General features: G+C 73.2%; 48 protein-coding genes and 1 riboswitch. Of the genes, 21 read left to right on the top strand and 27 right to left on the bottom strand.

Annotated features, from left to right (window positions below; all coding sequences use genetic code 11):
- Positions 1 to 14 precede the first annotated feature (14 nt).
- A complete protein-coding gene (locus NUM_RS28065; RefSeq protein ID WP_207127960.1) occupies positions 15 to 614 on the bottom strand; it encodes a mycothiol-dependent nitroreductase Rv2466c family protein in 600 nt (199 codons plus the stop codon).
- A 397-nt stretch (positions 615 to 1,011) separates the two neighbouring features.
- Here NUM_RS28065 and pepN point away from each other — a divergent pair, with 397 nt between their 5' ends.
- Positions 1,012 to 3,555, top strand: coding sequence for an aminopeptidase N (pepN, locus tag NUM_RS28060; protein WP_207127964.1), 2,544 nt, complete (start codon positions 1,012 to 1,014; stop codon positions 3,553 to 3,555).
- A gap of 223 nt (positions 3,556 to 3,778) precedes the next feature.
- Here pepN and NUM_RS28055 read toward each other — a convergent pair whose 3' ends face one another.
- Positions 3,779 to 4,681: an NADP-dependent oxidoreductase gene (locus NUM_RS28055; protein ID WP_207127959.1), complete on the bottom strand. Its 903-nt coding sequence runs from the start codon at positions 4,679 to 4,681 to the stop codon at positions 3,779 to 3,781.
- Positions 4,682 to 4,785: 104 nt separating this feature from the next.
- Here NUM_RS28055 and NUM_RS28050 point away from each other — a divergent pair, with 104 nt between their 5' ends.
- Both NUM_RS28050 and NUM_RS28045 read left to right on the top strand, forming a co-directional pair.
- Entirely contained in the window at positions 4,786 to 5,220 is a 435-nt protein-coding gene (locus NUM_RS28050) for a winged helix-turn-helix transcriptional regulator (protein ID WP_207127958.1), read from the top strand.
- Between the two features lie 121 nt (positions 5,221 to 5,341).
- The gene (locus NUM_RS28045) at positions 5,342 to 5,530 is read left to right on the top strand and encodes a hypothetical protein (RefSeq protein WP_207127957.1); all 189 of its coding nucleotides are present in this window, start codon (positions 5,342 to 5,344) and stop codon (positions 5,528 to 5,530) included.
- A 172-nt stretch (positions 5,531 to 5,702) separates the two neighbouring features.
- Here NUM_RS28045 and NUM_RS28040 read toward each other — a convergent pair whose 3' ends face one another.
- The 3 genes from NUM_RS28040 to NUM_RS28030 form a co-directional block, all read right to left on the bottom strand.
- Positions 5,703 to 6,173, bottom strand: coding sequence for a DUF5130 family protein (locus NUM_RS28040; protein ID WP_207127956.1), 471 nt, complete (start codon positions 6,171 to 6,173; stop codon positions 5,703 to 5,705).
- 7 nt (positions 6,174 to 6,180) lie between these two features.
- Complete coding sequence (gene ctaJ / locus NUM_RS28035; protein ID WP_207127955.1) at positions 6,181 to 6,480, bottom strand: aa3-type cytochrome oxidase subunit CtaJ; 300 nt, start codon at positions 6,478 to 6,480, stop codon at positions 6,181 to 6,183.
- A gap of 67 nt (positions 6,481 to 6,547) precedes the next feature.
- On the bottom strand, positions 6,548 to 7,984 hold the full coding sequence (locus tag NUM_RS28030; protein WP_207127954.1) for an amidase: 1,437 nt from the start codon (positions 7,982 to 7,984) through the stop codon (positions 6,548 to 6,550).
- 76 nt (positions 7,985 to 8,060) lie between these two features.
- Here NUM_RS28030 and kynU point away from each other — a divergent pair, with 76 nt between their 5' ends.
- Complete coding sequence (kynU, locus tag NUM_RS28025; RefSeq protein WP_207127953.1) at positions 8,061 to 9,323, top strand: kynureninase; 1,263 nt, start codon at positions 8,061 to 8,063, stop codon at positions 9,321 to 9,323.
- A 9-nt stretch (positions 9,324 to 9,332) separates the two neighbouring features.
- Here kynU and NUM_RS28020 read toward each other — a convergent pair whose 3' ends face one another.
- On the bottom strand, positions 9,333 to 10,187 hold the full coding sequence (locus NUM_RS28020; RefSeq protein WP_207127952.1) for an EamA family transporter: 855 nt from the start codon (positions 10,185 to 10,187) through the stop codon (positions 9,333 to 9,335).
- 155 nt (positions 10,188 to 10,342) lie between these two features.
- Complete coding sequence (locus NUM_RS28015; RefSeq protein WP_207127951.1) at positions 10,343 to 10,903, bottom strand: HNH endonuclease; 561 nt, start codon at positions 10,901 to 10,903, stop codon at positions 10,343 to 10,345.
- A gap of 210 nt (positions 10,904 to 11,113) precedes the next feature.
- Between NUM_RS28015 and NUM_RS28010 the strand changes: the two genes are divergently transcribed.
- From NUM_RS28010 to NUM_RS27995, 4 genes are all read left to right on the top strand, one after another.
- Positions 11,114 to 12,148: a mechanosensitive ion channel family protein gene (locus NUM_RS28010; protein WP_207127950.1), complete on the top strand. Its 1,035-nt coding sequence runs from the start codon at positions 11,114 to 11,116 to the stop codon at positions 12,146 to 12,148.
- Between the two features lie 370 nt (positions 12,149 to 12,518).
- A complete protein-coding gene (locus NUM_RS28005; RefSeq protein ID WP_207127949.1) occupies positions 12,519 to 13,970 on the top strand; it encodes an MFS transporter in 1,452 nt (483 codons plus the stop codon).
- 118 nt (positions 13,971 to 14,088) lie between these two features.
- The gene (locus NUM_RS28000; protein WP_370467074.1) at positions 14,089 to 14,499 is read left to right on the top strand and encodes a globin; all 411 of its coding nucleotides are present in this window, start codon (positions 14,089 to 14,091) and stop codon (positions 14,497 to 14,499) included.
- Between the two features lie 77 nt (positions 14,500 to 14,576).
- Positions 14,577 to 16,205 (top strand): glycoside hydrolase family 13 protein, encoded by a 1,629-nt coding sequence (locus NUM_RS27995; RefSeq protein WP_207127948.1) that lies wholly within the window; start codon positions 14,577 to 14,579, stop codon positions 16,203 to 16,205.
- Positions 16,206 to 16,385: 180 nt separating this feature from the next.
- On the opposite strand, the gene NUM_RS27990 is transcribed toward NUM_RS27995, so the two are convergent.
- Complete coding sequence (locus NUM_RS27990) at positions 16,386 to 16,874, bottom strand: hypothetical protein (protein WP_207127947.1); 489 nt, start codon at positions 16,872 to 16,874, stop codon at positions 16,386 to 16,388.
- 153 nt (positions 16,875 to 17,027) lie between these two features.
- Here NUM_RS27990 and NUM_RS27985 point away from each other — a divergent pair, with 153 nt between their 5' ends.
- Entirely contained in the window at positions 17,028 to 17,717 is a 690-nt protein-coding gene (locus tag NUM_RS27985; protein ID WP_207127946.1) for a glycoside hydrolase family 75 protein, read from the top strand.
- 42 nt (positions 17,718 to 17,759) lie between these two features.
- Here NUM_RS27985 and NUM_RS27980 read toward each other — a convergent pair whose 3' ends face one another.
- Positions 17,760 to 18,743, bottom strand: a complete 984-nt coding sequence (locus NUM_RS27980) for an MBL fold metallo-hydrolase (protein ID WP_207127945.1) — start codon at positions 18,741 to 18,743, stop codon at positions 17,760 to 17,762.
- Between the two features lie 186 nt (positions 18,744 to 18,929).
- Here NUM_RS27980 and NUM_RS27975 point away from each other — a divergent pair, with 186 nt between their 5' ends.
- The gene (locus NUM_RS27975) at positions 18,930 to 19,883 is read left to right on the top strand and encodes a LysR family transcriptional regulator (RefSeq protein ID WP_207127944.1); all 954 of its coding nucleotides are present in this window, start codon (positions 18,930 to 18,932) and stop codon (positions 19,881 to 19,883) included.
- 64 nt (positions 19,884 to 19,947) lie between these two features.
- On the opposite strand, the gene NUM_RS27970 is transcribed toward NUM_RS27975, so the two are convergent.
- A complete protein-coding gene (locus tag NUM_RS27970) occupies positions 19,948 to 20,832 on the bottom strand; it encodes a serine hydrolase (RefSeq protein ID WP_207127943.1) in 885 nt (294 codons plus the stop codon).
- A gap of 145 nt (positions 20,833 to 20,977) precedes the next feature.
- Positions 20,978 to 21,502, bottom strand: a complete 525-nt coding sequence (locus tag NUM_RS27965; RefSeq protein ID WP_207127942.1) for a MarR family winged helix-turn-helix transcriptional regulator — start codon at positions 21,500 to 21,502, stop codon at positions 20,978 to 20,980.
- A gap of 84 nt (positions 21,503 to 21,586) precedes the next feature.
- Here NUM_RS27965 and NUM_RS27960 point away from each other — a divergent pair, with 84 nt between their 5' ends.
- Positions 21,587 to 22,312 (top strand): SDR family NAD(P)-dependent oxidoreductase, encoded by a 726-nt coding sequence (locus tag NUM_RS27960; protein ID WP_207127941.1) that lies wholly within the window; start codon positions 21,587 to 21,589, stop codon positions 22,310 to 22,312.
- 75 nt (positions 22,313 to 22,387) lie between these two features.
- Complete coding sequence (locus NUM_RS27955; protein ID WP_207127940.1) at positions 22,388 to 22,942, top strand: hypothetical protein; 555 nt, start codon at positions 22,388 to 22,390, stop codon at positions 22,940 to 22,942.
- Positions 22,943 to 22,958: 16 nt separating this feature from the next.
- Here NUM_RS27955 and NUM_RS27950 read toward each other — a convergent pair whose 3' ends face one another.
- Both NUM_RS27950 and NUM_RS27945 read right to left on the bottom strand, forming a co-directional pair.
- On the bottom strand, positions 22,959 to 24,227 hold the full coding sequence (locus tag NUM_RS27950) for a glutamate-5-semialdehyde dehydrogenase (RefSeq protein WP_207127939.1): 1,269 nt from the start codon (positions 24,225 to 24,227) through the stop codon (positions 22,959 to 22,961).
- A gap of 288 nt (positions 24,228 to 24,515) precedes the next feature.
- A complete protein-coding gene (locus tag NUM_RS27945) occupies positions 24,516 to 25,706 on the bottom strand; it encodes an MFS transporter (protein WP_207127938.1) in 1,191 nt (396 codons plus the stop codon).
- 55 nt (positions 25,707 to 25,761) lie between these two features.
- On the opposite strand from NUM_RS27945, the gene NUM_RS27940 reads away from it, so the two are divergent.
- Together NUM_RS27940 and NUM_RS27935 are read left to right on the top strand one after the other, a co-directional pair.
- Positions 25,762 to 26,526: an AraC family transcriptional regulator gene (locus tag NUM_RS27940; RefSeq protein ID WP_207127937.1), complete on the top strand. Its 765-nt coding sequence runs from the start codon at positions 25,762 to 25,764 to the stop codon at positions 26,524 to 26,526.
- Positions 26,527 to 27,274: 748 nt separating this feature from the next.
- The gene (locus tag NUM_RS27935; RefSeq protein WP_207127936.1) at positions 27,275 to 29,197 is read left to right on the top strand and encodes a KAP family P-loop NTPase fold protein; all 1,923 of its coding nucleotides are present in this window, start codon (positions 27,275 to 27,277) and stop codon (positions 29,195 to 29,197) included.
- Between the two features lie 176 nt (positions 29,198 to 29,373).
- Here the strand turns inward: NUM_RS27935 and NUM_RS27930 are convergent, their stop codons facing one another.
- The 3 genes from NUM_RS27930 to NUM_RS27920 all read right to left on the bottom strand — a co-directional run bounded on the left by NUM_RS27930 (position 29,374) and on the right by NUM_RS27920 (position 31,679).
- Positions 29,374 to 29,994, bottom strand: coding sequence for a maleylpyruvate isomerase family mycothiol-dependent enzyme (locus NUM_RS27930; RefSeq protein ID WP_207127935.1), 621 nt, complete (start codon positions 29,992 to 29,994; stop codon positions 29,374 to 29,376).
- 76 nt (positions 29,995 to 30,070) lie between these two features.
- Positions 30,071 to 31,204 carry a glutamate 5-kinase gene (proB, locus tag NUM_RS27925; protein WP_207127934.1) on the bottom strand — a complete coding sequence of 378 codons (1,134 nt, stop codon included), beginning with the start codon at positions 31,202 to 31,204 and terminating at the stop codon, positions 30,071 to 30,073.
- 73 nt (positions 31,205 to 31,277) lie between these two features.
- Complete coding sequence (locus NUM_RS27920) at positions 31,278 to 31,679, bottom strand: single stranded DNA-binding domain-containing protein (RefSeq protein WP_207127933.1); 402 nt, start codon at positions 31,677 to 31,679, stop codon at positions 31,278 to 31,280.
- Between the two features lie 426 nt (positions 31,680 to 32,105).
- Between NUM_RS27920 and NUM_RS27915 the strand changes: the two genes are divergently transcribed.
- Positions 32,106 to 32,915: a DsbA family protein gene (locus tag NUM_RS27915; protein WP_207127932.1), complete on the top strand. Its 810-nt coding sequence runs from the start codon at positions 32,106 to 32,108 to the stop codon at positions 32,913 to 32,915.
- Between the two features lie 231 nt (positions 32,916 to 33,146).
- Here the strand turns inward: NUM_RS27915 and NUM_RS27910 are convergent, their stop codons facing one another.
- Positions 33,147 to 34,775 carry a beta-N-acetylhexosaminidase gene (locus tag NUM_RS27910; RefSeq protein WP_207127931.1) on the bottom strand — a complete coding sequence of 543 codons (1,629 nt, stop codon included), beginning with the start codon at positions 34,773 to 34,775 and terminating at the stop codon, positions 33,147 to 33,149.
- A gap of 186 nt (positions 34,776 to 34,961) precedes the next feature.
- Between NUM_RS27910 and NUM_RS27905 the strand changes: the two genes are divergently transcribed.
- Positions 34,962 to 36,077 carry an ROK family transcriptional regulator gene (locus tag NUM_RS27905; protein ID WP_207127930.1) on the top strand — a complete coding sequence of 372 codons (1,116 nt, stop codon included), beginning with the start codon at positions 34,962 to 34,964 and terminating at the stop codon, positions 36,075 to 36,077.
- A 133-nt stretch (positions 36,078 to 36,210) separates the two neighbouring features.
- On the opposite strand, the gene NUM_RS27900 is transcribed toward NUM_RS27905, so the two are convergent.
- The 9 genes from NUM_RS27900 to NUM_RS27860 all read right to left on the bottom strand — a co-directional run bounded on the left by NUM_RS27900 (position 36,211) and on the right by NUM_RS27860 (position 46,906).
- The gene (locus NUM_RS27900; RefSeq protein WP_207127929.1) at positions 36,211 to 37,587 is read right to left on the bottom strand and encodes a GH1 family beta-glucosidase; all 1,377 of its coding nucleotides are present in this window, start codon (positions 37,585 to 37,587) and stop codon (positions 36,211 to 36,213) included.
- Position 37,588: 1 nt separating this feature from the next.
- Positions 37,589 to 39,538 (bottom strand): glycoside hydrolase 5 family protein, encoded by a 1,950-nt coding sequence (locus NUM_RS27895; RefSeq protein ID WP_207127928.1) that lies wholly within the window; start codon positions 39,536 to 39,538, stop codon positions 37,589 to 37,591.
- A gap of 28 nt (positions 39,539 to 39,566) precedes the next feature.
- Positions 39,567 to 40,406, bottom strand: coding sequence for a carbohydrate ABC transporter permease (locus NUM_RS27890; protein WP_225918904.1), 840 nt, complete (start codon positions 40,404 to 40,406; stop codon positions 39,567 to 39,569).
- Entirely contained in the window at positions 40,399 to 41,376 is a 978-nt protein-coding gene (locus NUM_RS27885) for a carbohydrate ABC transporter permease (protein WP_207127927.1), read from the bottom strand. Before NUM_RS27885 ends, NUM_RS27890 begins: the two co-directional genes overlap by 8 nt.
- Before the next feature lie 25 nt (positions 41,377 to 41,401).
- Positions 41,402 to 42,721, bottom strand: coding sequence for an ABC transporter substrate-binding protein (locus NUM_RS27880; RefSeq protein ID WP_225918903.1), 1,320 nt, complete (start codon positions 42,719 to 42,721; stop codon positions 41,402 to 41,404).
- A 251-nt stretch (positions 42,722 to 42,972) separates the two neighbouring features.
- Positions 42,973 to 44,001, bottom strand: a complete 1,029-nt coding sequence (locus tag NUM_RS27875) for a LacI family DNA-binding transcriptional regulator (RefSeq protein ID WP_207127926.1) — start codon at positions 43,999 to 44,001, stop codon at positions 42,973 to 42,975.
- A gap of 123 nt (positions 44,002 to 44,124) precedes the next feature.
- Positions 44,125 to 45,081 (bottom strand): formylglycine-generating enzyme family protein, encoded by a 957-nt coding sequence (locus NUM_RS27870; protein WP_207127925.1) that lies wholly within the window; start codon positions 45,079 to 45,081, stop codon positions 44,125 to 44,127.
- A 179-nt stretch (positions 45,082 to 45,260) separates the two neighbouring features.
- On the bottom strand, positions 45,261 to 46,100 hold the full coding sequence (locus NUM_RS27865) for a hypothetical protein (RefSeq protein WP_207127924.1): 840 nt from the start codon (positions 46,098 to 46,100) through the stop codon (positions 45,261 to 45,263).
- A complete protein-coding gene (locus NUM_RS27860; protein ID WP_207127923.1) occupies positions 46,097 to 46,906 on the bottom strand; it encodes an alkaline phosphatase family protein in 810 nt (269 codons plus the stop codon). Before NUM_RS27860 ends, NUM_RS27865 begins: the two co-directional genes overlap by 4 nt.
- A 170-nt stretch (positions 46,907 to 47,076) precedes the next feature.
- Here NUM_RS27860 and NUM_RS27855 point away from each other — a divergent pair, with 170 nt between their 5' ends.
- The 5 genes from NUM_RS27855 (at position 47,077) to NUM_RS27835 (ending at position 51,564) form a co-directional block, all read left to right on the top strand.
- Positions 47,077 to 47,949 (top strand): LysR substrate-binding domain-containing protein, encoded by an 873-nt coding sequence (locus NUM_RS27855; RefSeq protein WP_207127922.1) that lies wholly within the window; start codon positions 47,077 to 47,079, stop codon positions 47,947 to 47,949.
- Between the two features lie 272 nt (positions 47,950 to 48,221).
- Positions 48,222 to 48,587, top strand: a complete 366-nt coding sequence (locus tag NUM_RS27850; RefSeq protein ID WP_207127921.1) for an STAS domain-containing protein — start codon at positions 48,222 to 48,224, stop codon at positions 48,585 to 48,587.
- 177 nt (positions 48,588 to 48,764) lie between these two features.
- Complete coding sequence (locus NUM_RS27845; RefSeq protein ID WP_207127920.1) at positions 48,765 to 49,319, top strand: hypothetical protein; 555 nt, start codon at positions 48,765 to 48,767, stop codon at positions 49,317 to 49,319.
- Between the two features lie 122 nt (positions 49,320 to 49,441).
- Positions 49,442 to 50,200, top strand: a complete 759-nt coding sequence (gene uppS / locus NUM_RS27840; protein ID WP_207127919.1) for a polyprenyl diphosphate synthase — start codon at positions 49,442 to 49,444, stop codon at positions 50,198 to 50,200.
- Positions 50,201 to 50,417: 217 nt separating this feature from the next.
- A riboswitch (cyclic di-AMP (ydaO/yuaA leader) is annotated at positions 50,418 to 50,568 on the top strand.
- A 12-nt stretch (positions 50,569 to 50,580) separates the two neighbouring features.
- Positions 50,581 to 51,564: a C40 family peptidase gene (locus NUM_RS27835; RefSeq protein ID WP_207127918.1), complete on the top strand. Its 984-nt coding sequence runs from the start codon at positions 50,581 to 50,583 to the stop codon at positions 51,562 to 51,564.
- A gap of 90 nt (positions 51,565 to 51,654) precedes the next feature.
- Here the strand turns inward: NUM_RS27835 and NUM_RS27830 are convergent.
- A partial coding sequence (locus tag NUM_RS27830) for a hypothetical protein (RefSeq protein ID WP_207127917.1) occupies positions 51,655 to 53,033 on the bottom strand: 1,379 nt, incomplete at its 5' end.

The following is a 53,033-nucleotide window of genomic DNA, read 5'->3' as shown; positions in this document are numbered from 1 at the left end:
CGCTGCCGAGCCGCTCAGTCGAAGATCGGTTCGCGGGTGCGGGTGCGCTTGATCTCGAAGAACCCGTCGGTACCGGCGACCGCGAGCACGCCGTCCCACAGCCGGCCGGCGGCCTCGCCCTTCGGCGCCGGGCTGATCACCGGGCCGAAGAACGCGATCTGCTCGCCGTCGGCCCCCGGCACGTGGATCACCGGCGTACCCACGTCGTAGCCGACCGGGTCCATCCCCTCGTGGTGGCTCTCCCGCAGCCGCGTGTCGTACTTGTCGGTCTCGGCCGCGTCGGCGAGATCGGCCGGCAGACCGGCGTCGGTCAGCGCGTCCACCAGCAGCTGCCGGTCCTTCTCCTGCTTCTCGACGTGGATCCGGGTGCCGAGCGCGGTGTACAGGTCGCGCAGCACCTCGGTGCCGTGTGCCTCCTCCGCGGCGATGCAGACCCGGACCGCGCCCCAGGTGGTCGCGAGCATGGTGCGGTAGTCGTCCGGGATGTCCTTGTCCTCGTTCAGCACCGCGAGGCTCATCACATGGAACCGGATCCGTACCGGGCGGACCTGTTCGACCTGGAGCAGCCACCGGGACGCCAGCCAGGCCCACGGGCAGGCCGGGTCGAACCACATGTCGACGATGGTGTTTTGCCGGGTGTCGGGCACTCTGTCCTCATCTCCACGCTGCGGCCGTGCGGGATCGCGCCGGGCCACACGGTTGTCGTCGGGTTGTTCCGCTGTCATCGAACAATATTGCTACCGCAACAATCCGGCCACCTCGCGCCGGCGCCGCCCGTCGCGCCGCACTGCCCGCCACGTCCTTCGCGCCGCACTCCCGGCCGCGGCAGCGCCCGCCCACCGCTACCGCAACCAAGCCGTGTCCGACGGGACCCTGCACGCTGGTGCATGCGTCGTGGAACACTCGCCTAGGCGATACGAAAGAAATGCTTCCGGCCGGCGACGATGCCACCTCCCCCAGCGGGCGGCCTCCGCGGGCCGACTGGCGCACCAAGGAGGAGACTTGCCTGGCATCCACAACCTGGCACGCACCGAGGCCGTCGAACGGGCCCGGCTGCTGTCCGAGGTGACCTACCGGGTCACCCTCGATCTGACCGACGGCGCGGGCGCACCGAGTGAGGGCACCACCTTCTCCTCCCGCAGCGAGATCCGGTTCCGCTGCGCGGAGCCGGGTGCCGCGACGTTCGTCGAGATCACGGCCCAGACGCTGCGGTCCGCCACCCTCAACGGCACGGCGCTGGACCTCTCCGGGTACGACTCGACCAAGGGGCTGGCGGTGCCCGGCCTCGCCGCCGAGAACGAGCTCGTGGTCGAGGCCGACTGCACGTACTCGACGTCCGGGCAGGGGCTGCACCGCGCCCTGGACCCGGTCGACGGCGAGGTGTACCTCTACTCGCAGTTCGAGACGAACGACGCGCAGCGGGTGTTCGCCTGCTTCGACCAGCCCGACCTCAAGGCCAAGCACACCTTCGTGGTGACGGTGCCGAAGCACTGGCGGGTCGTCTCGAACTCGCCGGTCGCCGACGTGACCGAGCGGGACGCGGACAAGGTCGTCACGTTCGCCGAGGGCGCGACGATGAGCACCTACGTCACCGCGGTCTGCGCCGGGCCGTACCACGAGGTGCGCGACGAACACGACGGCATCGACCTCGGGGTGTACTGCCGCAAGAGCCTCGCCGAGCACCTCGACGCGGACGACATCCTGACCATCACCAAGCAGGGCTTCGACTTCTACCACGACCAGTTCGGCATCCGGTACCCGCTGCCGAAGTACGACCAGCTGCTGGTGCCGGAGTACAACGCCGGCGCGATGGAGAACTTCGGCTGCATCACCATCTCCGAAGAGCACTACCTGTTCCGCTCGCAGGTCACCAACTTCGAGTACGAGCAGCGCGCCAACACGATCCTGCACGAGCTGGCGCACATGTGGTTCGGCGACCTGGTGACCATGCGCTGGTGGGACGACCTGTGGCTGAACGAGTCGTTCGCCGAGTGGGCCAGCCACTGGTGCAACGCCGAGGCCACCCGCTTCTCCGACGCGTGGACCACCTTCCTCGCGCTGCGCAAGCGCTGGGGGTACGGCCAGGACCAGCTGCCGACCACGCACCCGGTGTACACCGACATCCCGGACGTGGAGACCGTCGAGGTCAACTTCGACGGCATCACGTACGCCAAGGGCGCGAGCATCCTCAAGCAGATCGTCGCCTACGTGGGTCGGGACGCGTTCGTGCGCGGGCTGCGCGCGTACTTCCCGAAGCACGCGTGGGGCAACGCCACCTTCGACGACCTGCTCGGCGCGCTGGAGGAGGCGTCCGGCCGGGAGCTGCGCGAGTACGCGTCGCAGTGGCTGACCACCGCGCAGGTCAACACGCTGCGACCGGAGATCACCCTGTCCGGCGAGAACTACGGCACCGTCGCGGTGCTGCAGGAGGCGCCGAAGGACTACCCGACGCTGCGCACCCACCGGCTCGCGATCGGCCTGTACGACCTGGACAACGGCAAGCTGGTGCGGCGCAAGCGGGTCGAGCTGGACGTGTCCGGCGAGCGCACCGAGGTCGCGGAGCTCGCCGGCGAGCGCGCCGCGGACGTGCTGCTGATCAACGACGACGACCTGACGTACGCGAAGATCCGGCTGGACGAGCGCTCGCTGGCCACGATCGTCGAGCACGTCTCGGACTTCGCCGACTCGCTGCCGCGCGGCCTGGTCTGGGCGGCGGCGCAGGACATGCTGCGCGACGCGGAGCTGCCGGCCCGCCAGTTCGTCCGGATGGTCGCCGCCGGCATCGGGTCCGAGACCGACGTCAACCTGGTCACCATCCTGGCCCGCACCGCCCGCCAGGCGGTCAACCTGTACGCCGACCCGGCCTGGCAGGACGAGGGCCGCACGCTGCTGGCCAGCACGTTCGACGCGGCGCTGCGCGGCGCCGAGCCGGGCAGCGGCCGCCAGCTCGCCTTCGCCCAGGAGTACGCGGCGCTGGCCCGCACCGACGCCGATCTCGCGGTGCTGAAGGGCTGGCTCGACGGCACGGGCGTGCCGGACGGCCTGACCGTCGACACCGACCTGCGCTGGCACCTGCTGCACAGCCTGGTCGCGCTCGGCACCTACGGCGCCGCCGAGATCGACGCCGAACTGGCCCGGGACAACACCGCGAGCGGTCGGCGGCAGGCGTCGGTGGCCCGCGCGGCGCTGCCCGACGCGGCGTCCAAGGCGGAGATCTGGACGAAGATCACCACCGACACCTCGCTGCCGAACTGGCTGCAGCGCGCCATGCTGCAGGGCTTCTGGCACTCCGCGCAGCTGGAGCTGCTCACCCCGTACCGGGACCGCTACTTCGCCGACGTGGCGGGCGTGTCGGAGCGGTTCGACGGTGAGGTCGCGCAGGTGTTCGCCATCATGGGCTACCCGAGCCTGCTCGTCGACGACGCCACCGTGGCCGCCACCGACAGGTGGCTGACCGGGGAGCACCCGGCGCCGCTGCGGCGGCTCGTCGCCGAGGGCAAGGACGGCGTCGAGCGCGCCCTGCGCGCCCGCGCCTGCGACACCGCCGCGAGCTGACCCGTCGCGCGATCCGGCGCCCGTCCCGCAGTCCGCGGGGCGGGCGCCGCTCGTTCCCGCCAGCCACCCCTCGTCCGGGGCGCGCCGCTCGTCCGGGACGCACGCCACTCGTTCGGGACGGGCCCGCTCGTCCCGGGACCCGGGCGCCGCTCGTCCGGGGCGGCGCCGCTCGTCCGGGACGGGTGCGCTCGTTCCGGGCAGGCTTCGTCCGGCGGATCTGCTGCTACGGCACCAGGACCACGGCGGTGGGGCGACCCGGCTGCGCCGCCCGCCGGTACGCCGCGGCCACCTCGCTGAGCGGGAACCGCTGCACCGGCGGCAACTCCAGCTCGCCGGCGACGGCGAGCTTCGCCAACTCGGTGAGCACCGTGGCGTCGCTGTACGCGGCGACCGCGGCGACGTGCGTGCCGCGCAGCGCGGCCGGCAACGGGAGCAGCGGCTGCACCGACAGGTACCGGCCACCGGCGCGCAGCGCGTCGAGTGCCGGCGCGCCGAGACCGGCGGCGTCCAGTACCCCGTCGACGCCGCCCGGGATCCGTGCGCGTACCGCGTCGGGCCAGCCGGGCGCGGTCTCGACCACCTGCTCGACGCCGGCCGGTACGCGATCGGTGCTGCCCGGCCGAACCGCGGCCACCACCCGCAGGCCGCGCCGACGGGCGAGCGTGCTGGTGAACCGACCGACGGCGCCGGCCGCGCCGGTGACCAGGATCGTGTCGCCGGCCGCCAGGTCCAGCCGGTCCAGGCCCTGCCAGCCGGTCGTCGCGTTCAGCGGCACCGTCGCCGCGCGTACCGGGTCGAGCCCGGGCGCGGCGGCCACCGCGGCGGCGTCCAGCACGACCAGTTCGGCGTGGCTGCCGGTCGGCGCGGACAGCCGGTCCCGGAAGCCGAACACCGCGTCGCCCGGGGCCAGGCGGTCGACTCCGGCGCCGACCGCGTCGACGGTGCCGGCGACGTCCCAGCCGAGCCCGGCCGACGCCAGCTCGCCGAACAGTGCGTCCTGGGTCGCCAGATCCACCGGGTTCACCGCCGCCGCGGCCACCGCTATCCGTACCTGACCGGCCGCCGGGGCCGGTGCCGGCACCTCGACGACGGCCGGGCCGCCGGTGCCTCGTGTCGCTGCGCGCATCGCCGCTCCCTCGTCGTACGGGCGTTGTGCGCCCCAACGTAGGGGCGCTACTCTCCATCGGAAAGTAGGCACCCGAAAGTGCGTAACGAGAGCGAAGGTGTGCCATGGCGACGACGACGGCCAGCCAACGCCGAGCCGAGGCGAAGCAGGAGTACGACGCGTTCCTCGCCGCCTGCCCGTCCCGGCAGCTGCTGGACGCGATCGCGGACAAGTGGGTCACGCTGGTGCTCACCGCGCTGGACGCCGGACCGGCGCGGTACTCGCAGCTGAGCCGGCAGATCGCCGGGGTCAGCCAGAAGATGCTGACCCAGACGCTGCGCACGCTGGAGCGCGACGGGCTGGTCGAACGCACCGTCACCGCGAGCGTCCCGGTCCGGGTCGACTACGCGCTGACGCCGCTGGGTGCGAGCCTCGTCGCGGTGATCGCGCACCTCAAACGGTGGGCCGAGCACCACATGCCGGACGTCCGCGACTCGCGCCGGCGGTACGACCGGCGCACCCGCGACGCCGACCGAGCGGCGCCCGCGCACCGTGGGTGACGGGCCGGCGGACGCGCGACGTGGCCGCCGCGACACGCGCGGGAATCCGACAGCGCACGCGTTCGGATCGGTACCAGAATCGGCACTGGACGTTGTCGGCCAGACCAGTAAGGTGAGCGCCATGTCGGCACCAAGCAACGTGTGCAACACGTGCCTCGGGTCCGGTGAGGTGCTTCAGACGCACGCCGCCGTCGTGGACGGCCGCTACCGCACCGTGCAGGGGTTCGTGCCGTGTCCGCGCTGCGGTGACCCCGAAGCCGGCGTCCAGCCGCGCCCCACCGTCGGCCGCGGGCGCCGCTCCGTCAACTGACTGTCAAGGGCGCTACGCCGGCCCCGTTTCCCGCTGGGCTGCGCCGATCCGAGGCTTGTGTGCGTGCGCACACGGCGCCTCGTCTCGGCTTGCCAGCGGAAAACGGGGCTCGGCTCGCTCACGTCCTCACCCATCACCGCGACCCCGGAAACCAGATCGGGGTGCCGAAGATCTACGGAACGCGGGCCTGATCGCTCAGCATGCGCAGGCCGGTGACGATGCCGCCGGCGAGGTCACCGCCGGAGAACGCCGCGGTCATCGACAGCGCGGCCAGCGCGCAGACCCGGTCCGGCAGCTTCTTCGCGGCGATCGGGCCGGTCACGATCTCGACCACGCGCTGGTTCGGGGACACCGCGAGCAGCACGCCGACGTCGGGATTCTCCATCCGGTCGTGCAGCGCGTCGGCCGCCCGGCGATGGTCGTCGCCGTCGAGCTCGCCGACGTAGACGCTGAACGCCAGGCCGGACTGCTCGTCGGCGGCGCGCAGCGCCTCGTCGAGCCGCACCAGCTGACCGCCGTTGAACGGACCGTCGGCGACGCCGTCGAACAGCGAACCGCGGGTCGGCGGGTGCTCGACCGGCTCGCCGTGGCTGGTGATGTGCGGCTCGGCCAACTCGTGCCGGCCGCTGTCGGAGGTGGTCATCGCTGCCTCACCAACTGCCACTTGCGCCCCCCTTGACGCCGCGGACCGAGCCGGTGGTGGCCACGGCACCGGCAGCCGCACCTGCGGGGAGCATCGCGGTACCGGGCTCGGCAGGCTCCGGCCCGTCGTCCGCGGTCAGGATGCGTTCCGGCGCGGCCAGGAACCACACCGGCGCGAACTCGAACGGCCGACCCGGCCGGTACCGGCGGGAGCGGCGCGAACCGGCGCCGTACACCGCGGCGGCCAGCAGCAGGAACACCCCGACCGGGATACCGACGAAGACGAGCACAACTTCCCAGACTGTCACAGGTTCAACGCACCTCGCCTCGTTGCGACCCTCGCCGACTCGTCCGGTCGGCATGACCGAAGCTCCGTCAGCGGGGCCCGGTGCCCAACGAACGTGGACCGAGATTCACCGTAGCCGAGGGTAGCTTGGTCCAGATGGGCGGGTGCCGGTCTTTCCACCCTGCCGCGTCGTGCAGGGCGGAAGCCGCCGCAAGAAGCCGCGCGTCGTCGCCCAGCGACGCGGACAGCTGCACGCCGACCGGCAGGCCGGTGCGGTCCGCACCGATCGGCACGCTCACCGCCGGCGCCCCGGACAGGTTGTGCACCGAGCAGTACGGCGACAGCGCGGTCTGCGCGTCGAAGTCCTCCTCCGGACTCATCTCGGCGAAATGCCCGATGCCGACGCCGGGCCGGGCCAGCGTCGGGGTGAGCACCACGTCGTAGCCGGCCAGCCGGTGCGCGGCGGCACGGATCGCCGCGAGCAGCCGGCCGTGCGCGGCGAGCAGGTCGGCGGCCGAGTGCCGGCGCGCCTCGGCGGCCATCCAGCGGGCCATCTTGCCGACCGCGTCGGCTCGGCCGAGCAGGCACGCCACCACCCGGAAGTCGGCGAGCATCGCCGGATCGTACGGCCCGGGTACCTCGACGACGTCGTGGCCGAGCCCGGTGAGCAGGTCGGCGGCCCGGCGGTAGGCGGCGACGCAGTCCGGGTGGACCGTGGTGTCGAACAGCGGCGGCTCCAGGTACGCGGCGATCCGCAGCGGCCCGGTCGGCCGCATCGCCGCCGCCAGGTACCCGCCGTCGGGCCGCGGTGGCGCCGGGTACGGCTCCCCCGGCACCGGTACCGCCATCGCGTCGAGCAGCGCCGCCGCGTCCGGCACGGTGCGCGCGATCGGCCCCTGGCTGGCCAGGCCGAACCCGCCGGCGCCGGGGATCAGTCCACGGCTCGGCTTGTACCCGATCAGCCCGCACAGCGCGGCCGGCACCCGCAGCGAGCCACCACCGTCGCTGCCGTGCGCCACCGGTACCAGTCCGGCGGCGACCGCGGCGGCCGCGCCACCGGACGAGCCGCCCGGGCTGGCGCCGCGCCGCCACGGGTTCGCGGTCGGCACGAAGCCGACCGCCTCGGTGTACAGCGTGGTCCCGAACTCGCTGGTCGCGGTCTTGCCGAGGCTGATGGTGCCGGCCGCGCGCAGCGCGGTGACCACCGGCGCGTCGGCGTCCGGCACGTGCTGCGCGAGCGCGACGCACCCGTACGAGGTGGGCACGCCGGCGGTCGCGGCCAGGTCCTTGATCGCGGTCGGTACCCCGTGCAGCGCCGGCAACGGATCGGCCATGGTGACCGCCACCTCGGCGCGCTTCGCCGCGTCCCGGGCCGCCTGGTCGGTGACCGTGACGAACGCACCGAGCCGGCCGTCGAACGCCGCGATCCGGTCCAGGTAGTGCTCGACCAGTTCCACCGGGGACAGGTCACCGGCCCTGATCGCCGCGGCCTGCTGCAGCGCGGTCAGCTCGTGCGGTTGGGTCACGCCGCCACGGTAGTTCCCCGCACCGGCCCACCTCACCGCCTGGTGAGGGGCGGTGTCGGACTGCGAGGATGGCGGCATGCAGAGTGCGGGGTTCGGGGTGGCGGACGCGCAGCGGCGCGATGCGGCGGATCCGTTGGCGGGCTGGCGGGAGCGGTTCGTGATCGAGCCGGACGGGCCGATCTACCTGGACGGCAACTCGCTCGGCCGGCTGCCGGTGGCGGCCGTCGACGAGCTCGCCGCCGCGGTGCGGGGCGAGTGGGGCGGCGAGCTGATCCGCGGCTGGTCGCACTGGATCGAGCTCGGCCGCGAGGTCGGTGACCTGCTCGCCGGGCCGGTGCTGGACGCCGAGCCGGGTGAGCTGGTGCTGTCCGACTCGACCAGCGTCAACCTGTACAAGCTGGCCGCGGCGGCGCTGTCGGCCCGGCCGGACCGGCACGTCGTGGTGGTCGACCGGGACAACTTCCCCACCGACCAGTACCTGCTGCAGTCGCTCGCGGCCGAGCGCGGCCTGACGCTGCGGCCGGTCACCGCCGACATCGACGACGGGCTGGACACCGAGCAGGTGGTCGCCGCACTGGGCGACGACGTGGCGCTGGTGCTGCTGTCCCACGTGGCGTACCGGTCGGGGGCGATCGCCGACCTGCCCGCGATCACCGCCGCCGCACACGAGGCCGGTGCGCTGGTGCTGTGGGATCTGTGCCACTCGGTCGGCTCGGTGCCGGTACCGCTGCGTGCCGCCGCGGTCGACCTCGCCGTCGGCTGCACGTACAAGTACCTCAACGGTGGTCCCGGCTCGCCGGCGTTCCTGTACGTGCGGCGCGAGCTGCAGTCGCGGCTGCGGCAGCCGATCACCGGCTGGTTCGGCCAGGCCGACCAGTTCGGGATGGACTCCCGCTACGACCCGGCGGACGGCATCGACCGGTTCCTGGTGGGCACCCCGCCGGTGCTGTCCGCGTACGGGGCGCGGGCCGGCGCCCGGATCGCCGCCGAGGTGGGCATCGAGCCGGTGCGCGCCAAGGGGATGGCGCTCACCTCGTACGCGGTGGAGCTGCACGACGCGTGGCTGGCCGAGCACGGCTGCCGGCTGGCCAGCCCGCGGGACCCGCAGCGGCGCGGCGCGCACGTCACGCTGTACCACCCGAACGCCTGGCAGCTGTGCCAGGCCTGGCAGGACGCCGGCGTACTGCCGGACTTCCGCACCCCGGACCGGCTGCGCATCGGCCTCGCCCCGCTCTACACCCGGTTCGTCGACGTGTACGAGGCGTTCCACCGGTTGCGGGAGATCCTCGCGAGCGGCAGTTACCGGTCGTACCCGGTGGCACGCAGCCGCGTCACCTGACCGGCCGGGTCAGGCCAGGGCGATGAGGACGACGGCCGCGGCCGCGGCGCCGAGGCCGACCGCCTGGCCGCGGCCGACCCGTTCCCGCAGCACCAGCATCGCGGCGAGCACCGTCAGCGCCGGGTACAGCGAGGTGACCACGGCCGCGATGGACAGCAGGGCCCGGTGGGTGGCGAGGACGAACAGCGCCGTCGCCGCGCCGCCGAGTACCCCGACGCTGGCACCCGGCGCGAGCCGGCGGGCCGGCAACCGCAGGCCGGCGCCCGCGACCAGCCCGGCGATCAGGATGCTGACCGTCGCGACCGCCTGGCCGCCGGCGAGCGGCCACAGCCCGGCGTCGTGTGGTACCCGGTCGAGCGCCACGAACAGCAGCGCGAACCCGGCGCCGGCCAGCAGCCCGTCGAGTACTCCGGACCGGCGCCGACCGGACGAGCCCTGCTGCGGTGCGGCGGGTGCGTCGGCGCCGCGGGAGATGAGCGCGACCGCCGGCAGCGCGAGGACGATGCCGGCGATGGCCAGCGGCGCCGGCCGGTCCCCTTCGGCGATCCCGACCAGCACCGGCAGCCCGGCCGAGCCGACCGCGGACAGCGGCGCCACCACGCTCATCCGGGCCGAACCCAGGCCGCGGTAGAGGAACACGGTGCCCAGCCCGTTGCCGACACCGGACAGCGCGCCCCAGCCGAGCGCGGCCGCCGCCGGCAGGCCGTTCCCGGCGACCGCGGCGACCAGCGCCACGACCACGAGTGCGGCGCACTGCGCCACGACCGCCACCGCGTACGGGCTGGATCGCCGGGACAGCAACCCGCCGAGGAAGTCCGAACAGCCGTAGCAGGCGGCGGCGCAGAGCGCGAGGACGATACCCACGACCCGAAACCTACGTGCCGGCGCGCAACGGGCGCCGTCGGAGCCCCGCGCACTGCCCGCACACCCCGGGACCGGCCGGTGGCGTACCGGCCGCTGCCCGCCCCGGTGAGCCGGGCCGGTGCCGTCGCACGGCGGCGGGCGGTACCGGCCGAGCGTCAGGCGGTGGCCTCGCCCAGGCGCAGCGGGTCGGTGTGCTGCGCGGGCAGGCCGAGCCAGGAGGCCCAGCGCGGGTCCGGGGTGCGGTGACCGAGCACCCGCCAGGCCGGCCCGGTCGGCGCCACCGGCGCGACCCGCAGTCGCCAGCCCATCTCGGCCGGGGTGCGGTCGCCCTTGCGGTGGTTGCACCGGGCGCAGGCGGCGACCACGTTCTCCCAGACGTGCGGGCCGCCGCGGCTGCGCGGCAGGACGTGGTCGATGGTCTCGGCCGGCCCGTCGCAGTACGCGCAGACCCAGCGGTCCCGGGCGAAGATCGCGCGGCGGGTCATGCCGATGTGCGCGCGGTACGGCACCCGGACGTAGCGGGTGAGTCGAACCACACACGGAGTCGGCAGGACGCGTCTGGCGCTGTGCAGGAAGCCGTCGCCGTCGCTGACCGCGATCGCCTTGGCGGCGAGCACCAGCACGGCGGCCCGGCGCACCGACACGACGCACATCGGTTCGTACGTCGCGTTGAGCACCAACGCCCCGTAGCTGGTGGAGGGCCGTAACCCGGACATCGCCCCACCTCCGTCCGGGCCCATCCTCCCCGACCGGGGCGCCGGATGCACGTACTAATCCGGTGACAAACCAAGCGGCCGAGGCGCTGTGGCACCGAACGGCGGGCCCGGAGGTGGTGTGCGTCGGGCGCCGGGGGTCACGTACCGTCGGCGCGGCGCCCGGTGGTACCGCGGCGCGCCGAGACGATTCGCTACCGAGGGAAGGTGCCCATGTTGTCCGCGGAAGCGCTGGTTTCCGCCATGCCGCACGCCCTGAAGCTGGCCGGCAAGCCCGAGTGCGCCACCGACCCGGACTCGTTCTGCCAGACGGTGTGGAACTGGACCGGCCAGAACCCGAGCCTGGGCTGGCTCGCGGCCAGCAGCGAGTGGCTGCTGGTCAAGCCGTTCCGGATCATCCTGATCCTGGTCGTGGCGCTGCTGGTGCGCTGGATCCTGCACCGGATGATCCGCCGGTTCACCCGGCCCAAGGAGAGCGGCAGCACCCCGGCGGTGCTGCGTCCGCTCAAGGAGCGGGTGGACGCGTCGCTGCGGGAGAACGGCGTGCTGACCGAGCGGCGCCGGCAGCGCTCGGCGACCATCGGTTCGGTACTGCGCAACGTCACCTCGATCGTGGTCTTCTCGATCGCGGTGATGATGATCCTCAGCGAGCTGGGGATGGATCTCGCTCCGCTGCTGGCCAGCGCCGGCATCGCCGGTGTCGCGCTCGGCTTCGGCGCGCAGTCGCTGGTCAAGGACGTCATCTCGGGCATGTTCATGCTGCTGGAGGACCAGTACGGGGTGGGCGACCTGATCAACGTCGGCGAGGTGACCGGCACCGTGGAGGCGGTCGGTCTGCGCATCACCACGGTGCGCGACGGCGCGGGCGTGTTGTGGTACATCCGCAACGGCGAGGTGATCCGGATCGGCAACTACAGCCAGAGCTGGGCCATGGTCATCATCGACGTACCGGTCGGGTTCGGTGCGCCGGTGGGCGAGGCCACCGACGCGCTGCAGCGGGCGGCCGACTCGCTCGGCGACGACGAGGACTGGTCCGCCGACTTCATCGACAAGCCCGAGGTGTTGGGCGTGCAGCAGCTGACCCCGGAGGGTGCGCTGCTGCGGGTGACCGCGAAGACCGCCTCGGACTCGCAGTGGAAGGTCGGCCGCGAGCTGCGCCGCCGGATCGTCACCGAGATGGAGCAGGCCGGCGTGTCGCTCGGGCTGGACCCGCGCCGCTTCCTCGCCCAGGAGGACGGCCCGCAGTAGCCGCTCGCCACGGCCCCCTCGTGCGCCGCCGTGCACCGACCCTCCGGGCACGGCGACGTCGATGCTCCGACATCGCAGACATCGACGGGCGTCGTTACACCGCCGGATGAATCGCGACCGAACGGTGACCGTACGGAACTCGGATAGCAACGTCGCGTCCACGAGGCCCGCGACCTGCATGATCGTCGCAGAGCGTGCACAGGTCCCCGAGAAAGTGGTTCATATACCGCAGCTAGCTTACAGATTGTGAAATGCGCTGCGGATCCTTGTTAACCACACCTCGTCCGTTCGGACTACCGATACGCCCACCAATCGGGCAGACTCGGACGTGCGAGGTTGCGCGCGCCACAGCCGAGGAGGGAACGGGGACGTGTCCGAAGAGCCAGGTCAGGCGGGGGCGGGCCGGCCGGCGGATCCACCGGACACGACCGACGATCCCGACCGGGCCGCGACCTACCGCGAGGTGTTCGCGGTGCGTGAGTTTCGCGCCGTGTTCGGTGCGAGCGCGCTCTCCTCGGTCGGTGACTACCTGGGTCGGGTCGCGCTCGCCGCGTTGATCTACCACGCGACCGGCTCCGCGCTCGCCTCCGCGGCCGGCTTCGCGGTGACCTACCTGCCCTGGCTGACCGGTGCGCCGGTGCTCGTCGCGCTGGCCGAGCGGTACCCGTACCGGCGGGTGATGCTCGGCTGCGACCTGGCCCGGATGGCGATCGTCGCGGTGGCGGCGATCCCGGGCGTGCCGCTGCTGCTGTTACCGGTGCTGATGTACGTGTCGGCGATGCTGACGCCGCCGTTCGACTCCAGCCGTTCGGCGATGCTGCCGCAGATCCTGACCGGCGACCGGTACGTGCTGGGGTTGTCGATCACCGGCGTGCTCAACCAGGCCACCCAGGTCGGCGGGTACGCGGCGGGTGGCCTGATCTCCGCGGTGGACCCGCGGTTGGCACTGCTGGTCGACGCCGCCACCTTCGGGCTGTCCGCGCTGCTGATCCGGACCTGGGTGAAGGCGCGCCCGGCGGTGCCGCGGCTGCGCGCCGACACCAGCCTGCTGCGCGACACCGCGGAGGGGTTCACCGTGGTGTTCGGTACCCCGGTGCTGCGCGCGATCGCGGTGGTCATCCTGGCCGGCGCGGCGTTCGCGATCCTGCCGGAGGGGCTCGCCGCCAGCTGGTCCGGCGAGCTCGGTACCGGCGCCCGCGGGCAGGGGTTGATCATGGCGGCGATGCCGATCGGCGCCGCGATCGGCGGGGTGGTGATCGGCCGGCTGGTGCCGCCCGGGCCGCGCCGGAAGCTGATCCGGCCGCTCGCCGCGCTGGTGCCGCTGTCGCTGGTGGCCGCGCTGCTGTCGCCGCCGTTGCCGGTGGTGATGGTGCTGACCGCGCTGACCGGGTTCGCGATGTCGGTGATCATCCCGGCGAACGGGCTGTTCGTGCAGGCGCTGCCGGACGGCTACCGGGCCCGCGCGTTCGGCGTCATGCAGGGCGGGCTGCAGCTGGTGCAGGGCGGCGCGATCGTGCTCGCCGGCGCGGTGGCCGACCATGTCGGGGTGGCCCGCACGGTCGGCCTCTGGTCGCTGCTGGGGCTGCTGGTGATGGGCCTGGTGTCGATGTTGTGGCCGAAGTCCGGCACCTTCGAGAAGGCGTTCGCCGAGACCCGGGCCCGGAACGAGGCGGCCGCCGAGGCCGCCGAGCAGCGGAGCCGGGAGTCCGCGAACGCCGACGACGCGGGCGCCGCCTCGGCCGCGCAGGACGCCTCCGAGCGCCGGGTCGGCCCGGTGCAGTCACGCCGCCGCAGCCGCCGGGTCGGTGCCGAGCACCCGTGACCGCGGGACCCCGGCCGTCCCGCTGTGAGGCGGGTCTCCCCGGTGCCGGGCCGGGCGGCCTGGCGGGTGGCCGGGGTGGCACTGGCACCATGGAGGCGTGTCCGATCAACCGATCCCGATCACCACGGGTCCCGCCGCGCAGCCGGCCGAACCCGCCGTGACGTTCTACGACGCGGTGGGCGGCGCGCCGACGTTCCGCAAGCTGGTGGACGCGTTCTACGCCGGCGTCGCGGACGACCCGGTGCTGCGCCCGATGTACCCGGAGGAGGACCTCGGCCCGGCCGCGAACCGGTTGCGGATGTTCCTGGAGCAGTACTGGGGCGGCCCGCACACCTACTCCGAGCAGCGCGGACATCCGCGGTTGCGGATGCGGCACGTGCCGTTCACGATCGGTTCGGTGGAGCGGGACGCCTGGCTCGCGCGCATGCGCGACGCGATCGACACGCTCGACCTCGCCCCGCAGTACGAGGCGGAGTTGTGGGCCTACCTGGAACGCGCGGCACAGTTCATGGTGAACTCGCCGGACTGACACCCCCGTACGAATCGGATCGGCGCTCCGGCGCCGTACCGATATTTGAACGTTAAAACCCCTCACAAGGAGGCACAGTGGGCAACGAGCTCCCCGATCTCGCCGCACGGCCCGCCGACAGCGCGGCCGGCGACCCCGACTGGTGGCGCGACGCCGTCTTCTACCAGATCTATCCGCGCAGCTTCGCCGACGCGAACGGGGACGGCGTCGGCGATCTGGACGGCATCCGCAACCGGCTCGACCACCTCGCCGGGCTCGGCGTCGAGGCGATCTGGCTCAGCCCGTTCTTCACCTCGCCGATGGCCGACCACGGGTACGACGTGGCCGACCCGCGCGACGTCGACCCGGTGTTCGGCGACCTCGCCGCGTTCGACCGGCTCGTCGCCGAGGCGCACGCGCGCGACATCAAGGTGACCATCGACCTGGTGCCGAACCACTCCTCGGACGAGCACGTCTGGTTCCAGCAGGCACTGCGGGCCGCGCCGGGCAGCCCCGAGCGCGACCGGTACGTGTTCCGCGACGGCCGGGGTGCCCACGGCGAGCAGCCGCCGAACAACTGGCCGTCGGCGTTCGGCGGGCCGGCCTGGCACCGCGTCACCGAGCCGGACGGCACCCCCGGCCAGTGGTACCTGCACCTGTTCGACCCCAAGCAGCCCGACCTGAACTGGGAGAACCCGGAGATCTGGGCCGACCTGGAGACCACCCTGCGGTTCTGGCTGGACCGCGGCGTGGACGGGTTCCGGATCGACGTGGCGCACGGGATGGCCAAGCCCGCCGGACTGCCGGACCTGGCCGAGGACGTACTGGCCGAGATCGAGGCCGGCGCGAACCCGCACACCTCGCGCGACGTGCGCTGGGACGCCGAGGGCGTGCACGACATCCACCGGTTCATCCGCAAGGTACTGGCCGACTACCCGGGCGCGATGGCGGTCGGCGAGGTGTGGGTCACCGACACCGAGCGGCTGCGCAGGTACCTGCGTCCGGACGAGCTGCCGCTGGCGTTCGACTTCCGGATGGTGCAGTCCCCGTGGCGTGCCGACGAGCTGCGCGACACCATCAGCTCGGCGCTGGCCACCGTGGCGGGCACCGGTTCGCCGACCACCTGGGTGCTGTCCAACCACGACGTGGTCCGGCACGTCACCCGGTACGGCGGGGGCCTGGTCGGCACCCGTCGGGGCCGCGCCGCCGCGCTGCTGCAGCTGGCGCTGCCCGGCGTCGCGTACCTGTACCAGGGCGACGAGCTGGCCCTGGAGAGCGTCGAGCCGCCGGACGAGGCACTCACCGACCCGACCTGGGAGCGCAGCGGGCACACCCGGCGCGGCCGGGACAACTGCCGGATCCCGCTGCCGTGGGAGCCGGGCGAGCCGGCGTACGGGTTCTCCACCACGTCCGACACCTGGCTGCCGATGCCGGCCGGCTGGTCGCCGGTCGCGGTCGCGTCCCAGCAGGGCCGGCCGGACTCCACCCTGGAGCTGTACCGCACGGCGCTGCGGCTGCGGCGCGAGCACGACGGGTTCACCGGGGGCCTGTCCTTCCTGGACACTCCGGCCGACTGCCTGGCGTTCCGCCGGGACGGCGGGCTGACCTGCTTCGTCAACGCGGGCAACACGCCGGTCGCGCTGCCGGCCGGTACCCCGATCCTGACGAGCGTGCCGCTCACCGCCGACGGTCGGCTGCCCGGCGACGCCACCGCCTGGCTCGCCTGACGGACCGCGGCGTCGATCGAGGAGCCATGCCCGAGGCAGCGTCGATCAGGGAGTCGTGGCGGCGGGTCGAGCCCGACCGCACCCCGCACTCCTTGATCGACGCTCCGGCCGGTACGGGTCCGTGCTCGACGGCGGGCCCGCGGCCGTGTCCCGCGGTGGCGCCCCGCGGTCGTGTTCCCGTCAGGGGCGGGCGGCGACCCGCGGCCGGCGCAGTGACCAGGCGACCGCGCCGGCGATCGCGCCGAGGCCGGTCAGCAGCAGCAGGCCGGTGGCCGGGTTGACCCACTGCGGCACCAGCTCGGTACGGCGACCGTCCGGCCAGGCGCACACCACGCTGACCGGCGCGTACCGGCGCTCGATGGCGAGGTCGTGCGGCGGGCTGTCGTCGTGCGGCAGCCACCTGCCCGGCGACAGCGAGCACATCTGGTCCGGGTCGAGCAGGTACTGACCGCGGGTGACCCCGACGCCGTAGCAGGCGGCGGCCAGGACCAGCGCCAGCAGGCCGAGCACGGCCATGGTGCGGGGCCGGTGCAGCGACCGCCCGGCGCGGCGGGCCCGGTCGACGCCCGGGACGCCGGCGCCGGGGCGGTTCTCCCGGTACCCGGCGAGCAGCAGGCCGCCGGTGAGCGCCAGCGCGGCGACCCTGGCCGCGCAGATCAGGAACTCCATGCGTCCTCCCGGTGGAACGCCGAGCGTACCGGTGGGCGGGGCGTCGCCCGCACGTGTGGCCGGCACGCCGGAGAGCGTTGACAGAACGAACAAATCGGACGTATCTTCCCTGCCGAACAGATCGGAAAGTGTCCTGTTCGAGTCGGAGGGGTCATGCTCACGCACGCCCGGCGCCGCCTGCCGCTGCTGATCCTCGGTACGTTCGTGCTCGTCACCCTCGGACTCCCCGCGGTGCGGCCGGCCGCCGCCCGCGCCGCGACGCCGCCCACCGCCGAGCAACTGCTCGCCAAGCTGGCCCACTGCGACCAGATCTCGAACGGCGAGTTCGCCACCGACGACGGCGAGGCCCCCTCCGTACCGGTCTGCGGCGCCCACGGTGCGGTGTTCTGGCAGGCCGACATGGACATCGACTGCGACGGGCAGACCACCGACGCGTGCAACTCCGACACCGACCCCTGGTACCAGGACGACACCGCGTTCCACCAGTCCGACGGGCAACCGCTGGACGCCGCCGGGCTGCCGTACGTGGTGATCCCGCAGAACAACGACATCTTCCGGTACTCCGACCACGACATCGACGGGGGCGCCGTCGTCGCGGTCATCCACGGCGACCAGGTGGAGTACGCGGTGTTCGGCGACACCGGACCGAAGAACATCATCGGCGAGTCGTCGTACGCCACCGCCGACGCGCTCGGCATCGACCCGGACCCGGCGACCGGCGGCGCCGACTCCGGCGTGTCGTACATCGTGTTCGAGGGCACCCAGGTCGATCCGATCGAGTCGCACGACCAGGCGGTCGCCGACGGACAGGCCGCCGCCCAGCGGTTCCTGGCGGACAACTGACTCTCCGATGTGGACAGTGCGGCGCGGGCCCGGTGCCGCGCCTCACGGCGTGAACGTCTCCAGGTGGTCCACGACCACGAACCGACTCGCCGGACTCGCCTGCCGCACCGCGGTACGCAGCGGCGCGAGGCCGCCGTAGTCGCGGGCCGGCTCGTCCAGCGGGTAGTCGAAGTCGTCCCAGTGCGTCGGCAGCACGTAGCGGGGATTGCCGAGCGTGGCCAGCAGCCGCGGCACGTACCGGTGGATCGCGCCACCGCCGACCGGCACCAGGGCCACCGTCGGCCGCAGCCCGGCCAGTTCGGCGCCGAGGTAGTTGGACCCGCCGAAGTCGATGATGCTCACTTCACCCACCGTGATCAGGTAGGCCAGCGTCTCCCCCTCGACCAGGTCGGCGATGACCTTCGGGGTCGCCGGCGGGTGACCCGGCCGGGTACCCGCGAACGCCACCCGGGAGCGCTCGCCGGTCATCGAGTGCAGCGACCGCAGCACCTGGATCGTGTAGCCGTCGCACTCCAGGTACTCGCCGCCGCGTACCACGCTGAGCTGGTCGGCGGGGGCGCCGAGCGCGGTCATCAGGTTCACGTGCGTCTCGGTGCCGAGCACCGTCGCGCCGGTCTTGCCGGCCAGGTACGGCACGTCGGTCAGGTGGTCGTAGTGCCCGTGGGTGACGAGGATGTGATCGGCCGCCAGGTGGTACCGGTCGATCACGTCCGGCCGCACCGACAGCGGCGTGTTCGGGTCGGCACCCTGCTCGGTGTAGGTGCCGGTGTGGAACCGGGTCAGCCACGGGTCGATCAGCACGGTGCGCCGCCCGTTCGGCGTGTCGAACCTGATCTCCCACCCGTTGTTGCCGAGCCACCGCAGGCGCGGCCGGCCCACCGCACCGGCCGAGCCCGCCGACGCCCGGGTCGCCGTACCGGTCGGCCGGTACCCCGGTGCGGCCGTCGCGGCCGAGCCCACGGCGAGCCCGGTGGCACCCGCCACCGAGCCGGCCAGTACACCCCGTCGGGTCACCCTGGTCGCCATTGCTGTCCCCCTCCTGCCGGGGCCCGCACCGCGAAATCCGCGCAGGGCGAGACCGCCGGACGAAAACCTCGTCGGCTGTTCCGCGCGTCCCGCCGCGCGGATCGGCGGTAGCAGAGCACATCGCCGCCGCGGCTGTCCAAGACCGTCGACCGGATCCGGCCATATCGCGGCCGATATCGTTGCAGCGTGGACCTGCTACGAGCGTTGGCGCTGTTCCGGGTGGTGGCCGAGGAACGTCACTTCGGCCGAGCCGCGGAACGGCTCGGGATGGCGCAACCGCCGCTGAGCCAGCGCATCCGCCGGCTGGAGCACGAACTCGGCGCCCGGCTGTTCGACCGCAACAGCCGGGGCGTGCGGCTCACGGTGGCCGGCAGCGTGCTGCTGGCCGAGTCCGCACCGTTGCTGGACCGCGCCGACCGGGTGCGCGCCATGGTGACCCGGGCCGACCGGGGCGAACTGGGCGAGCTGCGCGTCGGGGTACCGCCGGACGTACCGGGCGAGGTGCTCGCCACCATCGTTCGGACGTTCGCCGAGCACAACCCCGCGGTACGGCTGGATCTGCGCGAGTTGACCACCGGCGAGCAGCTTCGGCTGCTCGCCGACCGGGCGCTGGACGTCGGGCTGCTGCAGCAGCCGGCGCAGCTCACCGGCCTCGTCGTCGGCCCCGGCGTGACCGAGCCGGTCGGCGTGCTGGTACCGCGGGACGCGCCCCTGGCCGGCGCCGACGAACTCGACCTGGCCGACCTCGCCGGTCACGACCTGGTGCTGTTCCCCCGCGACACCGCACCCGGCCGGTACGACGAGACGCTGGATGCCTGCCGCGGCAACGGTTTCCGTCCCGGCCGGGTGGTGCACGCGCGCAGCCCGGAGTTCGTCGTGGGGCTGGTCCTCGCCCAGCACGGCGTCGCCCTGGTACCGGCCGGCGCGGTGCGCCGCGAGCCGCGGGTGGTGTGGCGGCGGCTGACCGGCAACCCGATCAGCTGGCGGACGTCGTTCGTGTGGCCGGCCCAGCCGCACCCGGCCGCGGCGTCGCTGTGCTGGCTGGCCGCCGGCATCCTGCGCGACGACGGCACCGGCGACCTCGTCGTACCGCCGGGCACGCCGACCCCGTGGGACGTCGTGCACGGCCGCGCCGACTGACGCCGAGCCCGCCCACCGGCTGCCTCGGCCGCAGACGACGGCGCCGGCCCGGACCGACCGGCGGTCAGCGGTGCCGGCAGCCGGCGCGCAGCGACTCGACCGCCCGGTACGCCACGGTGCCGAGGGCGCGGTCGGCGGCCGGCTGCCGGCCGGACATCCGGTCCAGCCGGATGCCGACGGCGACCGCGTAGCGGCCACCGTCGGAACAGGAGACCACGCCGGCCTCGGACCGCACCGCAAGCAGCGTCCCGGTCTTTCCCACCACCTCGACCTCGTCCGGGAAGCCGGACGCCAGCCGGTGGGCGGTCAGCTGGGTCGCCATCAGCCCGCGCAGCATCGCACAGGCCGCCGCCGGCGCCGCCTCGTCCCGCCACACCGCGGCCAGCAACCGGGTCAGGTCCCGCCCGGTACTCGCGTTGGTACGCAACGGATCCAGCGCACGAAGCGCGCGCATCCGGGACTCGTCGAGGCCGGCGTAGTCGCGCGCGAACCGGGCCGGATCGGTACCGCTGACCTCCCCCACGATCGACTCGACGACCTGCCGCGGCCCGCCGAGGATCCGGGTGTCCGCCAGCCCCAACTCGCGGACCAGGGACTGCACGTTTGCCACGCCGACCGCGGCGAACAGCGCATCGGCGGCGGTGTTGTCGCTGATCGACAGCGCGAACCGGGCGAGGTCGCGCAGGCTCATCTCGACGTCGTCGGCGCAGCCCGCGGTACCGCTGCCGCCCAGCCGGTCGGCGGCCCGCAACCGGACCCGGGTGGTCGGGTCGAGCTGCCCGGCGACCACCTGCCGGGCGAACTCCAGCACCAGCGGCACCTTGACCATCGAGGCGAGCACCACCGGCTCGGTCGCCGCCGCGCCGTGCTGCCGGTCACAGTCGACGCACCGTACGTGCCACCAGCCGTGCCCACCGGCCCGGCGGAAGACCTCCTCCGCATCCTCCATGCCGAAACCGTAGCGACCCGCCACGCCCGCCGGCCCGCCGGACGACCGCACGCCGTTCGCGGTTGGCGGTTCGCGGTTGGCGGTTGGCGGTTCGCGGTTCGCGGTTCGCGGCGCGAGGATGCCGCCCGGTCGATCAGCGGTGCGGTCAGTTGTCGTCGCGGGCCGGCGGGCCGAGACGGTCGATCAGGTCGTCGAGCAGCACCGCCAGGCCATCGGCAAGGTCGGCCCGGGCGGACGCCGGCAGCCCGGACAGCAGATCCACCTCGCGGCGCAGTACCCGGTCGACGACCCGCTCGATCTCCGCGTGGCCGGCGTCGGTGAGCGTCACGGTGACCGCCCGCCGACCGGGACCGCCCGGCGTCCGGATCACCAGACCGGCCGACTCGGCCCGGGCCACCCGCTGCGAGATCGCACCGGCGGTGACGAGGGTACGGTCGGCGAGCGCCCGGGTGGTCAGCGCGTACGGCGGGCCGGACCGGCGCAGCACCGACAGCAGGTCCATGGTGCCGCGGTCGATGCCGAGCTCGGCCAGCAGCCGGCGCCGGTCGTCGGCGAACAGCTTGCCGATCCGCCAGATCCTGGTCACCACGCCGATCGAGTCGGTCGGCGTACCGGGGCTCTCGCGGCGCCACGCGGCCGCGATGTCTGCCACCTCGTCGGGCCGGGCCATCGGCGTCTCCTCTCGTCGCTGGACGATGCCGCGCGCAGCGGTTATGTTTAGGCCTAAACATAACTCACGAGCGAGGGCGAGACCATGACCCGCAACATCGTCGTCACCGGCGGCGGCACCGGCATCGGCCGGGCCACCGCCGCCCGCTTCGCCGCCGCCGGCGAGTCGGTCACCATCCTCGGCCGGCGCGCCGACGTGCTGGCCGAGGCAGCCGCGCAGCTCGGCGCGACCGCCGTGGTCTGCGACGTCAGCGACCCCGAGGCCCTGACCGCGGCGCTCCCCCAGTTGCCGGCGCAGGTCGACGTGCTGGTCAACAACGCCGGTGGCAATACCGACCTGCGGCGCGTGGCGGACGGCACGCTCACCGACGTGGCCGCCGCCTGGCGGGCCAACCTGGACGCCAACCTGCTCAGCGCGGTGCTGACCACCACGCTGCTCACCGACCGGCTGCGCACCGGCGGCACCGTGGTCGGCATCGGCTCGATCGCCGCCGACCGCGGCAGCGGCGGCGGCGCGTACGGCGCGACCAAGGCCGCGCTCTCCACCTGGAACATCGACCTGGCCGGGCAGCTCGGGCCCCGGGGCATCACCGCGAACGTGGTCTCCTGCGGCTACATCGCCGAGACCGAGTTCTTCGCCGACCGGCTCACCGACGAGCGGCGCGCCACCCTCGTCGAGCAGACCAAGACCGGCCGGGCCGGGACCCCGGACGACGTGGCGGCACTGATCGAGTACCTCGCCTCGCCGGGCGCCCGGCACATCACCGCCCAGGTCATCAACATCAACGGCGGCGCCTTCCCGAGCCGCTGAGCCGGCCCAGCGCCGGGACCGGTCCCTGCGGCTGGTGGGTACCCTCGCGCTCCTCGACGGCGACGGGAGCGGCTGATGGTGGCGGAGGCGGAACTCGGCGCGGCGGTGACGACGTACCGCACCAACAACGCCCGGCGCGGCACGATCGCGGTGATCCTGCTGCCGGTGGGCGCCGTGGTCACCGCCGGCGCCGTACTGCTGTGGATCGTGACCGCGGAGGTGGCCGCCCACAGCACGCCCAGCGGCGCGGATCCGGAGCTGCTGCCCGCGGCCCTGCTCGGCCTGGGCATCGGCGCGCTGCTGCTGGAGGTGGTGTTCCTCGTGGCCTTCCACACCCACCGGAACGAGTCGTTCACCGTGTACGAGAACGGCCTGGTGAACGTCCGTCCGGGCAGGGTGTTCGCGGCTCGGTGGGGAGACATCGCCAGCGTCGCCGTCCATCCGGGCAAGGACAACGCGGTCAGCCGCTGGGCCGGTGGCGACTACTACTGCCTCGTCACGCTCACCGACGGGCGGAAGGTGGCCGTCAACGGCCTGACCGAGCACGCCCGGCAGCTCATCCAACTGATCCAGGCACACGCGCCGGCGTCCGGCGGCACCGACAGGCCCGGCCCTGCACCGCGGCGCTGATCCACGCCGAGGTGGGTCAGCGGCGGATGTGGCCGTCGCCGGTGACGACGTACTTGGTGCTGGTCAGCTCGGGCAGGCCCATCGGGCCCCGGGCGTGCAGCTTCTGGGTGGAGATGCCGATCTCGGCACCGAAGCCGAACTCGCTGCCGTCGGTGAACCGGGTCGAGGCGTTGACGAGGACCGCGGCGGCGTCGACCCGGGCGGTGAAGGTACGCGCGGCGGCCTGCGAGCCGGTGACGATCGCCTCGCTGTGCCCGGTCGACCAGCGGCGGATGTGGGCCAGCGCCGCGTCCAGGCTCGGCACCACCGCGACCGCGAGATCCAGCGACAGGTACTCGCCGGCCCAGTCGTCCTCGCTCGCCGGGCTCACCGGGATATCCAGCGCCTTCCCTTGCGCCGCAACGGTTTCGTCTCCGTGTACGGTGACGCCGGCGGCGGCCAGCGCGGGCAGCAACACCGGCAGCACCGTGTCGGCGGCAGCGGCGTGTACCAGCACGGTCTCCGCCGCGTTGCACACCGACGGGCGCTGGGTCTTGGCGTTGAGCACGATGTCCCGCGCCATCGCCACGTCGGCGGTCGCGTCGACGTAGACGTGGCAGTTGCCCACGCCGGTCTCGATCACCGGTACGGTCGAGCCCTCGACCACGTGCCGGATCAGCTCGGCGCCGCCCCGCGGGATCAGCACGTCGACCAGCCCGCGGGCGTGCATCAGGTGCGTCACCTCGTCCCGGGACTCGCCCGGCAGCAGGCCGATCGCGTCCGCGGGCAGCCCGACGGCGGTGAGCGCGTCCCGCAGTACGGCGACGATCGCCGCGTTGGAGCGCCGGGCCGAGGAGGATCCGCGCAGCAGCACGGCGTTGCCGGACTTGAGGGTCAGCCCGGCCGCGTCGGCGGTGACGTTCGGGCGACCCTCGTAGATGATGCCGACGACCCCGAACGGCACCCGGACCTGCCGCAGCTCCAGGCCGTTGGGCAGGGTGGAACCGCGCACCACCTCACCCACCGGGTCGGGCAGGCCGGCCACCTGCCGCAACCCGTCGGCCATGGCCGCCACCCGGGACGGGTCGAGCGCCAACCGGTCCAGCATGGCCGGCTCGGTGCCGCCGGTGCGCGCGGCGCGCACGTCGGACTCGTTCGCGGCGAGAATCTCCGCCGAACGCGCCACGAGCGCGTCGGCCATCGCCCGCAGGGCGGTGTCCTTGTCCGCCCGGGACGCCACGGCCAGCTCGGCCGCGGCCTCGCGGGCGCGGGCGGCGCTCTCCCGTACGGCTGCTTCTTCCGACATGCGACAAGGGTAAGCCGGGGCGATCGGCCCACCGGCCGCGACCGTCGCGGGCGGCGACGGCACGGTCTCCGCCAGGTCGGTGCTGGCGGGCTCGGATCCGGTGCCGGCCCGGCCGCGGCGCGCTGGCTCGTCGCCGTTGCCCGGCTCGGCTCGGCCACCAGCCGGGGCAGGTTCCCGACCGAGTCGACGTACCGGCCACCTCCGGCACGCTCGTGGTGAACGCCACAGGCACGCTCGCGGTGGGAGCCACGGGCACGCTCGTGGTGGGCGCCACGGGCACGAGCGACGTTACGTCGTGGCCGGATCGTCGCGGACGGCCAGCGCCGGTTCGCGGAGCAAGGCGGTGGTGATCGCCAGGATCGCGGCGAAACCGGCGAGTACCGCCAGCGCGGTGGTCAGGGTGGTGCGGTCGGCGAGCAGGCCCAGCAGCGGGGCGGCGAGCCCGCCGAGACTCATCGACAGCCCGAGCGTCACCCCGGAGGCGGTACCGAGCCGGTTCGGCAGGTAGTCCTGGCCGAGCGTCACCGACAGCGAGAACGGCACGTACAGCCCGATCGCGGCCACCGCGATCGCGGCGAACACCGCCCAGCCGGGCAGGAAGGCCACCGCGAGCACCGCCGGCACCGAGGCCGCGGCGGCGACGCGCATCGCCCGTACCCGGGGCATCCGGCGGGCCAGCCGGCCACCCAGCAAGGTACCGACCGCGCCCGCCGCGTACAGGGTGAACAGGGCGGCCTCGCCGACGGCGTGCGAGGCGTGCAGCCGGGCCATCACCGACAGGGCGAGGAACGTACCGAGGCTGAAGGTGACCACCGAGCGCGCCACGATTCCCGCCGTGAGCAGCCCGAACTGCCGCCAGTCGTCGGTACCGCCGCGGCCGGTACGGGTGGCCGCCGCGACCCGGCCGCGGCCGTGGCCGCGCAGCGCCAGCGCGGTGACCAGCGCGCAGGCCAGCGCCGGCAACGCGAGCAGCGGGGTTCCGGTCAGCCCGAGCGGCCCGATGACCGCGGCGACCAGCAGCGGCGCCAGCGCGAACCCGATGTTGCCGCCGACCGAGAACCAGCTCATCCCGACGTGGCTGCCGGCCGACGCGAGCCGGGCCAGCCGCGCCGACTCCGGGTGGTAGGCGGCGACCCCGAGGCCGGACGCGGCCACCGCGAGCCAGATCGCGAGGTAGCTGCCGGGCAGTCCGGCCAGGCCGATACCGACGCCGGCCAGCCCCATCCCGAGCGGGACCAGCCACGGCTTCGGCGACCGGTCGGTGGCCGCGCCGAACGCCGGCTGCGCGGCGGACGAGATCAGCGTCGCGGCCAGGGTCAGCCCGCTCACCGCCGCGTAGCTCCAGTGGTACCGGGCGACGAAGTACGGCACCAGCGCCGCCACCGACCCCTGGTACAGGTCGTCGACGCCGTGCCCGGTCACCAGCAGCGGCAGTAAGCCCCGCCGGCAGGCGGTGGCTCGCTCGGTACGAATGCTCACGGGCTCGATCCTGGCCCCGCCCCGCGCCGACCGATAGCCGCTAAAGTGCCAGGTGATGCCCAGAATCCGCCAAGGCCGGCAGAGCCGCATCGGTGGCGGCGAGCTGCTGCGCGGCGACGCGATCGACTGGCACGAGCACCCGTTCGACCAGTTCGTGTACCCGGCGGGCGGGGTGATCTCCGCCCTCACCGAGGCGCAGACGTACGTGCTGCCCTCCGCCGGGCGCGGCCTCTACCTGCCCGCCGGCGTGCGGCACGCGCACCGGGCCCACCGCCGTACCCGGCTGCACACCCTGCTGCTGCCCACCGATCACCCGCACCCCGGCGCCGACCCGCGGCGTCTCGACCGGCCGCGGGTGCTGCCGGTGTCGCCGCTGCTGCGCGAGCTGCTCGCCGCCCTGCGCGCCCCCGACCTCGGCGACGAGCGCCGGGACCGGCTGCTCGCCGTCGTCGCGGACGAGCTGGCCGGCGACCCGCTGCCGACGCTGGCGCTCCCCCGGCCCACCGACCCGCGGCTGGCCGCCGCGGCCGACGCGCTGGCCGCCGATCCGGCCGGCGCCACCCTCGCCTCGCTCGCGACCGCCGCGGCGGTCAGTGCCCGTACCCTCACCCGGCTCGTCGCCGACCGGCTCGGTCTGACCGTGCCGTACTGGCGGTCCCAGTACCGGCTGGCCGCCTCGCTGCTGCTGCTCACCGACGGCGTCACCGTCACCGACACCGCGCACCGGTGCGGCTGGCGCAACGCCAGCGCCTACATCGCCGCGTTCCGCGCCGCCTTCGGCACCACCCCCGCCACCTACCAGCGCACCCTGCACCCCTGACCGCTTTGCCCTCGACCAATACCCTGCCGATGACCAATCGAGGGAGAAAAGCGTGGCAGGACCTACCGAGGATCGTCCGGCTTGGCGGGTCGGTCTGCTCCGACCAGACGGTACCCCGGTGGGGGAAGGAATCCTGCTCTCCGATCGCCGCTTCGTCGTGAACGCTTCAGTGCTGTCCAAAGCTCGGCTGGGAGTCGCAAACGGGGTCGGAGATGCTTTCGCACTCCAGATTCAGTATGGTGCGCACGAGCCGGAACTGACCAGCGTGAGCCTGGTCGCGGAGAGGGACGGGCATGCGGTTGTCGACCTGGCCATCGCCACCTCGTTTAGCCCAGCGCCTCTCTCACTCAAGGGCGTGGAACGACGGATGCCGGTTCTGGTGGCATTGAGCGACTCCAAGCCCCGTAGTCTGCGGAGAAATGAGCACTGGATCCTGGCGAACGTCGGAGACTCTCGCGGCGACGGCCAGTTCATGCTCGATCCGCGAACCGAGTCACCTGCGGCGCGCGCACGTCTCATGGATGCGGCTGGCGCGGTCATGGATTCCAATGGCGACGTCGTCGGAATCGCAATGGACCGGAAGATGCGTTCGATCGATTGGTTGAATGCCGTCCGCTCCATCGACCCAAGACGTTCGAGTTGGCAGAGGTTCGCCGAACCCACTGCAGTCACGTCGCGCAAAGAACAAGAAGCATTGCCCACGAAGAACGACACACCGCGATCAGGCGCCGCGCATCCGGTGCCGAAGTTGGCGACGGATGCGGCGACGGTCGAGGACCGGCTGGAACGGCGGCGGTACGTGGATGCGATCGCGGCGTTCCTGCGGCACGGGGAGACCCAGCCGCCGCTGACGATCGGGATACACGGGTCGTGGGGTGCGGGCAAGACGTCGCTGATGCGGATGGTGCAGGACGAGTTGGATCCGGGCGCCGCCGCCGGAACGCCGACCGGACTGCGGTACGGCCGGCGTCGAGGCAGCGCGGTGACCAACGGCGAGGTGGTTCAGGCGACGAAGCGGCCGCCGGCGCCGCCCCACGAGCACGCCGTCCCGGACGCCGAGACCGACGGTTGGCGGCCGACGGTGTGGTTCAACCCGTGGATGTACCAGAACGGCGACCAGGTCTGGGCCGGCCTGGCGCACGCGATCATCGGTCAGGTCACCGGCCGGCTGCCGCGCGGCGATCGGGAGCGGTTCTGGCTGCGGCTCAACCTGCGCCGCATCGACACCGAGGCGATCCGCCGCCGCTGGTACGGCATCGTCGCCCGGCAACTGCTGCCCACCGTGCTGTGGTTCCTGGTCCTGCTCGCCGCGGCTGCGGCGGCCCTGCTGGTGCTGGCCTGGCTGCGTCCGGCCTGGACCGGCTCGCTGCGGGAGGTCGGCCGGTGGACCGGAGTCGGCGGCGGCATCGCCGCCACGGCGAGCGGCATCGGTCGGTGGCTGTGGTCCAGGTTCCGGCCGGCCGCGCCGACGTTCGCCCGGCTGCTGCGCCAGCCCTCGCCGCTGCGCGGGTCGGCGGCGGACCCGAGCGGCCCGCCAGCAGCCGATCCCGGCTATCAGGGCCGACTCGGGTTCCTGCACCTGGTGCAGTCCGACATGCGCCGGGTCCTCGATCTGGTCGCGACACCGGACCGGCCGCTGGTGGTGTTCGTGGACGACCTGGACCGGTGCTCCCCCGGTACCGTCGCGCAGGTCATCGAGGCGATCAATCTGTTCCTGGCCGGCGAGTTCGGCAACTGCGTGTTCGTGCTCGGGATGGAGCCGACGACGGTCGCGGCGAGCGTGGCCACCGCGTACCGGGATCTCTCCGCGGCGGAGGCCGGGCGGGACGATTTGGGCTGGCGGTTCCTGGCGAAGTTCGTGCAGCTGCCGCTGCGGATCCCGGAGCCGGAACCGGAGACGGAGCTCGACGCGTATCTCGACCACCTGCTCGGCCGCGACCCCGCGCCGCCGCCGCTGCCGTCGGACGAGAGCATCCAGGTCGGCGAGGCCATCCACGTGCCGACCGAGCTCGGCCCGTACGACGCGCACAGCACGGCGACGGTCACCTACGCACCGGTCTTCCGGACTGTCCCGGGCACCGAGGTCGCGCGGCAGAAGTTCCGTTCGGACGTGGCGGCGCTGCATGCGGCGATCCTGGACCGGATCTCCGCGGGCGATGTCGACCGCGGCGAGTTGCGGGCGGCGGCGCTCGACGCCCAGCGTACGGTGCTCGGAGTCGACGGCGAGCCAGGGCCAGAGACGCTCGCCGCAGCCGAGCGGGTGTTCGCCGAGCGGTACTCCGACCGCGACGCCGCCGAACCGATCCGAGCGGCGCTGGCATCGCTGGGGACCGGCAACCCGCGCGAGATCAAGCGGTACGTGAACCTGTTCCGGTTCTACACGTTCCTGGCCGAACGGCTGCGGCTGCGCGGCGCCGCGGTACCGGAGCCGGCATCGATCGCGAAACTCGCCGCGTTCACGATCCGCTGGCCACAGCTGGTCTCGACACCCGGAGCGGCGAGTGCGGCGGCCCTGACCGAGTTGGAGTCCGCGGCGGCGGGCGAGGACGACCATTGGCACGAGCTGCTCGCCGCGATCTGTCCGGGTCTTCCCGCGGGCACGGACGGCTCGCTGCGTGCGTTCCTCCGCTCCGAGCCGACCATCGGGACGGACGGCTTTCGACTGCGGTGATTCAGCGTGCGAGGTGGAGCCGGAGGGCCCGGTCGAGATCAGCCGGCAACGCCTTGTCCAGGGTGCCGAGGTGTTCGGTGGGCCGACCCGTCGACACCGAGCGGACCTGCTTGGTTTGAGCCTTGCCGAGGCCGCGAAGGCCACCAGCCACCACACATTGTCGTGATGAGGGACGGTCAGCCGAGGCGGTGTTGCAGGACGGCGGCGCCGGGGCCGGTGAGGTCGGCGGCGACACCACGGCGGCCGGCCAGAGTCAGCACCAGCGCCTCGCCGGTACCCCGGGCGAGCGGGCCGCGGCCGCGCGACCAGTCCAGGTCGGTGGCGACCAGGCGAACGCCGCGGGCGTGCCAGAAGCCGCGCAGCGGCGGCGCGGTGACCGCGAAGTCGAGAACGCACCGCAGCCGGTCCGCCGGGATCTCGCGGGGCAGCCCGAGCGGGCGACGGATGTCCTGCTGGTGGATCAGGCAGTCGGCGAGGCCGACCCGGCCACCGAACCGCGCGGTGGCGCCGCACGGTTCGAGGTGGTCGCGCACGAACCGGGCCAGCTCCGCACGGCTGAGCCCGCGGTACTCGCGCAGCGCGACGTCGTTGACCCGGCCGATGCGCAGCCGGGCCGCCCAGAGGCGCCGGGCCAGGTCGGCCTTTCCGTGTTCCTCGTAGCTGATCACGTGCGCCGCGACGTCCCGGACCCGCCAGCCGGCGCACAGGCTCGGCGCCTCCCACTGCTCGTCGGTGAGCGCGTCGAGCAGGTCGGCGAGGTCGGACCGTTCGGCGCGGGCGGCCGCCAGCACGTCCATACCGGACAGGATAGGCCGCCCCGGCAGGTCCGGACGGGAAGGCGTGGTAGGCGAGTCCGAGCCCGGTCCGGGCCTCTCACAGCAGGACGAGGTCGTCCCGGTGGATCAGTTCCCGCTCGTACGAGGAGCCGAGTTCGGCGGCGAGTTCCCGGGTCGAGCGGCCGAGCAGCCGGGGCAGCTCCGCCGCGTCGTAGTTGACCAGACCGCGGGCCACCGACCTACCGCCCTCGTCGACCAGGTCGACCGGGTCGCCGGCGGTGAAGGTGCCCTCGACCGCGTGCACCCCGGCCGGCAGCAGCGACAGCCGCCGCTCGACCACCGCGGCGACGGCGCCGGCGTCCAGGTGCAGCCGGCCGCGCGGGGTGGTCGCGTGCGCCAGCCAGAACAGCCGCTGCCGGGGGCGCCGCGGCGCGGCGGCGAAGAAGGTACCGACCGGCTCGCCGGTCAGCGCCGCGGCGGCGAGCGGCGCCGCGGTCAGCACCACCGGTACCCCGGAGCCGGAGGCGATCCGGGCCGCGTCGACCTTGGTGGCCATCCCGCCGGTACCGACGCCGGCCCGTCCGGCGCCGCCGACCTCGATGCCGGCCAGGTCGTCCGGTCCCCGTACCAGCTCGACCCGGCGGGCGTCCGGCCGGCGCGGATCCCCGTCGTACAGGGCGTCCACATCGGACAGCAGGACCAGCAGGTCGGCCCGCACCAGCGCGGCGACCAGCGCGGCGAGCCGGTCGTTGTCGCCGAACCGGATCTCCTCGGTGGCGACGGTGTCGTTCTCGTTCACGATCGGCAGTACGCCGAGGTCCAGCAGCCGGCGCAGGGTGCGCAGCGCGTTGCGGTACCGGCTGCGGCGGATCACCTCGTCGACGGTGAGCAGCACCTGACCGACCCGCTGCTGGTACCGGCCGAACGAGGTGGCGTACCGGTGGGTCAGCGCCACCTGGCCGACGCTCGCCGCCGCCTGCTGGGTGGCGAGGTCACGCGGTCGGCGGGCCAGCCCGAGCGGGGCGAGCCCGGCGGCGATCGCGCCGGAGGAGACGAGGATGACCTCGCTGCCGGTGGCCCGGCGCGCGGCGAGCGCGTCGACCAGCGCGTCCAGCCGGGTCGGGTCGAGGCCGCCGGCCCGGGTGGTCAGCGACGAGGAACCGACCTTGACCACGACGCACCGGGCGGCGGCGACGGCCGCGGCCCGGGCTTGTCGTTCTGCACCGTCCATCGCCTGCGCACCGTACCGTCGGGGAGCACCGCCGGTACAGCGGGTTACCGCCGTCCCATCGGGCGGCGGCCGGTCACCAGTGGTACTCGGGGTGCCCGGTGGCGGTGGTCTCGCCGACGGCGACCGGGACCGGGTCGCGGTGCCAGCCGCCGGTGTCGAGGTCCAGGCCGACGTGCTGGGCGTGCACCAGCACGTCGCTCGCGCCGAGCCGGTCCGGGTCCGGTGGGCTGGCGGCGAGTGCGCCGGCCACCAGCACCCGGTCACCGGCCCGCAACTGCCCCAGTACCTGCTCGGCGAGCGCGCCGGTGGCCTGCACGGCGACGACCACGTCGGCCTCACCGGGCCGGCCGACGCCGGCCGGGGCCGCCGAGACCGGGCAGCGCAGGGCGAAGCTCGCCACGGACTCGCCGGCCAGGCTGTACTCCCGCGCCGGGTCCTCCGGCAGCCGACCGAGATAGAGATTGGAAACGCTCACCGCGACACCCTTCGTCGATCGCGGGCACCGATGGAGGTTCCGGCAGGCTGGCGTGGCCGAGCGTGCGTCCTGCCGGGACCTCCTAGATTGTGCGGCCCGCGACGGGCGAGCGGGGCGGTTTCGCGCCAGCCGGGGCCGCGGCCACACCGCCGGGGCCGCGACCTGTCCGGATTGACCGGGACATCGGGTCGGTGGCCGGGCAGGGCCCGGCGGGTGTGCGGTACCGCGGCCCACAGAGTGGCGCGGTAGCGTACCTGCGGCGTGACCTGTGTCTCCCCGCACGTCCGGAACCGAACGGCGACCGTACCTCGTCCCAGAGGGTGCCGGACACCGGACGTGGGCGTCCGCCCGGGCGCCGGTCACCATGGATGTCAGCGTCACCCACCGATGGCAGCGGCCAACGGACACCCGGAGGATTAACCCGACATGGCGAGCAAGAACAAACCGAAGAGCGCGAGCCCCCCGGCCGCCGGAGCGAACCGGGGCAAGGGCGGCGGTACGGCGAAGCAGCGGGCCAGGGCCGCGAAGGCGGTCGCCGCGGCACGCGCCGAGCGGCAGCGCCGAAATCGGATCATCATCACCGCCTCCATCTGTGCGGTGCTGCTCATCGTCGTCGTCGGTGCGGTGTCCTGGGCGGTGTACGAGTCGAACAAGCCGAAGACGATCCCGGCCGAGTCGATCACCGCGAACTATCCGGTCAAGCTCGACAACGGCGTGGTGGTGGCCGGCAAGGACAGCGCCAAGGTCAAGATCGAGATCTACGAGGACTTCATGTGCCCGTACTGCGGCGATCTGGAGCGCGGTAGCGGCAAGCAGATGCAGAAGGCGATGAACGACGGCACGTTGCAGATCCGGTACCACATCGTGGATCTGCTCAACGGCAGCTCGACGCCGCCGGGCTACTCCGACCGCGCGACGAACATCGCGCTCGGCACGGTGGCGGAGGGCAAGTTCCCGCAGTTCCACTGGAGCCTCTACCACCACCAGCCGGCCGAGGGTGGCCCGGGTTACTCCGACGACCAGATGGTCGACCTGGCGTCCCGGCTCGGCGTGAACAAGGACAAGATCGCCAAGATCGCCAAGGACGGCACCTACAAGAAGTACCCGGCGCAGCAGTTGAAGGACTTCCAGGCGGCCGGCTTCCAGGGCACGCCGACCGTGGTGCAGAACGGCAAGCAGGTCCAGATCAGCGACCTGAAGAGCGCCGACTGGCTGAACCAGCTGCTCGCCGCCTGATCGGCGCGGCACGAACGGAACCGCCGCCCTGCGGTACGCGGCACGAGCCGAGACACCGACCCTGCGGTGCGCGGCACGAGCCGAGACGCCGACCCTGCGGTGCGCGGCGCGAGCCGAGACGCCGACCCTGCGGTGCGCGGCACGAGCGGAACGCCGGCTCGGGCACCGCGGGTCGGCCCGAACGAACGCCGGCCCCCGCGCACCGCGGGGGCCGGCGTTCGGCGTGTCGGCTCAGGCGCTCTCCTCGGCGTCGCCGGTGGTGGAGACCTGCTCCAAGTGCTCGCGTACCTTCGCCATCTCGGCCCCGGGCACCCGCCGGCGCGGCCCGTCGCCACCGGCCTGCCACGGCCGCGGGCCGGCGAGCGGCCGGTACTCGACGCCCGCCGCGTCCAACCGCGGCAGGTGCGCGTCGAGCCGCTCGACCAGCCGGGTCGCCGGTGCTCCGGTCCAGGCCACGTCGGCGAGCGCGCAGGCCCGCGGGAACGCCAGGTAGTCCAGGTGCCGGGCGTCCGGGATGTACTCCGACCAGGCCTGGAACTGCACACCGAGCACGTGCTCGCGCTCGGCCGGGGACCACTCGGCCGGTACCGGATCGAACGCGGCGACGTCGTCGAGGGTGAGCGGCCCGCCGATCGACAGCGGCTCGTCGGCCCCGTCGGACTGGTCGTAGTCGAGGTAGGTCGGGTAGACGGGGCTGCGTACCACGTCGTAGCCGGCCGCCGCGGCGCGCCGCCCCACCGACGAGCCGCGCCAGGCGGTGACGATCGAGTCCGGCAGCATCCCGCCGGTGACGAACCCCTCGTCCCACACCACCATGCGCCGGCCGCCGGCGGCCAGGTGCTCGCCGAGGCTGCGCAGGAAGTACCCGTGGCCCTCGACCGGCTCGGTGATCCCCTGCGCGGCGAGGTGGGCCATCACCTCGGCGTCCGCGGCCCAGTCGCGCAGCACGCACTCGTCGCCGCCGAGGTGCACGTACGGCACCGGCAGCGCCTCGGTCAGCTCGTCCAGCACCTCGCCGAGGAACGCCAGGGTGCGCGGCAGCGGGGTGACCACGCCGGCCGAGATGCCCCAGCCGGTGAGCACCCGGTGGGTGCCGATGCCGTACTCGGGGTAGGCGGCGAGCAGCGCGGACGCGTGGCCCGGCAGGTCGAGCTCGGGCACCACGGTGACGCCGAGCCCGGTCGCGTACGCGTTGATCTCGGCCAGGTCGTCGAGGGTGTAGAAGCCGCCGTGCGGGACGTGGTCGTGGCTGCCGTCCCGGGTGCGGCCGACCTGGCTGCCCGGCCGGTGCGCGCCGACCTCGGTCAGCTTCGGGTAGCGCGCGGACTGCACCCGCCAGCCCTGGTCGTCGGACAGGTGCAGGTGCAGCCGGTTCAGCCCGTGCATGGCGAACAGGTCGAGGTAGCGCAGCACCTCCCGCTTGGGCAGGAAGTGCCGGGACACGTCGAGCATGCCGCCGCGCCACGGCAGCGCCGGCGCGTCGGTCACCTCGCCGCAGTCCAGCGTCCATTCGGTAGCGGCCGGGGCGGCGCGCCAGGCGGCGGCCGGCAGCAGCTGCCGCAGCGTCCGTACGCCGTGCCGCAGGCCGTCGACGCCGGCGGCGGTCAGGGTGACCCCGGCGGTACCGACGTGCAGCCGGTAGCCCTCGGGTGCGGTGATCGCGGCGTCGAAGCCGACGGCGATCTCGGTGCCGTCCCCGGTGGGGCGCAGCGGCAGGCCGAGCGGGGCGAGCAGCCGGCGTACCGGTTCGGTCGCCTCGTCCGGGCCGACCAGCCGGGTGTCGGCGGTCAGGGTGAGGGTGCCGGGCAGCCGCCGAGCCTCGCGCGCTCGGGGAACCAGGGTCTCGTACCGGTCGGTCATGGGGTCTCCTCCGCGGCGGGGAGCGTGTCGTCGGTCGTCAGGTCACCCCGCCGCGGCCGGCATCCGGTCCTCTCGGGATCGACGGCGCGGTACGGCCGGGTGGCCGGCAGCGCTGTTCTGGCGGGCGCCGCCGTCGTACGATCAGAAACTAACAGGAAGGGTTCCTGCTGAAAAGGGGGTCGGGCCGTGCCACCCGCGACACCGCGTACCGCGCGGCTGATCAACGACCGCAGCGCCTACCAGCTGCTGCTCGACCGCGGCCCGCTCACCCGCACCCAGTTGCGGACGCTGACCGGCCTGTCCCGGCCCACCGTGGCCGACCTGATCGACCGGCTCGCTGCCGACGGGCTCATCGCCCGGCTCGGCGAGTCCGGCGCCGACCGCCGCGGCCCCAACGCCGCCGTGTACGGGGTGCTGCCGGACCGCGCGCACGTGGCCGGGGTCGCCGTCGACACCAGCCGCATCGTGGTCACCCGGGCCGACGCGACCGGCCGTACCGTCGGCACCGCGGAGCGGCCGATCGACCCGGCCGCCGACCCGGAGTCGCAGGTGCTCGCCGCGCTCGCGGCGACCGCCGCCCCGGCGCCGCTCGGCGCGGTCGCGGTCGGTACGCCGGGGCTGGTCGATCCGCGCAGCGGGGCCGTGACCTTCGCGGCCGGGCTGCCCGGCTGGCACGGTGACCTGCGGTCCGCGCTGCACGAGCGGCTGGGCGTACCGGTGCTGGTGGACAACGAGGTCAACCTGGCCGGCGTGGCCGAGCACCGGACCGGCGCGGCTCGCGGTACCGACACGTTCTGCCTGCTGTCGCTCGGCGCCGGGGTCGGGGTCGCGGTGCTGCTGGGCGGCCGGATGCACCGCGGCGCGTCCGGCGGCGCCGGCGAGATCGGCTACCTGCCGTACGGGCCGGCTCGGCCCTCCTGCGGGCTGCAGGACCTGATCGGCGGGCCGGCGCTGGCCACCGTCGCGGCCCGGTACCTGCCGGGCGATCTCCCGGCCGATCCGGTCGACGCCGTGCGCGCCGCGGTCGGGCTGCCGGAGTTCCGGGCCGAGCTGGCGGAGCTGGTCGCGGTCGGGGTGGTCGGGCTGTGCGCGGTGCTCGACCCGGGCACCGTGGTGCTCGGCGGCCCGATCGGCCACGCCGGCGGCGTGCCGCTGGCCGAGCTGGTCGCCGCCGAAGTCGCCGCCAGGATCCCGCTACCCACCGAGGTACGGGCCGGCACCGTCACCGGTGACCCGGCCCGCCGTGGCGCCGTGCTCACCGCGCTCGACCTGTTGCACGACGACCTGTTCGCCGCCTCCTGACCATCCACTGTGGACAGACGGGCGCGGCGGCCCGGAACGCACCGGGCCGCCGCGTCGTCGTACCGCCTCAGCGGCGGTGGGGGAACCTCGTGATCGGCTGCGCCGGGCCGTTCGAAGGTTCCCCAACAGCCTCTCAGGCGTGCTGCTCGATCAGCTGGCGGTACCAGTGGTAGCTGGCCTTCGGGATCCGTTGCTGCGTCGGGTAGTCGACGTAGACCAGGCCGAACCGCTTCGCGTAGCCGTACGCCCACTCGAAGTTGTCCAGCAGCGACCAGCAGAAGTAGCCGCGCACGTCCACGCCCTCGTCGACGGCCTGCGCCACCGCGCGCAGGTGCCCGTCCAGGTAGGCGATCCGCTGCTGGTCGTCGACCGTACCGTCGAGCACGGTGTCCGGATAGGCGGCGCCGTTCTCGGTGACGTAGATCGGCGGCAGGTCCGGGTAGCTGTCGCGCAGCCAGACCAGCAGCCGGCGCAGCCCGTCCGGCTCGGCCGGCCACGGCATCGCCGTCTGCGGCAGGCTCGCCGGTGGCACGTCCACCACCCCGATGTCGGTGGCCACCCGGCGGGACAGGTCCGGCTCCTGCGACGGCGCGTCCTTGGCGTACTGCGGGAAGTAGTTGTTGACGCCGAGGAAGTCGAGCGGCTCGTGCGCGAGCGCCAGGTCACCGTCGCGGCGGAAGGAGAAGTCGCTGATCGGGCTCCACAGCTCCGCCTCGCCCTCCGGGTACCGGCCGGCGAGCACCGGGTCGGAGAAGACCCGGTTGGCGAGCAGCTCGGCCCGGGCCGCGGCGGCCACGTCGGCCGGTGCGTCGGTCGCCGGCGTCACGTGGTTCATGTTGAGGGTGATGCCGAACCGCTCGTCGTTCTTGCGTTGCGCCCGCATCGCCCGTACCGCGAGGCCGTGGCCGACGAGCAGGTGGTGCGCGGCGGCGAGGGCCCCGTGCCCCTCCTGCGCGCCCGGCGCGTGCCGGCCCTCGGCGTAACCGATGAACGAGCTGCAGAACGGCTCGTTCAGGGTGATCCAGTACGGCACCCGGTCGGCCAGCGCCTCGTGCACGATCGCCGCGTAGTCGGCGAACCGCTCCGCGGTGTCGCGCTCCCGCCAGCCGCCGGCGTCCTCCAGCGGCTGCGGCAGGTCCCAGTGGTACAGCGTCGCCATCGGGGTGATGCCGGCGTCGATCAGCTCGTCCACCAGCCGCTGGTAGAAGTCCAGTCCGGCCGCGTTCACGCCGCCCTTGCCGTCCGGCTGGATCCGCGGCCAGGCGATCGAGAAGCGGTACGCGCCGGCGCCGAGCTGCGCCAGCAGCGCCACGTCCTCGGCGTACCGGTGGTAGTGGTCGCAGGCCACGTCGCCGGTGTCGCCGCCGGCGACGGCGCCCGGGGTGTGCGCGAACGTGTCCCAGATGGACGGTCCGCGGCCGTCGGCGTCGACGGCGCCCTCGATCTGGTACGACGCGGTGGCCGCGCCGAACAGGAAACCCTTGGGGAGACGGGGAAGTTGCGCGGTCACGTCAGACCTCCAGCGCGTACACGCCGACGCCGTACGCCGGCAGGGTGAACTGCGACACCGACTCGCCGCCGCCGATCGGGCGCAGCGTGCCGCCGCCGGGCAGGACCGGGGTCACCTTGTGCTCGGCCGCGTGCTGGCTGACGAACCAGGCGAACCGCCGGCCGTCGGTGTGCGCCAGTACGTCGGTGAACACGCTCGGGTCGTCGACCGTCACCGCGCGGGCGACGCCGGCCACCGTGGCCAGCGCGTCGTAGATCCGATGGGTGTCCTCCGGGTTGACCCGGCCTTGCTTCGATGCCATGTGCTCCAACGGGTACGTGCACAGGATCGTCTCGCCGGCACCCACCCGGTACCGCAGCAGCGCCGGGTTGCCGTGCTGGTCGGTCGCCACCACGGTGGCGCCGCGCGGGCGCACCGGGAGGTACGCCCGGCTGTTCTCGTTGCCCGCCGCGGTGAACCGCAGCGTCTCCCCCGCCTTGATCGCGCCGAAGTCCTCGGTGAAGGTGAACTCCACGACGTCGTCGTCGATCGGGTTGTTCAGCCCGTACGCCAGCTGGTGCTCGACGCCGAACATGTCGTTCAGCTTCTGGAACCAGGGCCCGCGGTGGAACGCGTGCTCGCCCGAGCAGTACGACAGGTAGACGACCGCACCGTCGTTGGCGAACTCGTGCAGCTGCAGCCAGGTCGGCGCGAGGATCTGCCGGGTCGACGGCAGCAGGTACAGCTTCGCGTCGGTGGCGAGGCCGTCCTCCTCCCGGGTCAGCGCGACCGGCAGGTGCGCCTCGCGGGCCGCGACGTAGCCCTGCCGCAGGGTGTGGAACACCAGCGCCCGGTCCGGCGCGGTGGAGATCGGGTAGTCGCGCTCCAGGTACGAGGAGACGACCAGCGCGGCGTCGGTGTCCACCCGGTGCGTGTTGACGAAGTCCACCTCGGTCAGCACCTTCGCGAACGCGTCGAGCTCGCGCAGCGGCTCCTTCGGTACCCCGGTGTTGGTGGTGATGCCGAAGTGCATCTCGAACGGGTGGTGCCGGTACGGGTCCTGGGTGTTCAGGTGGTCGTAGTCGGTGTTGTTCCAGGCGATCCAGCCGGTCGCGCCGGCCAGCAGCGAGTTGTGCAGGCTCTGCCGGTAGTAGTGGCCCTGGTTGGGCTCGGAGACGAAGTCGGTGGACAGCCCGAACTCCTCCAGCACCACCGGCTTGTTCGCCACCGCCGCCAGCTCGCACAGGAACGCGGCGTTGAGGTGCTGTCGCACCTGGTCGGACTCCATCTTGTACACGTGCGGGCCGACGAAGTCGACCAGCTCACCGGTCTCGCGCACCGAGAAGCCGTTGTCCTCGCCGGTGACCTCGATGCCCCAGGCGCCGTCGCCGAGCGACACCGGCTGGTGCCCGCCGCCGGCCCGGACCGCCTGCACCATCAGCGTCGCCCAGCTCGTCACGTCCGACCGCGGTGCGGTCGGCTGGCCCCGGCGCCGGCCGTAGATCGGCATCTCGTTGCTGATCAGCCAGCCGGCGACGGCCGGGTGGTCGTGCAGCCGGCGCACCATCTGCTCGACGAACCAGGCCTGCCGGCTGACCAGCCACACGTCGGCGTAGAGGTCGCGTTCGATCCCGCCGCGCCAGGCCGGATCCCAGTTCTCCCCGGACATGTGGCCGACGATGAACGTCGGGATCGAGCTCATCCCGAACTCGGCGTGCGCGTCCAGGAAGTCCCGGTAGTGCGCCACCTTCTCCTCGTCCACGGTGGACGGTTCGGGATGGAAGTCCGGCCAGTAGAAGAACGACCGGGTCTGCCGCAACCCGTGCTCCGCCAGGACCCGCAGCTCGTCTCGTACCACCGCCGGGTCGTAGCTGCGCCACATCAGCGGTCCGCCCGTACGCGACCAGAAGTTGGCGCCGAGCCAGGCCACCGGCCGATCGCCGACCGTGACCTTCGCGGAGTTACGCCGCATGTTTTCCCTCTTCCACAGTTGTGCTGAGTTACTTGACCGCGCCCGCGGTGAGACCCTGGACCAGGTACCGCTGGAGCAGCAGGAAGCCGACCACGACCGGGACGCTGACCACCAGCGACGCGGCCATCACCTGGTTCCAGTAGACCGAGATCTGGGTGGAGTACTCGCGCAGTCCGATCGCGAGCGTCTTGGACGAGTCGTTCGTCATCACCGAGGCGAACAGCGTCTCGCCCCAGGCGGTCATGAACGAGTAGATGCCGACCGCGACGATGCCGGGCTTGGCCGCCGGTACCACCACCGACCACAGGGTGCGCATCGGGCCGGCGCCGTCCACCTTCGCCGCCTCGTCGAGCCCGCGCGGGATGGTGTCGAAGTAGCTGACGAGCATCCAGATCGAGAACGGCAGGGAGAACGTCAGGTACGTGATGATCAGGCCGATGCGCGAGCCCTGCAACGCGAAGCCGGTGGCCTGCCCGATGTTGACGAAGATCAGGTACAGCGGCAGCAGGAACAGGATGCCCGGGAACATCTGCGTGCTCAGCACGGTGATCTGGAACAGCCGCTTGCCGCGGAAGTCCCACCGGCTCACCGCGTACGACGCGAAGATCGCGATCAGCACCGAGAACGCGGCGGCCGACAGCGACACGATGACGCTGTTGGTGAAGTACCGCGCCAGCGGGATCGTGTGCCAGATGTCCACGAACGGCTGCACCGTGACGTGGCTGGGGATCCAGGAGAACGCGCCCTGCACGTCGGACAGCGGCTTGAGCCCGGACACGATCATCACGTACAGCGGGGCCAGCGTGAACAGGGTCAGCAGCGTCAGCCCGACGACCCGGATCACCTTGAACGACGTGGACTCACGCACGGCGCGACCTCCTCGACGTGAACAGCAGGTACAACCCCGTCACCACCAGCAGGAACAGCAGCAACAGCACGCTCATCGCCGAGCCGAGGCCGAAGTTGAAGTTCTGGAACGACGACTGGTAGACGTGGATCGAGATCAGGTCCGCCGACTTCGGGATCGACGCCGAGAACAGCGTGTAGGGCACGTTGAAGTCGTTGAACGTCCACAGGAACAGCACCAGGATCAGCACCTGGTTGATGCCGCGCAGCATCGGCATGGTCAGCTTGCGGAACTGCTGCCACATGCCGGCACCGTCGACCGCGGCCGCCTCGTACACGTCGGTGGGCAGCGACTGCATCCCCGCCATCAGGGTCAGCAGCGCGAACGGCCAGAGCCGCCACACCGCCACCACCACGATGGACGCGAACGCGTTGTTGCCGATCAGCCAGAACGTGTGCCCGTCGGTGATGTGCAGCTGCGCCAGCAGGTGGTTCACCATCCCGTTGTCGCGGGACAGCATGAACTTCCAGACGATGACGCCGGCGTAGACCGGCAGCGCGTACGGGATCAGGAAGATCGTGCGCAGCAGCGCCCGGCCGCGGAACGAGCGCTGCAGCATCACCGCGGCGAACATGCCGAGCACCCAGGAGAGGCCGACGACCAGGATGGTGAAACCGATCGTCACGACGAACGACCAGAGCAGCGCCTTGCCGATGCTGCCATTGACGTCGACGGCGTAGTGGTAGTTGGACAGCCCCGCGAACGGCGCCTCCAACCAGTTGCGCAGGAAGAACTGGTTGAGCTTGAGGAAGCTGATCCCGATCCCGGTCAGCATCGGGATCACGTGCACCAGCAGCTCGAAGATGATCGCCGGCGCGAGCAGCAGGTACGGCAGCCACCGGTTCTGGGCGACGCGCCGGCGGCGCGGGGTCTTCGCGGACCCCTTGCCGGCGCGTCGCCCTTCCCGGACGGCATTCTCAGTTGCCGTCATCAGACGATTCCGCCTTACTTACCGGTCAGCCGCCGCTCTGCATCTTCTGCTGAGCGTCGTCGAGGGACTTCTTCACGTCGGCCGCGCTCACCGTCTTGCCGGTGGCGGCCTGCGCGATCAGGTCCTTCATCGCGTTGCCGACGGTGGTCTCGAACTGCGACTCGTCGGTGATCATCGGCATCGGCGCCGAGGTGTTCGCCAGCACGTCGACGAACATCTTGTTCTCCGGCGTCTGGAACGCCGGGTCCTTGGCCGCCTCGGTGGTCACCGGCAGGGCGTTGAACGCCTTGTCCAGGATCACCTGCTCCTTGGCGCTGGTCATGAACTTGATGAACTTCATCGCGCCGGTCTCGTTGCCGCCCTTGAACGCGGCGATGTTGATGCCGGCCACGTGCGAGTTGATCTTCTTACCGCCGGCCGGCAGCGGGGTCAGGATCGGGATCGGCGCCACCGCGTAGTCCGACTTCTTCATCCCGTTGGCCTCGATGCCGGTGTTGGTGTTGTTCTGGCCCAGCAGCATCGCGGCCTTGCCCGAGGTGAAGTCCTCGACCGCGTCGTTGGTGGTGGTGTGCTCGGCCGAGGCCGGCGTCGCGACCTTGTCCTTGCTGATCAGGTCGGTGTACTGCTGGACCGCCTTGACGTTGGCCGGCGTGTCGAAGGTCGGCTTGCCGGACTTGTCGAAGAAGTTGCCGCCCTGCTGCTGGCCGAAGATGAACGCGAAGTGCGCGTTCTCGGTGTAGCTCGCCCCGGCCAGGGTGATCCCGTACTGCTTGCCGCCGGGCTTGGTGAGCTTCTTCGCGTCGGTGACGAGCTCCTGCCAGCTGGCCGGCGGGTTCTTGATGCCCGCGTCGGCGAACATCTTCTTGTTGTAGAACAGCCCGTAGCTCAGCCCGTACAGCGGGACCGAGGCGGTCGTCTTGCCGGCCGCACCGGTCGAGCTCATGCTGGTGGCGAGGAACTTGTCCTGGCCGCCGATCTTGTCCATGTGCGACTTGTCGAAGTCGACGAACGCGCCGGTCGCCGCGAGCGAGGCGGACCAGGTGTTGCCGATGTTGACCACGTCCGGCCCCTGGCCGGAGGTCGTCGCCGTGGTGATCTTGTTGAGCAGGTCGTTCCAGCCGATGACCTGCAGCTTGACCTTGATGCCGGTCTGCTTGGTGAACTTCTTCAGCTCCGGGCCCAGCACGTCCTTGTCGTTCTGGAGGCTGGAACCCTGGTTGCTTGCCCAGTAGGTGATGGTCTTCGAGTCCGAGCCGCTGTCGGACGAGCCGCAGGCCGTCAGCCCGCCGGCCCCGGCGACGAGCGCCGCCGACAGGGCCACCACCCCAAGAATCCGTTTACGCACGATCGACTCCTTCGCACCGCGCTGCCACGCGGCGTCCGTGCCGCTCGCCGGTCCGTCCGGCACACGACATGAACCGGTTCAGGTGTCGCTGATGTTAACCCACGCGAGCCGATTTCTGAACCGGTTCACCTGCACGATACGTCGCGGTGACCGGGTGGTGACAGCAGTGGTACCGAGGGTCTGCCGTGAGGTCACCCACGGGCCCGGTGACGCCCGCCCGGCTCCCGCCCGCACGCCAACGCTGCGGCGCCCTAGGCGGAACGGGTCACGCCGACCGGAGCGGTCGAGTCGCGCACCCGCAGCTGGCGCGGGCCGAGCCAGACGTCCTCGGCGGTACCGGTCGTCAGCCGCGCCAGCAGCAGCCGGGCCGCGGCCCCCGCCTCCGCGGAGACGTCGTGCTCGAACGCGGTGACCGCCGGCCGGACCAGCTCGCACAGCGGCGAGTCGTCCCAGGCCAACACGGCAAGATCGGTCGGAATCCGGACCCCGGCGCTGGTCAGCTCGCTGACCGCGGCCACCGCCATCACGTCGTTGTCGAAAATGATGGCGGTCGGCGGGTTCGGCCGGGCCAGCAGCCCGCGGGTGGCCACCAGCCCGCCGTGCGCGGTGTAGTCCGCCTCCACCTGCACCTGCTCGGCACCCAGCAGCGACCGGCAGGCCTCGTCGAAGTACCGGCTGCGCCGCGCCGCGTGCTCCAGCCGTTGCGGCCCGGAGACCCGGGCGATCCGCCGGTGGCCGAGCCCGCTGAGGTGGCCGACCGCGCGCAGCATCGCGTCGTGGTCGTCCACCCGGGTGGACGCGAGCCCCCCGTACCCGCGCTGCGCGCCCATCACCACGCCCGGCGCGCCGAGCTCGGTCAGCAGCGCCGGCCGCGGATCGTCGGTACGCATGTCCAGCAGCAGCACGCCGTCCACCCGCCGGCCGATCCACCAGCGGCGATAGGTGTCCAGCTCGGTCGCCTCGTCGCGCACCGTGGTCAGCAGCAGCGCGGTACCGCGGCCGGCGAGCGTCTCCTCGATGCCGGCCACCACGCGCATGAAGTACGGCTCGGTGGCGAGCAGCTCGGGGGTGCGGGCGGCGACCAGGCCGACCGCGTCCGCCCGGTCGGAGGACAGCGCCCGGGCGGCGCTGGACGGCACCCAGCCCATCTCCTCGGCGATCGCCAGGATCTTCGCCCTGGTCGCCGCGGACACGCCGGGTCGGCCGTTCAGTGCGTACGACACGGCACCCTTGGACACCCCGGCAGCGCGGGCGATGTCCAGAATCGTCGGCCGCTTCATCCGCGCCGCCTTCCCTTTTTTTGACCGTTCAACTGAACCGGTCAAGTATAGGGCCGCGGAATAATCCCGCGCGCCGCTTCGGCGGTGTGGCGGCCCGCACCCCGACCGGCGTCGCGTCCGGGCTCAGGCGGGGCCGGCCGCCACCCGGAAACCCATGTTCCCGGTCGAGGAGTCCGGCGTGTTGTTGCTGCGCGCGCCCACCCGGTACCGGTTGCAGTAGGAATCGTGGCACAGGTACGAACCGCCCTTGATCACCCGAGTGGCGCCCTCGGCCGGCCCGATCGGATCGTGGTCGGGCAGCGTCGTCCGGTCCGCGGTGAACCGGTCGGCACACCACTCCCACACGTTGCCGGACACGTTGTAGAGCCCGAACGCGTTGGGACGGAACGACTTCACCGGCGCGGTGCCGAGGTAGCCGTCCGCCTCGGTGTTGTGGGTCGGGAACGTGCCCTGCCAGACGTTGCACCGGTGCTGGCCGCGCGGCGTCAGCTCCTCCCCCCACGGGAACCTGGCCTGGTCCAGCCCGCCGCGCGCCGCGTACTCCCACTCCGCCTCGGTGGGCAGCCGCACCCCCGCCCACTCGCAGTAGGCCACCGCGTCGTCGTACGACACGTGCACGACCGGGTGGTTGGAGCGCTGCGACACGTCCGACCCGGGGCCCTCCGGCGCCTGCCAGCTCGCCCCGGCGATGCCCAGCCACCACGGCGCCGGCCCGGCCACCGGGGTACCGGAGCGGCGCAGCGCCGGCGGCACCAGCAGGTGGAACACGAACGACCAGCCGTACCGTTCGGCGTCGGTGCGGAAGCCGGTCTCCCGCACGAACGCGGCGAACTGGGCGTTGGTCACCGTCGTCGCCGAGATCCGGTACGGCGCCACGGTCACCTCGCGGACCGGCCCCTCGCCGTCGTCCGGGAACCCGTCCGGATCGTCGGTACCCATCCGGAACGTCCCGCCCGGCAGCGCGACCAGGCCGCCGAACCGCGGTCGACCGGGCCCGGCGGCGACCCGCCGCGGTGCCGGCTCGGGATGCGCGTCCGGCCTGGTCGGGGCGCAGCAGTGGGGTGTCTCGTCGGTGCTCATCACCGTCATTGTCGCCCCGCCGCACGCCGGGCCGCCGCGGCACCGGTCACCGGACCACCCGGTCACCGGGCCACCCGGCCACCCGGACACCCGGGCCAGCCGGGCACCCGACCACCCGGCCGCCCGGGCCGCCCGGGCCGTCGTGCCGCCCGGGCCGTCGTGCCGCCCGGGCCGTCGGGTCACTGGGACAGCTGCAGCAGGACGATGCCGCCGACCGCGACCGCGGTGACCGCCATTCGCAGCCGGCTGAACCGTTCGGCGAAGAACAGCGCGCCGATCGCGCCGGCGAACAGCACCGAGGTCTCCCGCAGCGCCGACACCAGCGCCAGGCTGCCGAGGCTCTGCGCCCACACCACCGCGCCGTACGACAGCAGCGACAGCAGCCCGCCGAGCAGCCCGAGCGGCGCGTGCCGTACCAGCCGGGCGGTGAAGCCGGGACCGGACAGCAGCCGGCACACCACCGGCAGCACCGGGCCCTGCAGCGCGAACAGCAGCGACGCGTACCCGAGCGCGTCGCCGGAGCCGCGCACCCCGACCCCGTCGACCAGCGTGTACGAGGCGATCACCACACCGGTGGCGGCGGCCAGTCCGAGCCCGTCGCCACGCCGCGGCCGGCCGCCGACGAGCACCAGCGCGCCCAGCGCGCCGACGATCAGCGCGATCCCGGCCAGCTCCCCCGGCGACAGGCGGGCGCCCAGTACGGTCACCGTGACCACGGTGACCAGCAGCGGCGACAGGCCCCGTGCCAGCGGGTAGACCCGGGCGAACTCGCCGTGCCGGTACGCCGCGGTGAGCAGCAGCAGGTAGACCGCCTGCAGCAGCGCCGAGCCCACCGCGTACGGCAGCGACCGGGCCGCGGGCAGCCCGAACGCGACGAGCCCGGCCACCCCGCCAACGAGGTACCCGAGGCCGATCAGCGCGGCGGCCACCAACCGGTCCGGGATCGCCTTCGCCAGCGCGTTCCAGCTGGCGTGCAGCACCGCCGAGGCCAGCACCACGGCGAACACCGGCACGCTCACGCGGATGCCTCGGCGTCGTCCGACCCGACGCCGGCCGCGGCCAGCACCAGGGTGCAGATGCCCGCCTGGGTCGGCACGGTCGGTGGCTGCCGCGGCACGCCCGGGCCGGCGGCGATCAGCCAGGCGGCGCGCTCGGCCACCGAGTCGCCGCCGTGCCCGCCGCCGTCGCGGTGCCCGTGGTCGGTGGTGGCCAGGACCGTCCAGTCCTCGCCGGTGGCCGCGGCCCGGTCGCGCACCGCGGCGAGGATCCGGCCGGCCCGCCGGTCGGCGGTCTCGATCGCCTGCCGGTACCCGGCGCCCACCCCGTCCCGGTGCGCCACCAGGTCCGGCGTGCCCAAGTGCACGAACGCCGCCACCGGGGCCTCGGTGGCCAGAGCGGCGACGGTGCCGGCGACGATCGCCTCGTCGGCCCGGTCGGCGGCGGCCACGTCGTACCGCTCGTCGTCCGCCAGCGGCAGGAGACCGGGCCCGGCGAAGATCGGCCCGCAGCCGACCGGCCGGACCAGCGGCGCCCAGCCGGCCGCGGCGAACGTCACCGCGCCGGGCCGGGCCGCGCGGATCCGGCTCAGGAAGTCCGGCCGTACCGGATGCCCCGGCGTCACGTTGTCCCACACCCCGTGCACCGGCGCCGACAGCCCGGTGGCGATCGTGGTCCAGCACGGGCCGGAGATCGTCGGCGAGTCGGCGGAGACCGGTACCGGGACGCGGTAACCGGTCGCGGCGAGCCGATCCAGCGCCGGGGTCGACGCCGCGCACAGCGCGTCGTGCCGGACGCCGTCGATACCGAGGACGAGGACGGGCGACATCGGGGCTCCTCCGGGCGGCGACACGTCTCACCGCACGCTTCCGGTACCGGCGAGAGGTCCTGACGAACTGGGCTGTCGGCGCCCAGCAGGCCGGGCATCCGACGCCATTCTGCGAGGCCCTCTACCATCGGTCCAGTCGAAACTTCCTATGGTCGAGATCGGTCTGACCTATGAACCTGCTTCACCTGCGGTCCTTCCACGCGGTGGCGACCGAGGGCAGCTTCGGTCGCGCGGCGCAGCGCCTGCACATCAGCCAGCCGACGCTGTCCGAGCAGGTCAGGGCGCTGGAACGGAGCTACGGTGTGGTGCTGTTCCACCGCACCGGCCGGCGCGTCACGCTGACCGAGCTCGGCGCCGTACTGCACGAGTGCACCGGGCGGCTGTTCGCCACCGCCGACGAGGCCGACCAGATCCTCGACGACGGCGCCCGGCTGCGTACCGGCCGGCTGCGCCTGGGCGCGGACGCGCCGATGCACGTGATGCCGCTGCTCGCCGCGCTGCGCGACCGGTACCCCGGGGTCCGGGTCGCGCTGTCCACCGGCAACTCCGAACAGGTGCTCGCCGACCTGGTGGCCGACCGGGTCGACGTGGCGCTCACCGCCGCCGGCGCGCACGATCCGCGGCTGCACGCCGTGCCGGTACGGCGGGACCGGGTCGTCGCGTTCGTCGCGCGCCGGCACCCGCTCGGTGGCCGGAGCGAGGTGACGCTGGACGAGCTGGCCTCCACCCAGCTGGTCATCCGGGAACGCGGCTCGACCACCCGCCGGGTGTTCGAGCAGGCGCTGGCCACCGCGGGCCGGTCGCTCGCCGAGTGGCCCGAACTGATCGAGGTGGACAGCCGGGAGGCGGCGCACTCCGCGGTCGCCGTCGGCCTCGGCGTCGGCGTGGTCTCGGACGCCGAGCTGGCGCCCGACCCGCGGCTCGGTGTGCTGGCGCTGCCCGGCCTCGACCTGGACCTGACCCAGTACCTGGCCTGCCGGCGCGACGCGAGCCGGTCCCGGCTGGTCCGGGCCGTCTTCGAGCTCGCCGACACGGTGCGCTGAGCTGTACGGGCCCGGCGCCGCCGGCCGGGGCGCCCCGGTTGCCACTGCGGCACCCGGAACGTGCCCGTTCGGGTGGCGCGTGCCGTACCCTCACCGTGACGCCGGACGGTAACCGGTTGGTGCGATTGCTCCCCGCAAGTTCTGCCGCAGCAACCCGTTAGGAACCGACCGTCGGCGGGTAGGAGACACTGTGTTGTCCGGCGGCTCAGGGAGAATCGGGACATGCTCATGACGACGGGAATGCTTCGTACCGCAGGGCTGGAGCCCGGGCGATGAGCCGCCCGACGTTCGAGCTGGCCCGCGCCGACCGGGACGAACTCGCCGTGCTCACCGTCTCCGGCGACATCGACGTGGACACCGCGTGGCGGCTGCGCGAGGAGCTGACCACGGCACTCGCCGAGCGCGACGCCGTGGTCGAGATGTCCGGTGTCGACTTCCTCGACTCCACCGGGCTGGGTGTGCTCGTCGCCGGGTACCAGCAGGGCCGCAACTCCGGTCACCGGCTGGCGATCGCCGCCGCGCCGCGCCGGGTGCTGGACATCCTGGAGCTGACCCAGCTGACCACGATCTTCAACCTCTACCCCGACCTGGACGCGGCGATCGAGGCGCTGCTCGGCTCCGCCTCCAGCGCCGGCTGACCCGCCACCCCGTCCCCTCGCCGCCGGCGTCGCCGCCGCGGCACGTGGTGGCACGAATCCGCGATGGCCCGACCGGTACCGCTCTGGCACTGTGGGCTGCAGCAACGGATCGCGACCGGCGAACCGGCGCACGCAACCGGCACCCGCGCCAGCGGGCATCCACGAGGGGAAATCGTCATGAGCGACTACGACACCGGCGCCGACAGCTCGGTCGACGTGAACGGCGACGGCCTCGCCGACGACGTGGTCATCGAGCAGTCCACCGACGGCAGCGAGACGATGGTCGTCGACACCGACCACGACGGCGTGGCGGACATGGTCATGGTCGACACCGACGGCGACGGCGTCGCCAACGAGGTCTACTACGACACCGACGGTGACGGCCGGCTCGACACCGAGGTGGTCGACAGCAACGGCGACGGCACCGCCGACACGGTCTACGCCGACCGCAACGGCGACGGGCACATCGACCTGGTGGGTCGCGACACCGACGGCGACGGCAACGTCGACCAGGTCGTCGCGGACCAGAACTACGACGGCACCGCCGACACCTACGCGGTGGACAGCAACGGCGACGGCAACCTCGACCAGGTGGGGGTCGACCGGAACGAGGACGGCAGCATCGACGCGGTCGCCACCGACACCGACGGCGACGGCACGCTCGACACCGTGCACTACTCGGACGGCGGGAGCGACCCGGACGACCCGACGCTGAACCCCTTCGCGCGCTGACCCCGGCCGGGAGTCCGCCGGCCGCCCGGAGGCCCGGCACCGTTCGACGACGGTGCCGGGCCTCTGCGGTACCAGCACGGGTTCTTCGCCGAATGCACACATCCCGCTGGTTGGCTGGCCGGATGACGCCACGCAACCTGCTGTACCGCCTGTACGAGCGGCGCCTGTTCGCCGCGCTCGGTCACGACGGCCGCCCGCGGCACGTCGGCCTGATCATGGACGGCAACCGGCGCTGGGCCCGCGCCGCCGGCCTGGCCAGCGTGAGCATGGGTCATCAGGCCGGCGCCGACCACATCGACGACCTGCTCGACTGGTGCACCGAGCTGGGCATCGACCACGTCACCGTGTTCGTCGCGTCCACCGAGAACCTGGCCCGCCGCGACCAGAGCGAGCTCGACTCGCTGATGCGGATGATCGAGCAGCGCGCGAAGACCCCGCGGGACGGGTGGCGGCTGCGGGTGGCGGGCCGGCTGGAACTGCTGCCGGACTCGACCGCGCACGCCCTGAAGCTCGCCGCCGACCAGAGCCCGGACACCGGGCCGTGCCTGACCATCGCGATCGGCTACGGCGGTCGGCAGGAGCTGGTGGACGCGTTCCGCTCGGTGCTCACCGACGCCGCCGCGGCCGGTACCTCGATGGACGAGCTGGCCGCGACGCTGTCGGCCGACGACATCGCCGCGCACCTCTACACCGCCGACCTGCCCGACCCCGACCTCGTCATCCGTACCAGCGGCGAACGGCGACTCTCTGGATTCCTGCTGTGGCAGTCCGCCTACTCCGAGCTGTACTTCTGCGACGTGTACTGGCCGGCGTTTCGCCGGGTGGACTTCCTGCGCGCGCTCCGCTCGTACGCGGAGCGGCAACGCCGCTTCGGTGCGTGACGATCACACGGTGACGCCACGCCGCCGGACGACCACGGTACGGCGCGCCGCTTCCCGCCCGTACCAACGGATCAGCGCGCTGCGCAGTCACCCACCGACGGTCAGTCAAAGTGTTGTGGGGATGGTCACCGCGTTGGTTGCGACGGCGTTGACCACGGCGCGTCAGCGGCTACCGTGACGGGGTCGTCCGGCCCCCTGCCGCCCCGTCGGGCAGCTCCGGACGGCACCGCCGAGTCGCCGCCAGGCGAGCCGAGGACCCACCCGTACCACGGGGTGAATCCGGGGCCATGGACAGGCCATAGCCCCGGTAGGGCGCTCTTCCCGCCCGAACCCGTCAGCTAACCCGGTAGGCGGTCTGAGGAAGAAGGGCGCAGACCCGCATGGACACTGCACGCCCCCGGTGGGCGTCGCTGCGCGCGATCGGACTGGCCGCGGTCGCGGCCGCTGCGGTGGCCGCCGCAGCCCTCGTCGGTACCACGCCGGCACACGGCGCACCGTCGCAGGCCGATCTGGAGCAGCAGATCAAGCAACAGTCGACCCAGTTCGAACAGGTCGTCGAGCAGTACAACAAGATCACCGAAGAGCGGAAGAAGACCAAGAAGCGCATCGCCGCGGTCGACAAGAAGCTCAAGCCGCTGTCCGGCAAGGTCGCCAGCGCGCAGAAGCAGGTCGACGCGATCGCCGCCGCCGCGTACAAGGGCGGCCCGGCCACCGCCTGGAACGCGGTGCTGAACGGCAGTTCGAGCGACACGCTGAACAACATCGCCACGCTCAACCGGCTCAGCGCACAGCAGTCCGACCAGGTCCGCTCGCTGATCACCGCGAAGCGCAAGCTCGACGGGCAGCACAAGGAGCTCGCCGCGCTCTACGCCAAGCAGAGCAAGCAGGTCAAGGACCTGAAGAAGAAGAAGGCGTCGATCTCGGCCAAGGTCGACAAGCTCAAGAAGCTGCGCGAGCAGGCGTACGGCAGCGCCACCGAGACGGCCGGCACCGGCTCCGGGCAGACCCCGCCGAAGGTGTCCGGGCGCGCCGGCGCGGTCGTCGACTTCGCCTACGCGCAGCTCGGCAAGCCGTACGCGTGGGCCGCGGCCGGGCCCAACTCGTACGACTGCTCCGGGCTCACGCTCGCCGCGTGGGCGAAGGCCGGGGTGAGCCTGCCGCACGTGGCGGCCGACCAGTACAACCAGATCACGCACATCAGCCGCAGTCAGATCGCGCCCGGCGACCTCGTGTTCTACGAGAATCTCGGGCACGTCGCGATCTACGTCGGCGGCGGCAAGGTGATCCACGCGCCGACGTTCGGCGAGGTGGTCAAGGTGTCGTCGATCGACATGATGCCGGTCTACGGCATCGGTCGGCCCTGACCGCAGTACCCGCAACGGCCGGTGCCCCGCGACGGGGTGCCGGCCGTTGCGCGTTCCCGGCCCGCGCCGGGCGACCGGCGCGGCGGAGTCTCAGGTCAGGACCGCGTCGAGCAGCGGGACCAGCCGGCGGTTGAGCGCGGACATGGTGGCCCGCACCGTGGCCTGCCGCGGGTCGCCACCGGCCACCGCGGAGCCGACCAGCCGCTCCGCCGTGTCGCCCGCGAGCAGCACCAGGACGACCACCACCACCCGGCACGGACCGGCGGTCACCACGTCGACGTGCTCGACCGCGCACCGGGCCCGGCCGGCCACCAGCACGCCGACCGCGTCGGCGGTCGCCTGCGCCGCCACCCGCAGCAGGTACGGGTCGAGCGCCGGACCGCCGGCCCGGCCGACCGCGCGGACCCCGTCCGCGGTCAGGCACACCTCCACCGCGCACTCGGAGCCGGCGGTGGCGACCTGGATGCGTTCGATCACCGCCCGCGGATCGCCGCCCCGGCCGGGTGCGCGCAACGCCGGCGTGGCGGCGCCACCCGCGGTACGGTCCAGCTCGGCCCGGTCGTCCTGCGCGACGTCCAGCTCGTCGTCGGCATCGGCGACGGTCAGCCTGGCCTCCACCCCGAGCCGGTCGCGCAGCGCGTCCCCGGCGGCGGCGGTGATCTCGTCCGGGTCCACCCCGTCCGCCACGTCCAGCCGCAGCGTGCGGCCACCAGCGGCGTCGGTGCGCAGGTCGGCACCGCGCACCCCGGGCACGTCGCGTACCGCCGCCAGCACGCTCTCGGCATCCACCCGGGTCGGCGTGGCGAGCACCGGCGTCTCAGTGGTCGGCGTGTCCGCGCCGCCCGGCGCCGGGGCGCCGCCGGTGGCCGCCCCGGGCTGGGGCGCGCCCGGCCTGACGCGGCTCGGCATCGCGCCCGGATGGGCGGCCTCGGCGCCCGCACCGGTCGCCCGGTCGCCGCGATCCGGCCCGGTACCGGTCTCGGCGGTCGCGCCGAACCGCTCCGGCGCGGGCGCGCCGGTGTCCGGGTCTTCGGTGGGCGCCCGGTCGGCGCCGTGCCGCCCCGACCGCGAGGCCCGCACCGCGTCGATCGCGGACTGCACCCGCGGCGGAACCGCCCACTTCCCGTCCTCGGCCGGCGCGGCGTGCCGACCGAACGGGTCCGCGGCCGGCAGCGCGCCGGACGAGGTCGGCACGGCGGCCGGCCCGAACGACGGCGGTGCGCCGCCGCCGCCCGGTGGCGGCGCGCTGGCCGGCGCCGGCGGGAACGGTGAGGTGAACTCCGGTGTGCCCGGCGCCGGCACGTACGGCAGCGCCGACGTCGAGCCGTCCGGCGCGGGTTGCTGTGGGTACGGCGGGGTCGAGGCCGGTGGAGCCCCCCACACCGCGGCGTCCGACGCCGCCGGCTGGCCGCCGCCGGGGTGGCCGGGACCGGCCGGACGGCCGGTCGACGACCCGCTCCCGGGCTGCC

Origin of the sequence: Actinocatenispora comari, assembly GCF_017312725.1 — a bacterium.
Classification (GTDB): Bacteria; Actinomycetota; Actinomycetes; order Mycobacteriales; family Micromonosporaceae; genus Actinocatenispora; species Actinocatenispora comari.
The sequence above is the reverse complement of the archived record's forward strand: the minus strand, read 5'-3'. Positions and strand labels throughout refer to the sequence as shown.

What these genes read in the sequence shown, in the direction of transcription:
- NUM_RS28065 (WP_207127960.1), bottom strand. Translation starts at nt 614, where the DNA reads ATGTGGTTCGACCCGGCCTGCCCGTGGGCCTGGCTGGCGTCCCGGTGG.
- NUM_RS28055 (WP_207127959.1), bottom strand. Translation starts at nt 4,681, where the DNA reads ATGCGCGCAGCGACACGAGGCACCGGCGGCCCGGCCGTCGTCGAGGTG.
- NUM_RS28050 (WP_207127958.1), top strand. Translation starts at nt 4,786, where the DNA reads ATGGCGACGACGACGGCCAGCCAACGCCGAGCCGAGGCGAAGCAGGAG.
- NUM_RS28045 (WP_207127957.1), top strand. Translation starts at nt 5,342, where the DNA reads ATGTCGGCACCAAGCAACGTGTGCAACACGTGCCTCGGGTCCGGTGAG.
- NUM_RS28040 (WP_207127956.1), bottom strand. Translation starts at nt 6,173, where the DNA reads ATGACCACCTCCGACAGCGGCCGGCACGAGTTGGCCGAGCCGCACATC.
- kynU (WP_207127953.1), top strand. Translation starts at nt 8,061, where the DNA reads ATGCAGAGTGCGGGGTTCGGGGTGGCGGACGCGCAGCGGCGCGATGCG.
- NUM_RS28015 (WP_207127951.1), bottom strand. Translation starts at nt 10,903, where the DNA reads ATGTCCGGGTTACGGCCCTCCACCAGCTACGGGGCGTTGGTGCTCAAC.
- NUM_RS28010 (WP_207127950.1), top strand. Translation starts at nt 11,114, where the DNA reads ATGTTGTCCGCGGAAGCGCTGGTTTCCGCCATGCCGCACGCCCTGAAG.
- NUM_RS27990 (WP_207127947.1), bottom strand. Translation starts at nt 16,874, where the DNA reads ATGGAGTTCCTGATCTGCGCGGCCAGGGTCGCCGCGCTGGCGCTCACC.
- NUM_RS27985 (WP_207127946.1), top strand. Translation starts at nt 17,028, where the DNA reads ATGCTCACGCACGCCCGGCGCCGCCTGCCGCTGCTGATCCTCGGTACG.
- NUM_RS27980 (WP_207127945.1), bottom strand. Translation starts at nt 18,743, where the DNA reads ATGGCGACCAGGGTGACCCGACGGGGTGTACTGGCCGGCTCGGTGGCG.
- NUM_RS27970 (WP_207127943.1), bottom strand. Translation starts at nt 20,832, where the DNA reads ATGGAGGATGCGGAGGAGGTCTTCCGCCGGGCCGGTGGGCACGGCTGG.
- NUM_RS27965 (WP_207127942.1), bottom strand. Translation starts at nt 21,502, where the DNA reads ATGGCCCGGCCCGACGAGGTGGCAGACATCGCGGCCGCGTGGCGCCGC.
- NUM_RS27960 (WP_207127941.1), top strand. Translation starts at nt 21,587, where the DNA reads ATGACCCGCAACATCGTCGTCACCGGCGGCGGCACCGGCATCGGCCGG.
- NUM_RS27955 (WP_207127940.1), top strand. Translation starts at nt 22,388, where the DNA reads ATGGTGGCGGAGGCGGAACTCGGCGCGGCGGTGACGACGTACCGCACC.
- NUM_RS27950 (WP_207127939.1), bottom strand. Translation starts at nt 24,227, where the DNA reads ATGTCGGAAGAAGCAGCCGTACGGGAGAGCGCCGCCCGCGCCCGCGAG.
- NUM_RS27940 (WP_207127937.1), top strand. Translation starts at nt 25,762, where the DNA reads ATGCCCAGAATCCGCCAAGGCCGGCAGAGCCGCATCGGTGGCGGCGAG.
- NUM_RS27930 (WP_207127935.1), bottom strand. Translation starts at nt 29,994, where the DNA reads ATGGACGTGCTGGCGGCCGCCCGCGCCGAACGGTCCGACCTCGCCGAC.
- proB (WP_207127934.1), bottom strand. Translation starts at nt 31,204, where the DNA reads ATGGACGGTGCAGAACGACAAGCCCGGGCCGCGGCCGTCGCCGCCGCC.
- NUM_RS27915 (WP_207127932.1), top strand. Translation starts at nt 32,106, where the DNA reads ATGGCGAGCAAGAACAAACCGAAGAGCGCGAGCCCCCCGGCCGCCGGA.
- NUM_RS27910 (WP_207127931.1), bottom strand. Translation starts at nt 34,775, where the DNA reads ATGACCGACCGGTACGAGACCCTGGTTCCCCGAGCGCGCGAGGCTCGG.
- NUM_RS27895 (WP_207127928.1), bottom strand. Translation starts at nt 39,538, where the DNA reads ATGCGGCGTAACTCCGCGAAGGTCACGGTCGGCGATCGGCCGGTGGCC.
- NUM_RS27885 (WP_207127927.1), bottom strand. Translation starts at nt 41,376, where the DNA reads ATGACGGCAACTGAGAATGCCGTCCGGGAAGGGCGACGCGCCGGCAAG.
- NUM_RS27875 (WP_207127926.1), bottom strand. Translation starts at nt 44,001, where the DNA reads ATGAAGCGGCCGACGATTCTGGACATCGCCCGCGCTGCCGGGGTGTCC.
- NUM_RS27870 (WP_207127925.1), bottom strand. Translation starts at nt 45,081, where the DNA reads ATGAGCACCGACGAGACACCCCACTGCTGCGCCCCGACCAGGCCGGAC.
- NUM_RS27860 (WP_207127923.1), bottom strand. Translation starts at nt 46,906, where the DNA reads ATGTCGCCCGTCCTCGTCCTCGGTATCGACGGCGTCCGGCACGACGCG.
- NUM_RS27855 (WP_207127922.1), top strand. Translation starts at nt 47,077, where the DNA reads ATGAACCTGCTTCACCTGCGGTCCTTCCACGCGGTGGCGACCGAGGGC.
- NUM_RS27850 (WP_207127921.1), top strand. Translation starts at nt 48,222, where the DNA reads ATGAGCCGCCCGACGTTCGAGCTGGCCCGCGCCGACCGGGACGAACTC.
- NUM_RS27845 (WP_207127920.1), top strand. Translation starts at nt 48,765, where the DNA reads ATGAGCGACTACGACACCGGCGCCGACAGCTCGGTCGACGTGAACGGC.
- uppS (WP_207127919.1), top strand. Translation starts at nt 49,442, where the DNA reads ATGACGCCACGCAACCTGCTGTACCGCCTGTACGAGCGGCGCCTGTTC.
- NUM_RS27835 (WP_207127918.1), top strand. Translation starts at nt 50,581, where the DNA reads ATGGACACTGCACGCCCCCGGTGGGCGTCGCTGCGCGCGATCGGACTG.